Source organism: Okeania sp. KiyG1 (genome assembly GCF_014132355.1).
GTDB lineage: Bacteria > Cyanobacteriota > Cyanobacteriia > Cyanobacteriales > Microcoleaceae > Okeania.
The window spans coordinates 1-57671 of the sequence record NZ_BLZO01000028.1 but is presented as its reverse complement, the minus strand read 5'-3'; the positions used below and the strand labels follow the sequence as shown (position 1 = coordinate 57671).

Sequence of the window (57671 nt, the reverse complement as noted above, 5' to 3'; positions counted from 1 at the left end):
TACAAAATCTGAAGGGAGTCATGGCAATTTTCACAAATATAGTAATTGAAAATAACAATGAAACACTGTTTCGGCTGAAATATTTATAGGGAAGAAATCCTGGTGTCAATCCCCACTGAAATGACTCTAATTCTACAAACAGCGAATTTTCTATATATATGATTATTTCCCTTGATTGATTCTTCCTTTTTCCTGATTTACTCTGGCTACAAAATCTGAAGGGAGTCATGGCAATTTTCACAAATATAGTAATTGAAAATAACAATGAAACACTGTTTCGGCTGAAATATTTATAGGGAAGAAATCCTGGTGTCAATCCCCACTGAAATGACTCTAATTCTACAAACAGTGAAATTTTTATATCTATAATTATTTCCCTTGATTGATTCTTCCTTTTTCCTGATTTACTCTGGCTACAAAATCTGAAGGGAGTCATGGCAATTTTCACAAATATAGTAATTGAAAATAACAATGAAACACTGTTTCGGCTGAAATATTTATAGGGAAGAAATCCTGGTGTCAATCCCCACTGAAATGACTCTAATTCTACAAACAGCGAATTTTCTATATCTATAATTATTTCCCTTGATTGATTCTTCCCTTTTCCTGCTTTACTCTGGCTACAAAATCTGAAGCTAATCATGGCAATTTTCACAAATTATAGTAATTGAAAATAACAATCAAACACTGTTTCGGCTGAATGTATTTCTAGATAATAAACCCTGGTATCCATCTCAATGAAATCTGAAGAAAGTAATGGCAATTTTCACAAATTTAGTAATTTTAGATAACAATGAAATATTGTTGAGACTGAAAGTATTTCCAGGGAATAAACCCTAGTATCCATCTCAACTGAAATGACTCTAATTATACAAACAGCGAATTTTCTATATCTATAATTATTTCCCTTGATTGATTCTTCCTTTTTCCTGATTTATTCTGGCTACGAAATCTGAAGAAAGTCATGGCAATTTTCACAAATTTAGTAATTGAAAATAACAATCAAACACTGTTTTGGCTGAATGTATTTCTAGATAATAAACCCTGGTATCCATCTCAACTGAAATGACTCTAATTATACAAACAGCTAATTTTCTATATATATGATTATTTCCCTTGATTGATTCTTCCTTTTTCCTGCTTTACTCTGGCTACAAAATCTGAAGGGAGTCATGGCAATTTTCACAAATATAGTAATTGAAAATAACAATGAAACACTGTTTCGGCTGAAATATTTATAGGGAAGAAACCCTGGTGTCAATCTCCACTGAAATGACTCTAATTCTACAAACAGTGAAATTTTTATATCTATAATTATTTCCCTTGATTGATTCTTCCTTTTTCCTGATTTATTCTGGCTGCAAAATCTGAAGGGAGTCATGGCAATTTTCACAAATATAGTAATTGAAAATAACAATGAAACACTATTTCGGCTGAATGTATTTCTAGGGAAGAAACCATTTGATATATCTCAACTGAAATGACTATAATTCTACAAACAGTGATTTTTTGTATATCTGATTATTTCCTTTGATTTATTATTCCCTTTTCCTGATTTATTCTGGCTACAAAATCTGAAGGGAGTCATGGCAATTTTCACAAATATAGTAATTGAAAATAACAATGAAACACTGTTTCGGCTGAAATATTTATAGGGAAGAAACCCTGGTGTCAATCTCCACTGAAATGACTCTAATTCTACAAACAGTGAAATTTTTATATCTATAATTATTTCCCTTGATTGATTCTTCCTTTTTCCTGATTTATTCTGGCTACAAAATCTGAAGGGAGTCATGGCAATTTTCACAAATATAGTAATTGAAAATAACAATGAAACACTGTTTCGGCTGAATGTATTTCTAGGGAAGAAACCATTTGATATATCTCAACTGAAATGACTATAATTCTACAAACAGTGATTTTTTGTATATCTGATTATTTCCTGTGATTTATTATTCCCTTTTCCTGATTTATTCTGGCTGCAAAATCTGAATAAAATCACGACAATTTGCGCAAATATAGTAATTGAAAATAACAATGAAACACTGTTTTTGCTGAAATATTTATAGGGAATAAATCCTGGTGTCAATCTCAACTAAAATGACTATAATTCTACAAAAAGCTAATTATCAACTGATGGATATAATGAGTTGCTATCAAATCCAATATTCTACCTATCTCTATCATTATTTCCTTTTATTCATTCTTCCATCTGCAAATTTCATTTCTTCCTTATTACCGAATAATTAAGGTTTAAAGCCTCTCCTTTAAAGGATAAAAAAGCGGTTGAGGGATGGTTTGGTCATCCTAGCAATATCCAATCGACCAAGATAAGAAAAAACTTTCCTTAAGCGTCAATCTTCTCCTTGAAAAGAAGAGGTAATTATTAATTATTAATTATTAATTGTTGAACGTACCTTGCTAAACAAGGAAATTATTGGTATTCTAATTAAAATCCTAATTTTACAACAAAACTCTATGAAAGCCGTCACTATTAATCAGTATGGTTCTATTGATGTCTTGGAATATTCAGATATTAACCAACCTCAAATTACACCAAATCAATTATTAGTAAAAATTCACGCTACAAGTGTTAATCCTGTAGATTGGAAAATTCGACAAGGGCAACTACAATTATTATCAGGTTTTAACTTTCCTATTATTCTAGGTTCTGACTTATCTGGAGTTGTATTAGAAGTAGGAGAACAAGTAAAAAATTTTGAACCAGGAGATGAAATTTATACATTTACTAATCCATTAACAGGAGGTGCTTATGCTGAATATATTGCTATACCTGTAAATACTGCTGCATTAAAACCAAAAAATATGACTCATTCTCAAGCAGCAACAGTTCCAGTTGCAGGTTTAACCGCTTTTCAAGGATTACTTGATTTAGGTCAAATTAGACCAGGACAAAAAGTATTAATTAATGGTGCTTCTGGTGGAGTTGGTATCTTTGCAGTACAAATTGCAAAAGCAATGAAAGCTGAAGTAATAGGTGTTTGTAGTAGTAACAATATTACCCTAGTAGAAAGTTTAGGAGCGAGTCGGGTTATTGATTATAATCAAATTGATTTTACTAAAGAATTAGAGCAGTACGATCTTATTTTTGATGCTGTGGCCAAAGAAACTTTTTCTAGTTGTGAAAATATCTTGAAACCAGAGGGAATTTATATATCTACTCTGCCAACTGTAGACAATTTACCTCCTACTTTCTTAAGCTTATTTGTGCCTGGTAAAAAATCTAAATTAATTCTTGCCCAACCAAACCCCCGTGACTTAAATGCTCTGCGAGAATTCATTGAAGATGGATTAGTTAAATCAATTATTGGCCGTACATATAAATTAGAAGAAATAGCAGAAGCTCATGCCTATAGTGAAATGGGTCATGCTGTAGGAAAAATTGCTATTACAACTGAAGAAACAAGTTTAGTTGACTAATTTTTTCTACTATTACTATAGATAAGTTCAACAATTAATAATTAATAATTAATAATTACCTCTCTTTGAAAAGAAGAGGATTGACTAAAAGGAAAATTTTTCTTCTCTTGATAGGTTGGATATAGCGTTAGCGGAGCGGCTCTGCAAGAGCGGGTTTCCTCGCCATCCCTCGACGGCTTTTCTCCTTTAAAGGAAAGGCTTTAAACCTTAATTATTCGGTAATAAATTGATATGTCGATCAAAAATGAATTTCTAGAAATAGAAACTGCTGCTGGAATAGAAATATACAATCTTACTCCTCAAATTATTGATATCTTAAATGCGAGTGGTATAAAAAATGGGCAAGTAATTGTATTTTCTCGACACACGACTACAGCTTTAGCTATTAACGAAAATGAGGAAAGATTAATTGCAGACCTAAAGGTATATCTGAGAAAGTTAGCGCCGGAGTCTGACAAATATCTCCATAATGATTTGCACCTGCGAGATGTTCCTCCTGATGAACCTATTAATGCTCATTCTCATCTGATGGCAATGACTTTAAATAATAATGAAGTTATTCCTGTTGTGGATGGAAAATTAGCTTTAGGAACTTGGCAGTCAGTATTATTTTTTGAATTAGACGGACCTAGAAAACGAAATATATTAGTACAAGTTAGTGGAGAAGGAAGTAGGGAGTAGGCAGTAGGAAAGAGAGATAAATGTTGAACTGTACTTCACCATCTTAAAAAGTGCTGTAAAATGTGAGGACTTTTAGTAAACAAGGGCTAAAAAATATCTGAAAATTATTTTTTCTACTTCTTCGTTTAAATCTACATTTCCCTAACTCCTGACCTAAGCATTTCCTGCGGAATGCTGCGCAAACAGCTATGAGCAGTCAGCTTTTAGCTGTTTCATAAATAATGAATATACACTTCTCAGGTCAAGGTTAGTTTTTTTTCCAAAGCTTTGAATTCTCTTTAAATTTATCAATACTAACTCCTACTATAAAGGCAATGAATTAATAGCTGAGAGTTGATAGCTGACCGCTTTTTGTGCAGCATTCCCCAGAAAATTCTTATATCCTGACTCCTACAAAAATACTTTTTCAGCAAACCCTAAATAATTGGTAATAGGGTAAGAAAAGCTCACTAGAAAACTTAACAGTAATTTTGGAGTTACAGTCATTTCAGTTTAGATTGAGACAAGTATTTATTGCCATGAAGTACTTTTGATTAGGGTAAGTTTTTCAAGTCAATATTTTGCTTTAATCCTTTCAACATAGGTATGACACTAAGCTCCATTTTTTCGTTATAACTAAAATTGACTATCCCACAGTAATGATGAGAATATTATCTCTATATTTGTGAAGTTCTCTCCCGTTAAATCGGAAATTATAACGGGAGCTTCTAAAACAAAGATAATTGAACCCAAGCTTCAGAAGTTTCTTGTTTCACAGGCTGATTAACATCTAAGCCTCCACAAGCAGACAAGATGATACCCACCTCGTTTAACCCTTTATTTAATATATTAATTGCAGCGTTTTCATCTCTATCTAAAACTGTTCCACATTTATGACAAGAATGAGTTCTAACTGATAAAGTCTTAGGTACTTTGTGGCCACAATTACTACAATTTTGAGAAGTATTATGAGGATGTAGGGGCGAATGGCCATTCGCCCCTACTTACATGAATACCGCGTTTTACCGCTACTGCATTCAGTTTTATTATAAATTCTCCCCAAGCAACATCATAAATTGATTTAGATAGTTTAGTATTTCTAGCTAAACCTCTAATGTTTAAGTCTTCAACGGCAATTAAATCATATTTTTTAACTAATTTATGAGCTGTTTTATAGTGAAAATTTTCTCTTTGTCTAGCAACTTTCTGGTGTAATCTAGCAATTGTGTTCTGTGCTTTTTTCCAGTTATTAGAGCCAATTTTTTTTCTAGATACTTTCCTTTGTTTCCTAGCTAAATTAGATTGTGCTTTTCTATAAAAATTAGGAACAGAAACAGTCTCACCAGTATTAGTAGTCAAGAACTCTTTTAAACCAACGTCTACTCCTACAGCAGTTTTAATATTATCTGTAGGAATTAAACTAGGAACTGATTTATCTTCTAGACTAAAACTGACATAATATCCATCAGCTTTTTTAGTTATAGTTGCAGTTTTAATCGTAAATCCATCTGGTATTGGTCTATGAACTATTACTGAAATAGAACCAAATCTACTAATAATTATGTGTTTACCATCAAACTTAACTGCTGCTTTAGGATGATTAACTCTACTAAAACTTAATGACCTTAACTTGCCTGATTTTTTGAATCTTGGCCTACCAAATCTTTTACCTGTTTTATCTGGTATTAACCAACGTTGCCAAGATTTGTCTAATCTTCTGAGATTATTTTGTTGTACTTCAAAATATATCTCTTTGTATTCTGGAAATAGTTTCTTAGTTTGTTTTAATTGAGCCGATTGATAATGATAGTTTGGTTGGCCTGGAATCTCACCAATAGGACATGAAATCAATGAACAACGGTCTATTTGACATCTGGTTCTATTCAACTAATCTAATCTTTGACCTAAAGCATAATTGTAATGTCTTCTCAAAAGTTCTAACCAATTATCTATCTTGGTTATTTGCTCTTGACTTGGCTTGATTTTGTAGCAATGACTTACGAGCATTTTCTTCTTTTTTGACCAGAAATTTATTCTAATACTTTGCATAAATATTGTGTAGGCATTATGAAAAAAACTGGATTAAACTTACGGATAAGTCAAAACAGGTTAAATAAGCTAAGGTTATATGCAGTCGAGAATGAGAAAACAATGACCCAGGTAATTAGTGATTTCATTGATTCACTAAAACTTAAGTCTAAAAAGTCAGTTTAAAAATCTGAAAATTAAGTCTAAGAGGAAAATAGTTTATATGCTGCCTGTTTTCCTCTCACCGTTAAATCACAGATTATAACGGGAGTCCCCAATAGCTATTTTTTCTGATGGATATAGCAGTTGAAGGAAAGGTTAGCAAAGATCAAAAGCTTAAAACTCAGACAACGTAAGATTTTTCCTTCTTCCAACTTCGGTTCTCCTATATAAAAAGTCTCTAAAAAAATCCTAATTATGACTAAAGAATGGCACGGTAGTCTCAATTTAATTTATGGCAAGCAAAACAACAATACTCAAATTCTGACAAGTAAAAATCAAGCACCATTAAAAATACAAAGACCTTTTTATCCAGAAGGAAATGAAGTTTGTCATAGTGTAATTTTACATACTGCTGGTGGTGTTGTTGGAGGCGATCGCCTTTCTATTAATATCGAATTACAACCAACTACCCATGCTTTAATTACTACTGCTGCTGCTAGTAAAATTTATCGTAGTAATGGTCAGCTTGCTCAACAAAATATTAGTATTTACCTTGGTAGTCAGTCTTGTTTAGAATGGTTCCCTCAACCAACAATACTTTTTAATGGTGCTGAGTATCGGCAAGATTTAAAAGTACATTTAGGAGTAGAAGCAAGTTGGATGAGTTGGGAAATTATTAGATTTGGCAGGAGTGCTAGAGGGGAAAAATTTTTAGCAGGAAATTGGCGTTCGTATACTGAGGTTTGGCAAGAAAATTCTCCTATCTGGATAGACAGACAATGCTTAAAAGGAGGGTCGGAAATGGTTAATAGTCTCTTGGGTTTAGCTGATAATTCTGTAGTTGGAACTTTCATTTTTGTTGGGCAACCTGTTACGTCAGAAGTTGTTACAAAAGCTCGTGACTTGTGGCAAAGTTTAGATATTGATATGTCTGGTGAAGCAGGTGTTACTCGTATTCCTAAAGGGATGATTTGTCGCTATTGTGGGCAGTCAATAATTAATGTGAAAAATTGGTTTAATTTGGTTTGGCATTTTCTCCGGCTTTTTTATTTAAAAAGACCTAGTTGTTCTCCGCGAGTTTGGTCTTAGTTAGGGTTTGCTGAATAAATCTAAAACCATTGACATATAAAGGTTTTAGCATTTTTTAGTTGAAAAAAATCCAAGCTTTTAGGTGCTTAGGTTCAAAAAATTAGCATTTCAGGCGCATAGTTGCGCAGAAAAATCAAAAGACTATTCTTCCTCCTAAGTCCTCTATAATTCCGATTTCTCCTGACTCCTGACTCCTGACTCCTACCCTCACCCATAAGACTTTTTCAGCAAACCCTAGTTAGTAAGCATTTCCTGCGGAATGCGGAGCTAACAGCAGTCACCATTCAGTTATTAACTTATTATCTTAGAAGGAGAATTCAAAATTATGTTTATGCGGCATTTCGTAGGAAAGAAAAAGGTAACAAACTAACCTTAGTAACTTCTGTATGTTCATGCTTCTGGCAAGGGTAGCATGACAAACGAAAATGTTGAATACTATGCTTACCTTAGTTAAGAATAAGTAATACTGTTTGGATAGATATTTGCTAAAAATTAAACATTTTTTGGATTATCATTCTTTGCTTTTTACTCAAATGAGTTTTCCAATATTTGAGGGTTGAGATTGATTGCCATCTCCTGTGTTTTCTGGTGGCGTTCAGAATGAAGTTTTAGTCGATAAAAATGACTATAACTTCTTCATTGCATTTTAGCAGCTATTTGTCAGAGCAGAGATTAACTTCTAGCCAAATGAGTTTTCCAATATTTGAGGGTTGAGATTGATTGCCATCTCCTGTGTTTTCTGGTGGCGTTCAGAATGAAGTTTTAGTCGATAAGAATGACTATAACTTCTTCATTGCATTTTAGCAGCTATTTGTCAGAGCAGAGATTAACTTCTAGCCAAATAAGTTTTCCAATATTTGAGGGTTGAGATTGATTGCCATCTCCTGTGTTTTCTGGTGGCGTTCAGAATGAAGTTTTAGTCGATAAAAATGACTATAACTTCTTCATTGCATTTTAGCAGCTATTTGTCAGAGCAGAGATTAACTTCTAGCCAAAATTGGAAACTCACAACCTCAAATCTACCAAGAACTTTTCTTAGCAATAGGCATCCGCCAACCAGTGCCAAAAGCTCGATCGCTAATTTTCAACCCAGGGGGTGCTTGTCTACGTTTAAATTCTGCCCGCATCACTAACTTTATAACCTTATTTACTACTTCTGAATCATGTCCTGCTGCAATAATTTCTGCCAAAGACTCACACTTTTCTACTAAGCGGTATAAAATATCATCCAAAACTTCATAAGATGGTAAAGAGTCCTCATCTTTTTGACCTTCTTTCAACTCAGCACTAGGAGCTTTAGTCAGAATATTTTCTGGAATAATATTTTGCTGTTCAGTAATTAGTAAGTTTTCAGCTCCATAGAAATTTTGATTATTATTAAATGCCTGTTGATTCAACCACCGACACAGAGAATAAACACGAGTTTTCGGAACATCAGAAATTACTGCTAATCCACCATTCATATCACCATAAAGAGTGCAATAACCGACCGCCATTTCTGACTTATTACCCGTGGATAAAAGCAAATGACCAAACTTATTAGAAATTGCCATTAATAAATTGCCACGAATCCGAGATTGAATATTCTCTTCAGCAATTCCAAAATTTGTACCCGCAAATAAATCTTGCAAACTATTGTCATAACTTTTCATTAAATCCCCAATAGGAATAACTTGTTTAGCAATACCCAAATTTTCCGCTAATTCCAAAGCATCTTTAACAGAATGATCGGAGCTGTACGGAGAAGGCATTAAAATAGTAAAAACATTTTCTTTACCTAAAGCAGCAGTAGCGATCGCTGCGACTAAAGCCGAATCTATTCCCCCACTTAAACCAAGAATAACTTTAGAAAAACCACACTTACGCAGATAATCTTTTACCCCTAAGACCAAAGCAGACCAAATTTCTTCATCCTCACTTTCTGCTAAATATAGACTTTCAAAATTAGTCACAATCAAATCTTTTTTTGCTAGGTTAAATTCAACAACTGCCAAATTTTCTGCAAAAGCACTAGCACGATAAATAGCATTACCAGTCTTATTAAAAGCCACACTACAACCATCAAAAATCAAATCATCATTACCGCCTACCTGATTAACATAAATAATTGGTATTTGATAACTATTTGTACTATTTTCTAACATTGCCTCTCGCAATTTTTGCTTTCCTGCTTGATATGGAGAAGCAGACATATTTACGACAAAATCAACTTGATTTTCTGCTAATTCTTTCATTGGGTCACAAGTATAATTTCGCCTTCCCCAAAATTCAGCATCATTCCATAAATCTTCGCAAATAGTCACACCAATTTTTACTAAAGATTCTGAGCTTTTACCAGGAATTTCTAACGTGAAAAAATCGCTAGTTTTACCAGGTTCAAAATATCGTTGCTCATCAAATACATCATAAGTAGGCAAAAGCCTTTTATGAAATATTTGTTTGACTTTTCCATTACCTAATAAAGCAGCACTATTAAATAATGACTTCCCTCCTGTTTCATTAGCTTGAGAATTAAAAGTTACAGTTCCCACTAAAACTGCTATTTCTGATGGTAAATTTTTGGCTAACTTTTCTAACTCTGTAGCAGCAGCTTCAATTAAACTAGGATAAATTAATAAATCTCGTGGTGGATAACCTATGAGAGATAATTCTGAAGTTATCATCAATTTGGCATCTAAATTTTCTGCTTTTTGTGCAGCTTCTAAAATTAATTTGGCATTTCCTTTAATATCACCAATAGTGGGATTAAGTTGAGCAATTGCAATTTTCATAATTTTTAAATTATTAGAGACTGTGTGTACAGTAAATGTAAGCATTCAGCCGTCAGCTATTAGCTATCAGCTATTAATTTTAGGGAAGGTAAAAGCAACCTTTAAAATTGAAAAAGAATAAAAAGTTACTACCAAAGTTCCTGGACAAAACCTCAGAAGTAATTATTCATTACTAATTGCTGATAGCTGACTGCTGATAGCTGAATGCTTACCAGTAAATATAACAAATGGGAGAGGTAAAGTTGCCAACCTTGATGATATTTGGCAAACAACAAATATTATTTCTGTTACTAAATCTTCTGATTAGAGTAATAATGAATCAAAAAATAATTGCATTATGGTCTACTCCTCGCTCCAGATCCACAGCTTTTAGGTGGATGGTTAAGCAAAGAGGTGATTTTTTGGTACTTCATGAACCTTTTGGTCGTTCAGCACACTATAGTGAGGAACGTATTTTTAATCGTGTGCCAGATATCACACCACAAGCAGAATATAATTATCAGAATGTATTGCAAGACTTAAAGGTAAAATCTCAGAATAACAGATTGTTTATAAAAGATTTTCCTTTACACTTTATGCAAATTATAAATAATGAATTTATTGATTATTTCCAGCATACTTTTTTAATTCGCAATCCTGCTCAAATGCTACTTTTCTATTATTATAAAATGCCCGATATTGATTTTGAGGAATGTGGTTATAAACAACTTTTTGAACTTTTCAACAAAGTCATTGAGTCTACAGGTAAAATTCCTGTTGTTATTAATGCTGACGATCTTGTAGAAAATACAACAAATATAATTAAGGAGTATTGTTCGAGAATAGGTATTCCGTTTATACCAGAAGCATTAAATTGGAATCCTCCTGGCAATTCTAATGAAATAAGTTGGTGGGATAATGGAAGTTTGCATGACAATTTACGAATTAGTTATGGGTTTCAAAATACTGAGAAATCTTACTTAAAAATTCATCAAGACCAAAAATTGCTTTCTCTCTACAATTTGTGTATGCCATACTACGAAAAGCTGAACCAACACCGTTTATTGGAAGGAAAATGAATAAGAGACGGAAACAGTTATAGTTTAATTCTAGTAGGGTGCGTTAATGAAATGTAACGCACCGCCTCTCTCAAATATTTCTAATATCCCAAATATTTCTTCAATATCCTAAATATTTATAAACCAAATATTTCGATCAGTTACGCTTTGCTAACGCACCCTACTATCGTGTCAAGCCTTAAATGTTGTATTAAAATTTTGGACAAAAACAATATATATAAATTTTGCCATTTTCCTATTACCCTATTTTAAGCTTGACGCGCTACTACTAGACTCTAAGCAAACTAATTAAAATACCGAAAATTTTTGATAAATTATTGATAGAATATTCCTCCAAATCTACAGTTATAGTTTCGGACTCTAGCTCTAAAAATTGCCAAACTGTTCCCGTTGTCACAACACCATAAATTTTATTAATATTGTTGCCTTTTCTTTGATTAAAAATTTGAGCAGCTATCATCTCTGCAATACATTGAGAAAAACCAGATTTCAGATTATCGTTTTTGGCTTCTACCAAAGCAACAACTGGCGCTTCAATCACAAGTTGTCTGGTAGAACGACTAATAATAAAATCACAAAAACCATTTAAACCTTGGTCAGAATTAACGTTAAATTCTATTCCTGAAAAAATGCTAATTTGATTATTGAGTTGTTTCTTTACCTCTACTAACATTGGTGCAACAATTAACTCAGAACGTGCTTTTTCTGAACCAATAGCAACTGCTAAAGGTATATAGTCTTGGAAAAGTTCTTGTAAAATTTTACTAGGTAAAACTTCTGGTAAATTGTTGAATTTACCTCTAAGTTCAACTAAATTTAGATTAAAATTTGTTAGTAGTTCATCTAAGTTAAATTTACTGTAAGACATTTTTAAATAATGAATAATAAATAATTAACAATTACCTATTCTTATTAAATAAGAAGAATAAAGAAACCAGGTTTCTGAGTTTGCCTGCGTAACTCCTGATTATACAGCAAATTACAAGTATCTGAAGTACAAATATTAATAATTAAATCTTCTCAGTGCTAGCATCTTGCTCGCGTAAGTGTACCTCACTGAAGTGGAATACGCTGTATTATAAAATAACACCTACCTTACAAATAATATTAATTACTAACTGGAAAACCAATCATTTCTAAAGTTTTAGATAAGTTGGAAAAGCGACCGCTCTTTTTCTTTACAAAAAGAGGTAATTATTAATTATTATTAGTCGGTTAGTAATTATTTTTACTACTTTTAACCTCTCCCCACACCTCCCACACTTCCCACACTTCTCCACCCAATCAGATATGGCATTCTTTTTGAGAAATGGTATTGCTCCTACCTCCTCGCTCCCGATCCATTTCTCCTGTCTCCTGTCTCCTGTCTCTTGTCTCCTACCCCTACTAAAAGACTTTTGAGCGCAAACCCTAAATATCTTTTCGTTCGTACCTAATTAAATTAAATCCTTCACTTTCTAATGGAGGCTGAAAATATTTAGTAATTGCATCAAACTCTTCTTCTGAAGTAAATCGCGCTCCATTCGGTTTATCTTTGCTTCTTTCTTTCAGTTGACGCTTACAAATTTCATCACTCGCATCAATGAAGTGAAGAATATGTGACACATTTACCTGTTCATAAATACCACGAAACCAATTACGTTGAGCTGGGGTATTTCCGGGAAAATCTAGCACTACAGATATACCATGAGAAAGTAGTAACTTAATATGTTCTGACATGATATTTTTCAGACGACTCGAATATTTTATATACCCAGGAATATCGGTTATTTCTTCTGGATAAAGTTGGGAAAGCCAATTGTCTTCTTCTAAAAGAAGAGCATTGTGTTTCTCTGATAAATGTTTTGCTAAAGTAGATTTTCCAGCAGCCATTTTTCCACAAAAGAAATGTAATGTTGTATTTTTATCCATAGACCAACGAATTTTATACCTCACTCTTCTTGGGAATTGCTATAGATAAAATATTACAACCTATTTTAGGATTTATATACACAGAATTATTTACACCAACACTAAATTATTACCAAAAAATGAGGTTCAAAGCTTCCCCTTTTATACCAATTCCTAAAAGTAACGCTATACTTGGGTAAAACTTCAATTATTAATTAATCAAAACAGCTATAATCATTTTTTTGCTAATAATAGCCTAGTTAATGTTAATTATTCTTACTTTTTATTTCTCCCCCACTCCCCTACTCCCCTACTTCCCCTCCTGGGAGGGGTTAGGGTGGGTCCCCTGCTCAACAAAATGTAGAAAAGTTTTTGATAAATGGTATTAAGGGGATAAAAAAAATATTCACCATACATATTTCAAACCTCTGACTAAAATCGGAGGTACTGATAACTGATAACTAAAATTACTTTCCCTCTTCTGTCCACAGAACATACTGTTTCCAGACTGAATTTAAACTAAAATAAGTAGTCTTATCTTCTTGTTTGATATCTAATAATAATCGTCTTTTTAGTGACTGTATAGAATTCAATAAGTCTGATGTTGATAACTCCACAATTTTGTCAATTTTATGCAAGGTAACAGGTTTATTTTCTTGAGCAAGTTGAATTATGATTGTTTGCTCATTCTGAGTTATTCGTGGGAAAATTTTATCTAATTATGCTACTAGAGATTCGCTTAAAATTACTTTTTCCCATTGCAAAAATTTAGCAACACTACTGTCAAATAATTCTTGAATCATAGTGGCAGTAAATTCTATCCACCGAGGGTTGCCTTGATAGATATCAATTAATTTTTCCCAAGTTTCTTCGTCTGATAATTTATGGTTATCCAGAATTTGTTTTGCTGCTAATCCTAAACTACTTAAAATGAGCGATCGCACAGAATTATTTTTTGTTTCTAGTTGAGTTATTTCTATGGGTTTTTCTCTACTGTTTAATATTAAGCAACTTTGATGGTTCATTTGGGCAATAAGCTGAAAAAATATCTGGTAATTTTCAGATTCGGTTTGATATTGACCTGCTATTTTTCCACTACAAAAAAGCATTTGTAGGTCATCAAGAATAATCAAACAACGATATTGATTTAGGTAGTTAAGTAGTTGAGATATTTTGGTTTCAATATTTTGGGAAATATCTGCTTCTTGGGGAAAAATTTTTAATAGGTTGGTAAGAGTTACATCAAGGGTGGGGGAAAAGCGCAAGCTCCGATAAATGATGTAATTAAAATTAGTTTTTATTTGTTTGATTAATTGGAGTGTTAGGGTTGTTTTGCCTATACCACTAATTCCTAAAAGTGCAATGAGGCGAGATGAATCTTTTAATATCCAGTTTTCTAAAGTTGTTAGTTCGGAAGAGCGATCGTAGAAGTTGAAAATTTCGGGTGCTTCAGCTAAATCTAGTTATGGTTGATTTTTAGATTCTTGGGAATTTTCTGAAGAAGTAGGCGATCGCTCTCTATCTGGAAAAATATTAATATTATGAGTATTAGCTGTGGGATTAGTATGACAATTTCCTAAAATAATAGCTGATGAAAAATTCTGTCTTTTATCTTTTCACATATACCTTTAAAATTAGTCTTGCTAATTTTTTCACCTAATATTAATGAGAGAAGATTCCATAATTCTTTCCCGACATTTTTAACATGACTTTCAGTGACATCTCCCACACTAAGCTGAGGCTATAGTGTCGGCTTCTCGCTTCGTAGCCCCGGTATCCCGTCGGGCTCCACGAGCTTTAAAGACGGAATGCCCTACCGCCCTATTTTTTATATTTATCGCCGCATTTAAGTCGCGGTCTATTACTATGCCGCAGTGCGGACAAGAATGGGTTCTTTGAGATAATTTTTTGGGAACTTTTTCCCCGCAATTTGAGCAATCTTGGCTGGTATTTTTGGGGTTCACTCCTATAGTTTTCTGTCCAGCATTTCCGGCTTTGACAGTTAAAATAGATAGGAATTGTCCCCATCCAGCATCGTTAATTGATTTACTCAAACGAGTCTTTGCTAGCCCTTTTATATTTAAGTTTTCATGGGCGATAACTTCTGCTTTTGATAACAATTCATTGGCTGTTTTAAAGTGGAAATCTTTACGTTTATCAGCCACTTTTTTATGTTGTTTGGCAACAGCTTTGACAGCCTTTAGCCACCTTTTACTTCCTTTTTTCTTTCGAGATAAACGTTTCTGTAGAGTCTTTAATCGCTTCTGAGATTTTCGATAGTATTGAGGTATGGGGACAGATTCTCCTTCACTTGTTACTAAGAATTCCTTCAACCCCATATCAATTCCCAGAGTATTTTTTAATGTAGGTTCAACTTCAGTTGTTAAAGGTGGAACTAATTTGTCTTCTAAGGATAAAGTCACATAATAACCATCTGCTTTACGACTAATCGTCACAGTTTTAATTTGAAAACCATCAGGTAAAGGTCGATGTTGAATCAACTTTATATTGCCTATTTTTGGCAAGTTTATCTTGTTTTCTTGAATGCAGTCTTGCTTGATTTGAGGATAAGTAAAACTGCGATAACGTCCTTTTCCTTTAAATCTTGGTTTCCCTGATTTATGTCCATTTTTGTCTGCTTTCAACCATCTATCAAAGGCAAGTTTTACTCGTTTTATGCAATCCTGTAAAACTTGAGAATGAATCAGCTTGTACTCAGGAAACTGGTGTTTGGTATTGACCAAATCTTTTTTTTGAGAGTAATAATTTGGATTATCTCTTAGTTGAGGAATTGGCATGACTAAGGGGCAAGCGTTAACTGGACAAAGGTTTTCTTCCCACCACGATAACCGTTCACCTAACCGATAGTTGTACTGCCGACGCAACAATTCTAACCACATTTCTATGGTGGCTACTTGTTCTTTGTTGGGCCTTAATTTATATTGGTAGGCAGTGCGCATGGTGGAAAATTTCCAGGGTTATAGCAAGATAATAATACAAGTTTTTCAACCAGGGCGAAAGCTTCTGCTGGGATAGCATGCAAATTTAATGGGCATCGAACCTAAAATAGGATTGTTTGCTAGTATAAAAAATCTCTAACAATGGCTAAATAAAACCAACGGAACATCAAATTATGAAATAGTATAGTAGGGTAGGGTGTGTTTCGGATATTTCCATTTCACATAATGTTTCTCTCTTTATCAAACCAAACCACCTTACAAGGTAAAACAAACCTTCTATTTCCTAATCATATCTATCAGGAGTCAATGATTATGAAAATTGGAACTACATTCAGTAAATTATTAACAGTTACTGGAGGATTAATAGTCGTAGCAGGAGCTAGTGGAAATGCTCATGCAGCAACACTAGGTGTTGAACTCGTGCAAAATGGTAATGCGGAAACAGGAGATACTACTGGATGGTTGAGTACGGGTATAAATGTTGTTACTACTGCAAGACCATACTTGTCACCTTCTCCAGTAGATATTGGTACCTATTCTTTTACAGGTAGCACAGGTCCTGCTGATTCTCAAGCGTTGCTACAATCAATAGATGTTAGCTCTCTAGCTCTACAAATTGATCAAGGTGATATTGTGTCTTCATTTAGCGTTTTATTACAATCTCGTAGCATTCCTGGTGTAAGTGATATTGGAAAAGCAACCTTATCATTTTTGGATCAAAGTAATAATGTACTCCTATCAGAAGTTTTTATTGACAACCCTGTTCCAGATATCTTTGACTGGAATCAATTTTTTGATCAAAGAATAGTACCTGTAAACACCCGCTCTATAGAAATTATTCTTGATTCAAGCCGTAATTTAGGCATATCTTCTGATAGTTTTTTTGACGAAGTTTCTCTAACCCTTAATTCCTCCGGTAACCAATCTGTGCCAGAACCTACATCTGTACTAAGTTTAATTGCTTTGGGTGTTCTAGGTTTCGGTTCACGCTTGTTAAAGCGAACATCACGATAGTTTGGTAGGGTCTGTTAGCGTTTGCTCTGCATTCCGCAGGAAAGCGTAACTGAGCGAAACATTTATTTGGGACAGTGGTGCGTTACATTTCACTAACACACCCTACTGGACTTTGTCAATACTGTAACTGCTAAAGTTAAAAAGGTGAGCAATATTCCTGCTGATATTCTAGATGAAATTGAAAGTAAAAGTCGCGTTGAAATAAGTTTTTAATTTGATGATTGATTTGACTTTTATTTAATATGAAATCCGATTAAAAAATTGTCATTACAAAAGTCGGGAAGCAATTCCAAAGTCATAGAGATTGCTTCCTTCAACAAAGTGCATTGAAAAATACATTATTTTGAGAACTGAAGTAGTTTTGCCTGCCTACTATACTCTTTACCGAATAATTAAGGTAAAAATCCTCTCCTTTAAAGGAGAAACAAGAAAAAAATTTCCTTTTATTCAATCCTCTTCCTTTTAGGAATAAGTAATTATCAATTATCAATTATTAATTATCAATCATTGAACCTACTTCCTATTCAAAACATTCAAACAAAGAATTCTTTATTTCTACATAAACTATTTTGATTTAATAAAGGTAAATTTAAAGCCTCAATCCAATCTATCAATTGAAAATCTGTTTCTAAATCAGAATCATCATCTTTAACAGCAGTAATTAAAACCTGATTAACCGCTTGACCAATAAAACTTTCAACTAACCAATCATAAGTCAAACCTAAATCTCGGTCAAACTCCAAAAAAATCACCCCTACTAAAGCCTCAAACATTTGAGCTAAAATTTTATTCTGCTCACTTTTATGCTTCCATTTATAACTTTTTCCCAATAGAGAAAACTGCTTCAAATTTAACTCCTTAGCAAACTCAGCAAGCACTTTTCTGCTCACAATATCGCTTTCAATAATAGTAATAGTTGCTTTGCCTAAATGAGAAAAATTATCTGATAAATAGTTACTAACAATCCTACAAAAAACTACATAACCTAAGTTGGCCAAACCTTGATGCTCTAATGCTCTTTGTTTTTGTTGCGGCCTAATAATATTAGTCCCATCGTAAATATGATTTGGATGAGTTAGAGCAATTTCTAATAATTTCGGATGCTGGAAGTAAGATACAGAAGTATTTCCGACGTAGCGCTTGGCGATCGCTTCCTTGGCAGCTTTGATATTTAAGCCCATAATATTATCTGTAACTCCGTAAAAATGCGAGTATAATTAATAATCACTACAATTTATCACTAACAAATTACAGAATAGTTAATAATTTCATCAGATTTTCTCAAGAAAAGAGTGATTTGCTGTTACTACAGGTAAGGTCATTTCAGTTAACAGTTATCAGTTATCAGTCAAGACTAACAATTTTTCTAGCAGCTATGAGTAGCAGTATTTAGGTAAGCAATTCCTAAAATATAAACATCTAGTCACATAGATAAATGAAAATTATTCCAGTGCTATGAAAATTTTAGATTAATCGTAATAATTGTGAACTATTAACTTCTCGCTTAAATATTCTAATTAATTTTACCTGCTGAACGCTTTTTAATAGTAACCTCTTCTTTTGAATAAAAGGATTAACTCCAAGGAAATTTGAATAATTTTTTTCTTAAAAAAGACTTTATAGCGGTTTTCACATAGATAGAAGACTAAAGTAGCAAAAGCATTTTTCTATTCCCTATTCCCTGCTCCCTATTTCCTGCTCCCTAAGCAAAAATAATTTTGTAGCTTACTTCAATAAAAAGCGCTGTAAATCTGAAACAATTAATTATTCGGTGGCGGTGCATTGTAATAGTCGTGTATTGCATTATTTTTGTTACGAGGTACAGCAGTGGGAGCATCTTGCTCCCGTCCCAAGCATCCCTTGTTCCTTGTATATCATTACGCGAGCAGGACTACCAATTATTCAACCACACTTACTAACTAAGTAGGTGGGTTTAATTATCTGTACAATAGCAATGTAGATTGACAACTCTGAAAACCTCTTGAAGACTTGCTTCTAGGTTATTTTTAAGATTTTTTGTTTTAACCTTTATTGATGCCTACCTACTTACCTATTACAAATTAAAATTTATCTATTCTTATTCCTGATTAAATTATGTCTACAGAACTCAAACTCGTAAAAGAACATCAATGCTTCAGTGGCAAAGTTAGCTATTATTTTCACTCATCTTCAACCTGTAATATTGAGATGCGTTTTTCAATTTATATCCCTCAAAAAGCCCAATCAAAACCATTACCAGTATTGTATTTCCTCTCTGGTTTAACCTGTACTGAAGAAAACTTTATGGCTAAAGCAGGGGCACAACAATTTGCTGCAAAATATGGATTAATTTTAGTCGTGCCAGATACAAGTCCGCGCAATACTAGCATTAAAAATGAAAACGATCATTGGGATTTTGGTACAGGTGCAGGATTTTATCTTGATGCCACATTAGAACCTTGGAAAAAGCATTATCAAATGTATAGCTACGTTGTTAAAGAATTACCAGAACTCATCGCTAAAAACTTTCCAATTCAGCCAGATAAACAAAGTATTTTTGGTCATTCCATGGGAGGTCACGGAGCATTAATTTGTGCTATAAAAAATCCGACAAAATATCAATCTATTTCTGCATTTTCTCCAATTGCTGCGCCAATGCGTTGTCCTTGGGGTGAAAAAGCTTTTAGCAATTATTTAGGTGAAAATCAAGAACTTTGGCGTGATTATGATGCTAGTGAATTAATTTTAAATTATGGTTACGATCGTCCGATTTTAATTGATATAGGAACTGCCGATCCCTTTTTATCCCAAAAACAATTATTACCAGAAGTATTTGAAGAAGCTTGTCAAAAAAAGGAGTAAATCTAACTTTAAGAATGCAAAAAAATTACGATCATAGCTATTATTTTATTGCATCTTTTATAGAAGACCATATAAGATATCATACAGAAGCTTTGAATTAAAGAAGGAAGAAGGAAGAAGGAAGAAGGAAGAAGGAAGAAGAGGATGGGGACTCAAACTCCAACCAATTGTAAACAACCCTGTTGACCAAAAAATAAGGTCTGAATCTTCCCTTTTCAAGGGGATAAAACCCACATTCCGCACCACAAAATGTAGTATGAAAATATAAGTCAAAATTCAAAATTCAAAAGTCAAAAGTAAGAAATAAGAAGTAAGAAGTAAATTATAGTGGTCAATAGGAGTCAAGGATTCAGTAAGTGTTTATGCTTAATATTTAACTGATAATTTGACCCTCGATTGAGGTAAATGAAGATAATTTATATAGTATAAATACTTAAGCTTGCTACGGATTTTATACTAATTTTTATGTTACAAATTGAAGTGCGGAATGTGGGATAAAAAAAAATAAAGTTCAATATTTCAAGTCTCTGACTTTCCTGCGGAATGCTGCGCAAACAGACAGAGGTACTGATAATTGATAACTGATAACTGATAACTGATAACTGAAATGACGGTGGGGTATTAAACCCAAAAGAAAAAGATAAATAATTAGGGAGGAGTCAGGAAATAAGAGGATAGAAGTAAGGAAAAAATTAGAGAATGTAGAATTTATTTCTCCCTTACTTTCAATTCTTAAATTTTATTTATTCAAGGCCGATCTGAAGATAATATAACTCCAGAGATTTCAACCCAATAAAGCAAAGTGTAGGGGAGGATGGGAAGACAGAGAAAGTAGGAGGAATAATTGTTCTTTGATTTTTCTGCCCCCCCTCACCCCAAAATTCTCATTTTTTGAGGGTAAGTGAATTGAAACAGGCACACTTTTTTCGATTATAAAAAGGCACTTACCTTTATTTAGCAGTGCTTTGAGATTTAATCAGCAAGTCCTAATAATTAATTATTAATTATTAATTATTAATTATTGAACACTACCCTACTCCTAACTCACTGAGAATAGCTGATAGATTATTAATTACAAAGAACTAGAATCTAAACTTTGAGCTTGTCCATCTGTCTGAGGTAAATGTAGTCCGCACTCCTGCTTAAGACCATGAAAACGAGTATCCCGTTCATTCTCATCTTCCATAGTCAAGGGGCGACTAGAATGCCAATCTCCCACAGTAGTATAACCCAAATCGAAAAATGGATGATAAGGCAAATCGTAAGCAGTCAAATATTGGTATATATCCCTGGCATTCCAACTTAATATAGGTAAAATCTTATATATTCCCGATTGCTGACCAATGCGGTTCAGACTCTTGCGGTGGTCAGTTTGGTCTTTCCGTAGGCCAGCCAACCAAGCTTGAGCACCTAACTCTTTTAACGCTCTTTGCATAGGTTCTACTTTGCGAATTTGGTCATAGCGGTTCAGAGCATCAGCATTATTCTCAGCCCAAAGTCGGCCATGTAGAGCTTCCATTCTAGCTGGACTAATTGAAGATTGATATACTTTAAGATTAAGCCTCAGTCGTTCGGTCAACTCTTCAGCAAATCTATAAGTTTCGGCGGGTAAATATCCTGTATCAATCCAAATGACAGGAATATTAGGTACAACGGTTGTAACTAGATGTAACATAACAGCAGCCTGGATACCAAAACTGGTACTCATAACTAAACCTTCTCTAAAGGTTGCATATCCCCACTTAACCAGAGTATGAGCATCTGCTTGGGCAAGTTCCTGGTTGACAACCTCAAGATCCAATTTTGGTGGAGATATAAAATTTTGCCGACCGTATTGTCCATTTTTGTTGACTGTGATTAGACTCTGTTGTGACATAGTTATTACCAATCAAATATAAGACTTTAAACGTTAATCATAGTTCATAAAAATATGGTCAAATATGACATATCCTTATTTTGCAGGTGTCACCCTGACTGGGTGAACTACAACACCACGCCAGTTGCTTCAAGTCGGGGGACCCGCCCAACGCACTGGCTTCTCTATCCCATAGCTAAAAGCATTTGGGACTGCTTTTTTCATAATGTTCAAAGAACCGTTAACATCGGCATTAATTAATCTTCCACCACCTGTGCGATACAAACCTCGTTTCACCCTTTTTCCGCTAAATTTTGATTTGTTTTTCTCCCCATGCTTATATATAGGAATTAAATCATTATCGATGAAACTTGCTTTTGATGTATAAGACTCTTCGGTTGAAATCACCTTAATTCCTGCCATTTCGGCTTTATATGATAACATTTATATTAACTTTTTATGGGGAATTTGAACAAAGTTTTGATTGTTTCTTTTTCCTAAGTTAATTTTATGTTTCCAATTATCATTTTGGCCAATTATTAGACTTCCTATTTTTTCTTTAATTAGGGTATCAATAATCAAACGAGATGCAATACGCAAGATAATCATTTATTTTGAATTATCTTTTCTTACACAGTTTTTTTAGCCTCTTACTTGATTGATTTTCCGGCAGCACAGCTTGGAGATTTCCTCTGACTTTGTTATAGTATTGATTGATTGATTTCAACGGTCTGCCATTTATCAAGATTGGTTTGATTCCTGCTTGATTGAATGTTAATGTAGCTAGGTTGTTTAATCCTATATCAATACTTGCTCTGTTATTTTCTTCTAACTGATAGTTTTTTGCTACTGCTTCATAGATGACTTCTATGACATAATGATTAAGTCGAGGAACTATCCTAACTTGTTTAATTTTAGAGCTATCAATTTTTGTTTTTAGATATATTTGGGTTTGACTGGGATTAATTATTCCTTGTTTTAGTTGCGGTTTACTCAGAGCCTGATTTGTATATACTAACAAATTTCTTCCTGTTTCTTTGTTTTTATATTTGGGAAGTTTGGGACGACCTAAAAACTTGTCTTCTTTGTCTTTAGCGATTTTATTAGCAGCCAAAAAACTTCTCCAGTTCCGGTCTAGAACCATCAATATTTGTTGAGATACTTTGGCGGGCAAAGCTTTATATACTTCAGTATGTTGTAAGGTTTTTTGAATGTCGTTATAGTGGCGATAGATTCGCTTATATATAAATGATTGACGAATTAGATAATTGGCATAGTTATAGAGATTTTTTGAGAAGAAACACAGTCGGTCTATGGATTGATAAAACCGATGATTTGGTTGAATAATATGTCTTTCTACTAATCTCATTAATCAGTTTATTTAATAATTATTTATGTGAAAATTTTGAATTTATTGACTTCCAATTAATCCTTGGTCATTTTACTTAGTCTAATTTATTGGTTTGATTGTACTATGAAAGTTCCTTATAATATAGTGATTAATTTTTGACTACAATTTCGTCGCGTATTATACAGTACATAAAGATTTAAGATATTTGACTTGACTTGAGTATATATGACTATATTTATGTAAAACGTTTATTATACATTCAGATTACCTTGTGTTACAAAATGCTTTTTTATGCTGTAATTCATTATCGTTATTTAGCTTAACGCTAAAACTTATTTGCGACCTAAGCTCTCCTATTTTAATAAAGACTCTAGCCTAGACAAAAACTCCTCGCTCGGAGATTCAAACTTTTTTTGAAGTGAATAAACTGCTTTTAAATTACAGCGCTTTTCATTTAACGTTTAAGTAGACTACAAAATTATTTTGGGTTATGGAGTCCCAGAATACTTTGGCTAGTGGAGTCCGTCTATATTAAAAACCACTATCACCTTTTCAATAGAGGACAAAAAAAAAGACCAACTTTGTCAAGCAGGTCTAAGTAAAATTATTTTCCGTTGTTATTTCTGCGAGATTAACAAGCAAGCAGCTACGCATTCCCAAGTTCGCAGCGATTTGCGGGTTATATATCTCACAATGTTTATATCACTAATTGTAACAAACTATTGAGCAATTTCTAGAAAAAATTTTAATTTTGTATCCCAATTAATTGTGCAATATGGGTTTCAGCTCTTTGTGGTTTACCCCAAAAAACCTGTTCTTGCTTATATACAACCATACCAGGTTTAGCACCCTTGGGTTTATAAACAAACTTAGGTTTAGTATAAATAACTGGGACTATTTCACTCTGACGGGCACGACTATAAAAGGCACTGATATCTGCAACAAACTGTAAATCAACTTCATCTGGTATTGCACCAGCATCCAGTCGCAACAAAACATGACTGCCAGGAATTTCTTGAGTATGAAACCACAAATCATAATCTCCCGCCACCCGAAAAGTTAACAAATCATTTTGACGATTATTACGGCCAACCAATAATTCAAATCCACCAGGAGTTTCATAACGGTAAAATTCTGTATCCTTTTTATTATCTTGGTGATGATGTTCTGGAGCTTTAAGGTAAGCTTGCTGAATTAACTCATCCCGAATCTCTTCAAGAGTGCGTAAATCTTCTGGAGTTTGGTAAGTATCTAACTGAGATAAAAAAGCTTCCACTTGCTCCAAATAATCAATTTCCCCTTGGACTGTCGCTAAAAGGGGTTCGACTGCTACACGCGCCCGTTTCAACTTTTGGTGCTTTTTATAAAGACTTTGGGCATTTTGCACCGCATTTTTCTCTGGATCTAACTTGATGACCATCGGTTCCCCCGTTTCAAAGTCACAGAGAGTAATAGCCCTCATCCCCGGTCGCCATTCGTGGAGATTGGCCATAAGTAAATCAGCTTGCGATCGCAAAAATTCTGCCCCTTCCGACTGGTCTAAACGTTCGCTAAAAGTATCAGCCTTTAGCTGTAACTTAGCCGTAATATTTTTAAGTTTTTGGCTAATTTGATGATATAGTTGACTAAACTCTTGCTGATTCAGCTGTCCAGTATAATAACCATCCAGTAATTCCTGGACAGTATCAACAGATTCTACACTTAACCAACCCGTTACAGTGTATCCATTTTCTGTCCAACCAGGATAAAATTTTGAATCCTCCAGATTTTTTAACCATTCTTGCCAATTTTTAAATAATTTTTGCCAGTCCGAAGCACTAAGGTCATCAGTAGACTGTTGAGGGTCTAGTCCTAAAGCTTCAATCATTGGCTGTACTAAAGCCTTACTGAGGCCACGGTAATTTTTAATTAAATTTCGCCACAATACACCAGGTATTAAACTAATTCTTTCTTGCCATTGCTGTTGCGTTTCTTGCAAATTAGGAATAGGGTTAGTCAGAGAAGGGGGAAGTTCATAAGGTTGACCAGTTTGAATTTGACGAAGACTAGACTGTTGACTATTCACTTGATGGGCACAGGTAACAACCAGATTATCCGCAGTGGTCAGAATAACATTGCTGTACTTGGTCATAACTTCCACATAAAGATGCCATAGAGGTGCTTCTCCAGGACGTTTCGCAAATTGGAAGTCCAGTACCCTTTCCCAAGGAGAAACTTCAACAATAGCAATTAAAGCTAGTCCCCCTAGCTGGTGTCGTAATTGTTGACTAAAAGTAAAAGTATCAGGGGCGCGAGGTGGAGGCTCACTAATACAAATACGGGCCCCTTGGGGATGCCAGGAAATGTCCAGCCAACCACGTTTTTTGAGAGTTCGCAGAGCAATACTAATGGTAAAGCGATCGCGCTGATATACCTGCTCTAAACGTGCTGGTAGCCATTTAGCACGGAGTTCAGAACATGAAGCTATGAGAGTTGTATAGTCAACAGGTTGCACAGTTAGCTTTAAGTTAAAAATTCAAAGTGAAAAAACTATGATATAAATTTAGTGTCTAAAAATAGGATTTTTTATTTTTCAGGCGACAATCTTTAAATAATTTTTATTGCTTTTTTCATGTAAATTTAGAGACTTATAATATCAAGTTTGGTTGACAAATAAAGATTAATTATTTTCCCTCCTTCTCTGCTCTCAATAAAAATATTTATAGTCATTTAACTTTAGATTGAGACAAAGCTTTCTTGCTATGAGGGAGTTTCAGACTAAAAAACGTCTCATTTTTAAGTTAAACTACTATAGTATAAACACCAATTATTTGATCGAGCAGGTTTGAGAATTATTCATAACTATAAACATTTATTACTTCTATAATGACAGATTTAGACTTGACTTAAAAGTCTGATTTAATGAATAAAGATTTTTATGTATTTTCTTCTTAATAGCTGAAAAACTTTAGTTTGTATATATGAGTTGCATAATGTTTCATGGATATCCAGTTAATTAATATTGGTTTTGGTAATATAGTTTCTGCGAATAGAGTCGTTGCAATTGTTAGTCCAGAGTCTGCCCCGATCAAGCGAATGATTAGCGATGGCAAGGAAAGAGGCCAATTAATTGATGCTACTTATGGTCGGCGTACCAGGGCAGTGATTATTACAGATTCTAATCATATTATTCTTTCGGCAATTCAGCCTGAGACAGTGGCACATCGATTTATATTTAATAATAACAATAAGGACAGTTAATTGTAGTAATTAATGTTTAATTTTCCAGAATTTGTTATTAATAACTAAAAGTTTAGTTATGCTCGCTTGTAATGGGATAAAAATTTATGCAAACTGGTAAATTAATTGTTTTAACAGGACCTAGCGGTGTAGGTAAGGGGACTTTGGTAAAATCTCTCTTACAACGTCATCCAGAATTAGTTTTATCTATTTCTATGACTACTCGTTGTCCTCGACCTGGGGAAGTAGAAGGAGAAAGCTATTACTTTGTAGACCGCGATAAATTTCAACAAATGATTGAAACTCAAGATTTATTAGAATGGGCTGAGTTTGCAGGTAATTTTTATGGCACGCCACGTCTACCAGTTATTGAAAATATTAAACAAGGTAAATTAGTATTATTGGAGATTGAGGTACAAGGGGCAAGACAAATTAGACAGACTTTTCCAGAAGCATTGCGTATTTTTATTTTACCTCCTTCTATGACTGAATTGGAAAAAAGATTGCGGGGTAGGGGACATGATTCGGAAGAGGCGATCGTTAAGCGTCTAGAAAGGGCAACTAAAGAGGTGGAAGCGGCAGAAGAGTTTGATGTACAACTGATAAATGATAACTTAGAAATGGCTTTGCAAAGTTTGGAAAAAGTATTGTTTGACTGAAATTATTTGTAAGCATTCAGCATTCAGCAGTCAGCATTCAGCTATCAGTTATTAACTTATTATATTAGAAGGAGAATTCAAAATTATTTTTATGCAGCATTCCCCAGGAAATAAAAAGGTAACAAGCTTACATTAGTATATTACGTTCATGCATCTGTTTGCGCAGCATGACAAACGGAAATGCTGAATGCTTAATTATGGATTAATTTAGTTATAACAGGGTGAAAATACAGAATCATAATATGACTTCAGGTTGAATCAATATTGATTGACCTGTTTTGTCAGACTGATTCCATATAATTGTTGTAAGCATTCAGCCGTCAGCTATCAGCTATCAGCTATCAGCTATGAATTATTAACTCATTATGTTGGAAGAAGGAATTAGTAGTCAAGGAGAATTAAAAGTTATGTTTGCGTAGCATTCCGCAGGAAATGAAATATTTCTGTCAGCTAACCTTAGTCTTTGCTTGATTCAAATAAAAGCTGATAGCTGTTTGCGGAGCATTCCGTAGGAAATGCTAATAGCTGAATGCTTACTAATTGTTTTTATTCTTATTATTTTTAATTCTTGACTAAAAAAATTGTGTCTTCTCGAACGCTACAAATATGATATGATTTACAACTGTTAATATTTGTGGTTAAACAAAATGTACAGTAATACTTTTTTTGATTTTCCTGTCTACACAGTCATTGAGTTAACATTATTTTTCTCTATTATCTTGGGAATTATTTTTAAAGATATGTTGGAGTATAAATTAACACTATGGCTAAAAAGTAAAGTCTCTCAAAAACAAATAGGTTATCAAACACCTAATCTTATTACTGCTTATTTGAGCATGACTTTATTTATCTTTTTATGTGTATCAGCTAGTCTTTCTACTTTTAATATTGTTGAGTGGTTATCTATTGTCATAGGTGCAGTAGTAGTATTTCCAACGGCTTTATTGATTTGGGTACAATTAGGATCGATGTTTAAATTGGTCGAAGCTAAGGGATTAGAATCTATTAATATTGAAGAATATATGCCTGAAGAAAAAAAAATTAAATCAGAAGAAAATGCTAATTAGTAAGGGTGCATCTCAGTTTTGAAGAAAGCCAAAAATTTATCGCTTTTAGGGAACAGGGAATAGGAAATAGGAAAAAAGTATTTTTGTAAATATGAGATACACCCCAATGGCAATAACAGAAAAAAACTCTACTAATATATACAATAAATTTACTTGCCAATTACCGAAAAATTGTGGGTATGCGCCTCCCTTTTTAAAGGGATAAAAAAAAGAGACTATTCCTTATGTCAAGCTTCCTTATTGTCAGAGGTACTGATAACTGATAACTGATAACTGATAACTGAAATTACTTGCCAAAAATAAGCCTTGGTGGTAAGCTCCTGATGAGGTTGTTATAAAAATAACCAATCAATTAATCAATGTCCAGTTAAACCTGTGAAAACAGAATTTAACTTAGACACTTAGACAAAATTTGGTGAGGTAGTCATGCGTCTTCCAAAATATACAAACTTGGCAAGTGGTTGCTTGTCAATGTTAATTACATTTGGAACAATTTATCCAGCGATCGCTGCTCCTGAAAATGAGAAAGTTGCCCAAAGGGAAAGAACTAGAGCAGGGGGAGCAAATCAAATGGAGATTGTTGGTTATGTTAAAGGTATTATCGGTAATGTAGTCACAATTCTAGTAGATGAAGAAGCCGAATTAGGTATTCCGGGCATTGCACCTAATGATGGTGAACCCACTTATGTCACAATTCCTGAAGAGGAACGTGGTCAACTACGAACTCTATTTTTTTTCTCCTAGACATAGAATAGAAATAGCAGGTCTAGTACCTGGAATGCGGGTCTATGCAATTGTCGGCAAAAAGAATGACGATCCTGAAGACCCTTGTGGTTGTATAGACTTTTTTTAAAGTCATCCCAGATTATAATTATGAACGGGTAGAAGTTCAGTTACCCACATACAATTTCCAGGGTCCTCCTTCCTTAGAGTTTCCACCACTTCAGCCACCACCACCTATTACACGGCCACCACAACCACCACCTCCTCCTGTAAGAGGATTGTGGTAATGTGAGTACTTGACATCCTCCCGACGCTGCTCTCACGAGACAGCGCGGGATTCCTAAACCTCGCGGTTCAGGACTTTCTGCTTCCTAGCACCTGCCTCCGAGGCCAAACCTCTTTCTGGTCTTACGGTCGCTCCACAGACTGACACTGCTAGCCCAGCAGCCTTACTTAAGATTAACACACTATTGGCATGCGCCGCAAAATTGATTGGTTTTTCCTCCGGAATGCTGCGCAAACATCCCGACGCTCCCCTAATAGCTGCCGCCACCATCCTCCGCCAACGGGAGAGCGCGGGTCTTCAACCAACGTTGAGATAAAAAAACTCTATTAAAATGGAGCGAGTTAGGACTCCCGGTATAATCTTCGATTTACCGGGAGATGATCAGCGACCAAAATAAAAACATATACTGACCTTGATTTGCAAGGGTCTAACTTAAAACCACTCTTAGATAAGATTATGTTTTGACATCCTCCCGACGCTGCTCTACGAGACAGCGCGGGATTCCTTAACATCACTGTTAGGGGCTTTCTGTTTCCTCCTCCGGAGGAGCTGCGCTAACATAGCACCCGCATAAACGAGATTTACTCCCTTCAGGTCTAAAAGCGCGCTCCACAGACTGACACTGCTCCTCCCGCAGTCAAAATAAATTTCATAATTCTTCTGTGCCACCTCACATAAAATTGGTACTATATCATTTTTAAACAAATAATGTTACGAATAATTTGGCTGATTAAGAGATTTTATAGGAGATGTCCCTTTGACTAAGCGGTGCGACCCCGCGACGAGGCCAGCTTGCTTGCGGAACGCGCACCAAGAGAAAAAGATGGCGTTGGTGATTTCGGCTATGATTGTGCTTTAATGGCGATGGCCTAACTATTAACTGAAAAACATTTTATATTTGGCAAAATTTAGGTTTCATAGCTTGATTCACCAACGCCAAAAAGATAAGTTCCCACCTAAAAAATGATATTGAAGCCATTCCCATACAACTCCTGAGGACTGAGGACTGACTCCTAAGAAGTAGCCTAGTTATTTGTTACAAATATTTATCAAACTGGTATTACACCTAACACCTAACACCATTATCCGTGCAGCCTCACATAAAATTGGTATTACAGATTTTGGTCAACGGTTGTTAACTCTTAATATCTAACAGGACTAACCGATATGTAATTTATAATAGAGTCTTGGATAGAGGAAAAAATTAGGAGGTAAGTTTTCGGCTAGTTGAATATCAAGTGTATTCAACTTTACTTTACTTCAGATATGGACAACTATTATTCCGGACTTCACATAAAAAATAGTGCTATTTGAAAACAAACTTAGTAATCAGTTTAGTCCATATTCTATATTGATGGTCGAGTCAAAGAGATTTTATGAAGCGACAACTAATAAAAGGTAAGCATTTCCTGCGGAATGCTGCGCAAACAGCCGTCAGCTATTAGCTAGCCTCCTATGGTCGGAACTGCGAACTTCAGCTATTAATATTGGGAAAGGTAAAAAACCTTTGAAATTGAGGAAAGAATAAAAAGTTACTGTCAAAGTCTCCTTCCCCAACCTGAGAAGTAATTATTAATTATTAATTATTAATTGCTGAAGAGCGTAGTTCCTCCGGAGGAGGCTAGCTGACTGTTAATAGCTGAATGCTTACAATAAAAGTAACGGCAAACTAACTCAATCAAAATATTTACTATTACAAAACTTAGGAGTTTTTAGGTAAAGCTCAAGCTACGGCTTTATTTCCTATCTAGTTGATTAGTAATAAAAATAGACCGATAAAAACATAGGGGATAGCTGTTATGCTATGGCTAAATATCAATAAAGTTATGATTTTTGATTTATCTATCTCTTTTGCCTCAAAATTTTGTTGTGTCATAGGATTTACAACTTTTGACACTGAATATTTTTTATGATAAATTCATCGATTATTACCAAGACTACCTAACCGAAAGATATACTATATCCCACGACAAAATGAAACTAGAATCACATCAGTTTATTCGCTATTTTGAACCAGAGCAAGCTGCACAAATTTCCCAGATTGCTATTATTAAAAAATTTAATCCCCGAGAGATTATTTTTGAAGAAGGTGATGATTCAGATTCTTTATTTTTAGTTCTAGAAGGTGAAGTAGAAGTTAGTAAAAGGAGTGGTGATGGGAATAATTATGTTGTGATTACATCTGTTAAATCTAATGGTTATTTGGGGGAGTTAGGGATTATAGATAGAAAGCCAAGAAGTGCTAGGGTAGTTACATCTCAGGAAACAGTTTTGGCGAAAATTTACTATGAATCCATAACAGAGATATTAGCTAATACAAAAGGAGATTTAGTCTTACAAATCTTAAGTTTTTTATCTCAAAGATTGCGAACTGTGACGACTGATTACGTTAATCAATTAGCTTATAAAGAGAAAATGACTTTGATTGGAGAGATGGTTAATACTATTATTCACGATTTTAGAAGCCCTTTTACTGGTATTCAATTATCAAGTTCAATGTTAAAAGAACTACATCCTGATCAAGAAAGTCAAGAATGGTGCGATTTAATTTCAATGCAAGTTCAGAGAATGTTGAATATGGCAGAAGAAGTTCTTGCTTTTTCTCAGGGGAATACAACATTATATTGTCAGCTAATTGATATTGCTAAACTCTTACAAAATTTTGCTAAGTTAAACCAGGTTTATATTGATTTTGCCTCTGTAGAATTGATAGTTTCTGTGGAAGAGGGTTTAATCATAAATGCTGATGAAAATAAGATTAACCGTGTCCTACAAAATTTATTATCTAATGCTGTAGAAGCTCTCGATCAATCTGAAGGGAAAATAGAAATTACAGCTAGAAGAAAAGATCAATTAGTTGAAATTACTTTTTCAGATAATGGGCCTGGTATTCCTCAAGAAATTCAGAATAAATTATTTGAAGCTTTTGTAAGTTATGGAAAACAGGGTGGTATTGGATTGGGAACTGCTATTGTTAAGACAATTATTGATGCTCATAATGGGAAGATTTTTTTTGAATCAAGTCCATCTTCTGGTACAACTTTTTATCTTCATTTTCCTATAGCTAAAGTAGATTGAATTCGGCAAAAATAAATTTAAATATTCACTATTCAAGAATTTAGAATTTAGAATTTAGAATTTAGAATTTAGAATTTAGAATTTAGAATTTAGAATTACCTCTTATTATAAACTGAGAGGATTGGATCAAAGGATTTTTTTCCTTTTTTCTCCATGAATGGAGAGGTTTTATACCTGAATTTTTCGGTAAGATTTTAATTTTTAACTTTTGATTTAAAACAAGGTGACTGACGATTTCAATAATAATTTGCCTCCATATACTGAGATTAAAACGAATACAAAAAATACAGAAATTGACTTATCATTAGCAAGTTTAAGAGAAAAAGCAATTCAACAAATTCGTTCCAATTTACGGCCTGGACAACAACAAATGGCTGACTGGCAAGGAGGACCTTTAGCAGTTTCAGCAGTTCCTGGGGCAGGAAAATCTTACGGTATGGCAGCAGCAGCAGCTTTAGCGATCGCTCGTTATCAGCTACATAGTAATCGTCAGTTAATTGTTGTTACTTTTACCCGTTCTGCAGCTAGTAATATTAAAACTAAAATCCGCAAATATTTAAAGGAATTATCTTTACCTCAAGGCAGTTTTATTGTTCATACTTTACATGGTTTGGCTTTGAGTATTGCCCTACGTCATCCTGAATTATCTGAGTTAGATTTAGAAAATACTACTTTAATTCTTCCTACTCCAAGCAACAGAATAACTCGTACTTGTGTAGAAAATTGGATTGCAAAAAATCCCAGACATTATCAACTTTTAATTGAAGGAGTTCAATTTGATGGAGAAGAAACTGAACGTTTAAGAAGGCAGTCTGTTTTACGCACTGAAGTTTTACCTCAATTAGCTTGGAAAGCAATTCAACAAGCAAAAAGTTCTGGTCTTAAACCAGAAGATTTATGGCAATTACGAGACAAAATTAATGACCATTATCAAGTTGTGACTATTGCTGCTAATTTATATCAAACATATCAGGAAATATTGAGGGAAAATCAATTAATTGACTATGATGAAATGATTTTGGCAGCGTTGCGAGTATTAGAAAATGAAAGTGCTAGAAAGATGTGGCAAAATCAAGTTTTTGCAGTGTTTGAAGATGAAGCTCAAGATTCTACGCCTTTGCAAACTAAACTTTTAAAAAAACTGGCTAATTCAAGTGAAAATAATGATGGTAATTCAGAAGATAATGATATTTCTCAAGAGCAAAGATTATCACAATTAAATAATCTCAACCTCATGCGTGTTGGAGACCCAAATCAAGCAATTAATTCCACATTTACTCCTGCAGACCCAATAGATTTTCGGCAATTTTGTCAAGACTGCGAACAATTAAATAAATTGGCGACTATGGAACAAGCAGGTCGTAGTTGTCAAAAAATTATAGATGCAGCTAATTTTGTGTTGAAATGGGTAAATAATTCAGAATTAACAGGAATAGAAAAACCATTTCGATACCAAAATATTCATCCAGCAAATGATAATCCTCCAGCTACTGGTGGTGGTTTAGAAATATATGAACCTCGAGATATTTACCAAACACTTGAGTTGATGGGTAAGCGCATAATTAATTTATTTAAAGAAAATCCCGATGGTAATTTTGCTGTATTAGTACGGGAAAATAAACAAGGTAAATTTATTACAGATACTTTTTCTAATCCTGGAAAATATGGAATTGATATTGATTTAAGCAAACACAATATTTCAATACATGATGTTTCTCAAGGGGCGCGCCACTCTCAAATTCCAGCAGAAATATTGGCATTAATGCAATTTATTGACCGCCCTCATTCTCCAGATTATTTAAAATCTGCTTTGAAAGTTTTGGGCGATCGACACTTAATTCCTAAGCAAGATTATAATGTTTTTGCCTCTCAACCAGAACAGTTTCTTTACCCAGGACCTCTCGATCCTTATCAATCAGAAAAGGTGCGTAAATGTCGTGATTTTTGTCGTAGTTTGCTTAGGGCAAAAGCAGAATTACCTTTATATCAATTAATTTCTTTTCTTGCTTTAGCTTTAAATTATCAACAATCAGATTTAGCAACTGCGGATAAGTTAGCAGAAAGAGTTGCTAAACAAACTTTTGATAATAGTTCGATGAATTCTATTTTAGAAGTTTTAAGTGAAATTGTAGGTTCCGAGAGATTTGAACCTGTTGAAGTGGATGAAGATGCAGAAAAAAATTATACTCGCCCTCAGCAACTTACTATTATTACTATGCACAAAGCTAAGGGTTTAGATTGGGATTATGTCTTTTTACCTTTTTTACATGAAAATATAATTCCTGGTAATTTACGAGTTTTGCCCCAGGTGAGTTTTTTGGGAGAATTTGACTTAGCTGAAGTTACAAGAGCGCAAATTCGTTCTAGTTTACAAGGGCAAGATTTACCAGATATTTCTACTGCTTGGAAACAGGCAGAATATTTGAAGACAGCAGAAGAATTTCGGTTATTATATGTGGCTATGACTAGAGCAAAACGTTTGTTGTGGATGTCTGCTGCTAAGTTAGCTCCTTTTACTTGGAATAAACCAGACAATTTGCAGCAGCAAAAACCTTGCCCAGTTTTACCTGTATTGAAGACTGAGTTTTCTGATAGTTTTAGATAAATTTCAAGGGTGCATCTCAATTTTGAATAAAGCCAAAAATTTATCGCTTTTAGGTAACAGGCAACAGGCAACAGGGAATAGGGAATATATAGGAAAAAAGTATTTTTGCAAATATTGAGATGCACCCAATTTCAAACCCACATTCCGCACCACAAAATGTAGTATAGAAGAAGGATTCAGGAGTCAGGAGGACTGAATCACAATTTAGGAGAAAATCATAGCTATTGAAGTGTCGATAGAATTATAACCCACATTCCGCACTTCAAGAGCGTAACATAAAAATTAGTATAAAATCCGTAGCTTGCTTAGGTATTTATACTATATAAATTATCTTCATTTACCTAAATCGAGAGTCAAATTCTCAGATTATTTATGCCAGCATAAACACTTACTGAATCCTTGACTCCTATTGACCACTATAATTTACTTCTTATACCATTTCTCCATGAAGTTGCGCTTAATAAAAGATAACGGCTATTAGTAAAATTCAGGTTTTGGTAAGAATTATTAAGCGCATTGTTACAGAGAAATGGTATTACTTCTTACTTCTTATTTCTTACTTCTTACTTCTTACTTCCTTCTTACTTTTGACTTTTGACTTGTTTTTTGTACTACATTTTGTGGTGCGGAATGTGGGTTATAAACATATGCTGTATAATCGGATTCTATATCACATAAATTATGAATAAATAGGGTTTGCTGATTAAATCTCAAAGCATTGACGGATAAATGTTTTAGTCTTTTTGGATCGAAAAAAGTGCTAGCTTTTTGTTCTAAAAAGTTAGTATTGAGGGCAGACAAAGGCAGAAAAATCAAGGGACAACTCTTCTTCCTATCTACTCTATAATTCCCATTTCTCCTGACTCGGTCCTCCTGACTCCAAATAGATTAAGAGTTTTCTTTCTTCCCTGATTAACTTTTATAAAAAAAAAATTAAAAATTATTGCTTTTGGGGGAAAATATAAAAATTTTACTGATAACTGATAACTGATAACTGATAACTGATTCCTACCCGAACCCATGCATACTTTTTCAGCAAACCCTAAATATTTATAATTCTGACAATTAGATATAGATTAAAAGTTTTCTTTCTTCCCTGATTAAGTTTTATAAAAAAAAATTAAAAATTATTGCTTTTGGCGGAAAATATAAAAATTTTACTGATAACTGATAACTGATAACTGATAACTGACTCCTACCCGAACCCATGCATACTTTTTCAGCAAACCCTAAATATTTATAATTCTGACAATTAGATATAGATTAAAAGTTTTCTTTCTTCCCTGATTAAGTTTTATAAAAAAATTAAAAATTATTGCTTTTGGCGGAAAATATAAAAATTTTACTGATAACTGATAACTGAAATGACCTATCTTCCTCTTATAGTAAATGCTAGATTTTCTCAATCATAAATCTAAAGGTAAGCGTTTACAAAATTATACATAAAATATATAAATTGACCAGATATAACACAGAGGAAGTAGTAAAATTTAATATATAGCAATCCTAAATCATTTGTGATAATTTTATTGCTTCGGTGTTTCTAATTTCCTGTCCCCTGTTCCTCATTTCCTATTAGCTAAAATCTAAAATATCTCACAAATCAAATAAGATTGCTATAATTGATTTGACATTGAGAATAAAAACCCTATTTCCACAATTCTATTGACAAGGCAGATAGCATATGTAAAAATCTTTTAAACTTCTAAAATAGAGGGGATCGATAAATTATTAACTTGATAGGATTTTTTAATACATTATGCGTATCTACTTAACTCACACTTCTGAATTAAGTAAGAGAATAAAAAAATTGAGTAGTTATACTTCAATTTAACTCAAAAAAACAATTTTATGTAAGTATTAATTACTATCGAGTTCTAGTTTATTATCCTTGAAATTTATCCCATAATTAACCCATAATTTTCAGAGTGATTTTAATCACATTAAAACCCGATAAAGGGTCACATACCCTATGGGAAAAATAGAAGACGATAATAGTAGGATAAAAGAAGTTAGAAAAAAGAATAACTTCTCTCTCCACAAAAACAATTTACTTTAATTTATTTACTGAAAAGTTATGTACAGCCCCCTAATTAAAAAAGTTATAGCTAAAGCTTGTAATATTAGTATCGATGAATGTGTAGAAGTTCAGAGATTAAAACTAGAAGTTCAAAGATTAACCCAGGAAAATCAAGAACTAACAGAACAATCACAACAATATCAAAAAGAAAATCAAGAACTACAAAATAAACTAACCCAACTGAGAATGCAATTAGCAACTCTCTCAGAAGATTCTCCTACTCTAAACTCCCCTTTATCTGCTAATTTAATATCTTCAAAAGAATCAACCAAAACAACAGTTATTTTAGTTGATTCACCAAGTCCAGAACTAGAAGAAGACCGAGGTAAAGCTGTAGAGTTGCTAAATCAATTACCAAACGGTATGTGGCACGTTAAAGTTGAATCAGGAGTTCAAGTTATTCTTAAACCAGAAGCTCTCAAAGTTCTAGCATAGTTTTCTTTGAAGAAGGAAGAAGGAAGAAGGAAGAAGGAAGAAGGAAGAAGGAAGAAGGCGTAAAGGAAAATTGTGCTTATGGATAGTCAACGAACGCCATTCTATGGCTACAAACCCTAAACAATTGCACCGTTTAGATGGTGGGGTATTAAACCCGCAAAAGAAAAGATAATATTCTGAAATGGTGAAAAATTTCTAAGATACTTTTATGTAGAGGTAGTTTGAAATAAAGGCATAAATTCAGCCCACCAAAATACTTATTTCTAATATAACTAGCCTCTACTCTAAATACAGCGTATTTTATATTAGTAAGGTACACCAGTCGCGGTCAAGATGCCCGCGCTGGAAAAACTTTACCATTTATATTTGTACCTCATTTACCTGAAATCTGCTGTATCTTGATAACATAGATAACTGAGCTTGATATTACCTATTGAATTTTCAGAAAATCAGGTGATATTTTAGATACAAAAAATTTACTAAACTGTTAATTATTTAGGCTATATATGACAATTTTTGGAAAGGTAATAAGGAATAAGTGAAGAGAAAAAAATACTCTACCTCATTAATATGAGAACCTGTATAAGAGAAATATAAGAGAAAGAAATAGGTTGTTATAGCAGTAGTAAAGAAAGATTAGTAGAACATATAAAAAATTTAAAACTCAAACAACGCAAAATTTTTCCTTACCTCCTAGATAACTAAAACCTTCTTCCTTTTGCAATAAAAGCTGCGACAATTCGACCTATCTATTAAACAGAAAAAATGCTCGACTCAATAAGCCGAACATTTCTTACTTTTGCTGAATCAAAAGAATTAAAACTAATTTTTTTGCGACAAAGAAAAACTTGGTTGACTAGCCACTGAATTAGTTTCAACAGTCTGAACTAAAACAGAGTTCAACATAGGAGTTTTAACAATAGCATCGTTAGCCAAAGTAAACAAAGGATTAGATAAAATTCCAGCTAAAGATGTTGCTAAAACAGACAAAATCAACCCTACTTGTAAAGGACGCATACCAGAAATATCCCAACGAATAGGAGGATAATTTTTAATCACATCAGACATTTCCTGCGGTTCTTTTACTACCATCATTTTCACCACACGAATGTAGTAGTAAATAGAAGCAACACTGGTAATTAATCCTAACAAAACTAACCAATATAACCCAGCTTGCCAACCTGCCCAAAACAAATAAATCTTGCCAAAGAAACCTGCTAGTGGAGGAATACCACCTAAAGAAAGCAAACAAAGACTCAACCCTAAAGTTAATAATGGGTCTTTTTGATATAACCCTGCATATTCACTAATTTGGTCTGTACCTGTACGGAGAGAAAATAGAATCACACAAGTAAAACCACCCAAATTCATAAACAAGTAAATTAGCAGATAAAATATCATACTAGCGTAACCAGCTTCAGTATTCGCCAAAAGACCAATCATAATAAAACCCGCTTGTCCAATAGATGAATAAGCAAGTAGACGTTTCATACTGGTTTGGGCCAGAGCAACCACATTACCCAATACCATACTCAACACAGCAAGGGCAGTAAATACAAAATGCCACTGTTCCGAAACTAAAGGGAAAGCAGTAACCAAAAGACGAATAGCTAAAGCAAAACCAGCAGCTTTAGAACCCACTGAGAGAAAGGCCACAACTGGAGTAGGAGAACCTTCATATACGTCCGGAGTCCATTGGTGAAAAGGGACAGCAGAAATTTTGAAAGAAATACCAGCGATCACGAATACTAAGGCAATAACTAGAGCTAGTGAAACACCGCCACTCGATCCATCAGCAAGACTAGAGGCGATCGCTGTTAACCGAGTTTCTCCACCAGACAAACCATAGAGAAGAGAGATGCCATAGAGAAAAACTGCCGAACTTGCAGCACCAATGAGTAAATATTTTAATGCTGCTTCATTGGAGCGGGGGTCACGTTTTGTATAACCAGTTAATAAATAAGAGGAGATACTCAGGGTTTCCAGAGAAACAAAGATCGTCACCAACTCATCTGCTCCAGAAAGGAACATTGCCCCCAAAGTAGCACTGAGCAGAATACAAATAAATTCTCCTAGTGGAGTCCCAGTTTGTTCTATGTATGCCACCGACATCAATATAGTGGTAATTGCAGACAGAGCAATGATACCTCTAAATACTACACTGAGGGCATCAGCATTAAAGCCTCCCAAAAAACCGATGGTATTTGTACTGTCCCATTGAGTATATAAGGCCACAATAGCGATCAATAGACCTACTATGGCTGCGTAGGGAGTCCATTTAGCAGAAGTACGTCCTACTATGAGGTCTCCAACGAGAACTACAAGTAGGGTAATTATAACTATTGCTTCTGGAAGGATAGTGCCTGCGTTAAGCTGGGCCGCAATGTTAGAGAAATCTATCATGTTAGATAATTTGAAATTTTTTGTGTAACTAACTAAGAATTTTGGCTAATTAATAATCCTTTACAGTACAGGATTGTAGCGTGTATCCAGAGATTTTTTGGTTTTTTATTAGGTGAAGCAGAAAAAACCAAATTTTTCTAAATTATTGAAGAAGGAAGACGCAAGAGTGCCTTTGCGTAAGTCCTGAACTCTATATCCTATATTTTTGGTTAACTAATCCTAGCAAGATGTAAGAAATTTCAAAGGATACAATTTTTCTAAGCGTGACAATAAATTGGTTGTGCAGAGCGTAAAGTGTGGGATAAGTAAGTATGACTGGCGAATCTAATCTAAAAGCACTGAGATATAAAGCTTTAGCGCATTTTGGTCGCGAAAAAAGTGCAAATAATATTTAAGCTTCTTGGACCAAAAAGTTAGGAAAAGATACAGGTAGAATTATTCCTCCTACTTTCTCAGCTCTCCCCACCCTCCCCACATTCCCCTCCTGGGAGGGTTAGGGTGGGTCCCCACCCTCCCCACACGAACCACACTTTCTTGACGCACAACCAATAAATTGACCCTACTCCCCCACTCCCTTTTTCTAAGGGTGACAATAAATTGACCCTGGTGTAGACGGCAGGGTATTAAACCCAAAATAAAAGGATAAAATTTAACTTCTAAGGCTTAACTAATATTTGGTATGACACTGCAAAATCTACTTAATAAAATTTAATGAACTAGGAGACACCTTTGTTCAGGGATAAAAAAAGATGATTTTCAAGCTCCTCAGTTAAGCATACAGCTTATTGCTGATGGTTTACACATCCATTAATTATCAATACTTTCAGGCATTTTATTAAAAAGATTTACTCAGAATATTTGTGAATGACTCTACAAGGGATAGCCTACTAAAACAGACTTTGTTTGGTGTCTACTAACTAATCACAACTGATAGTTTTCAGTAACCGGGCTGGTTTATTTTTTCTCGCGATGCTAAATTAAAAATGTAAGCCATATAATAAAAGAGGAAAAAAAAATGTCCATGATGAACAAAAACTCACCAAAAAGCCTAGTGAAATTAAATGAAGTTCATAAGGTCAATATAGAAAAAAGATTAGCTCATCGCCTGGAAGCAGCTAGAGCTAAAGGAAATAAAGAATTAGTGAAAGCTCTGGAATCTGAAAGACAACTACTGGATTAAATAAGTTTCTTTGAATCCTAATCTAGTTAATAGTAGTTTTTTCTCATGCTGATTAGTTACTTGTAAAGCCCGGTATCTTGAAGATACCGAGCCTGATAATTTTAGTAACTTTTATTCTGTAGATAGTTATTTTCTCAATTGCCAAAACATAGCAAAACATATCATGACTTTTTCAAATTGGTATCAAGAGTCTGAATAGTTTGGATAAATTTTGCTGTAGTAACTTTGCTTTGAATTTTATCTACACTATGCAAGAAAATTTTGAAGAAGGTGTAGGTTGTAGGTATCTTAAAGAAAGATTTAGTTAAGACATAGATTGATAGTGAATGATAGAGGAAAAAAAGTTTTCCCACCGTTGTCTGTTGTCTTCAATAACTAAGAGTTAACAAAGTGACTTAATTAATTTTAAGGTTCTAGGCGAGAAAAGTTATATATAACCTATTTAAGACCTATAGAATTAAAGATATAGTGAGGTAGAGAGTATTTTTCAACCTTTTTTTTCTCATATTCTTTCTCTCCATATCCTAACTCACTCTTCCTGACTCCTGGTAAAAAAACGCGGGTCGGGGACAAAGATACCAAATGGGTTCTATCACACCGACCACCTAACACCTAACACCTACAACCTGCCAACTTCTTCAAGCAATTTCTCGAACTATTGGCTGCCCATCCCGAATTTCTCCCACTAATATTACATCCGCAACCCCTACAAATAAACCATTTTCCAAAACGCCAGGAATATTATTTAAACTTTTTTCTAATTCAGCAGGGTTATCAATAGAATTAAACTTAACATCAATTACCAGATTACCCTCGTCCGTAACTACAGGTCCAGCTTTCTTCACGCCCATCCGAAGTTCTGGTTGACCACCAAGTTTTTCTATTGCCCGAATTACAGGATTTACTGCCATCGGTATAACTTCTACCGGGAGCAAAAAAGTAGAACCCAACCTATCTACTAATTTAGAACTATCTACTACTACAATAAACTGTTCTGCCAAACAGTCCACAATTTTGTTAAACTAAGCCAGGCAAGTTACCCTACCCGACTCGTCTTCAGAACCGTGCGTGAGACTTTCACCTCACACGGCTCCTCTCCTAAACGTCCCTTGTCATGGGCACATCCCTGCCTTAGAACCAACATATCGTCAACCCATAAATATCCTTCAGGTAAAGCCTGTGACTTCGATTTTGGATATGTTTTGTTATCTAAGGCAGTTTTTGTATCGTGGCAATGTCGGTGCAACAATTGTTTATTCTTATATGTGTTGTCACCACCTTTAGACCTTGGTTTTATATGGTCAACTTCCATAAGGTCAGATGGACTAAAGGTTAGTCCACAAAATGCGCATTTATTCTTTTGCCGTTTTAACAGCGTTGTGACTTCTTTCCTTACGCCTGGGTGTTTACCGATTCTGCTACTCCAATAAGTCCAATCGCCGTCATAAGGGGATTTAACACCTTTCACTTTTATGTGTCTAATAATAGGGACATCTGAGTGCAGGTTAAGTATATACTCGCCGTCATTAAGTACCCAATTTCTGGTTTCTTTGCAGCGGGGGAAATACTTATCTTTAACCCATTTAGCAGATTTATTTGGATGCCTTCTACTTGCCCATCCCCATAGTCTTTTCAGTAAAAGCATATTCATTTTACTGAATATTTCTTTACTGACCACAGTTGAGAAGTAGTTAGCCCATCCCCTAATTACCGGATTTAATTTAGCTATTAAAGCTTTAGTGGTAGCGGTTTTAAGCTTGTCACATATATCCGCCAGTTTCCGATAGTGAGTTTTTATACTCTTGAAGGATGGTTTAATCAGCGTTTTAAATCCTTGTTCGGTTGACTTAACTTTAAATTGCCTAATTGTAAATCCTAAGAAGTCAAATCCGGGTTTATTTCCTTCATATTCTTCCAAGGTGTGGGCAATTTTGGTTTTTTCTGGTTTTAGTTCTAAACCTATTTGACTTAACCATTCCTGTATCACGGCTTTTGCTTGTAGCACTACTTTGATGTTTTTGTGTAGGATAACAAAATCATCAGCATAGCGTATTAAGGATAATGCTGTTTTATTATCTCGCTTTTTTCCTGGTAAAGATTCAGCAAATTTATTTAAGCATTGTTCCATACCGTGCAGGGCGATGTTTCCTAGCAGGGGACCTATTACCCCTCCCTGTGGTGTACCTTCCACAGATTTTAGGAATTGATTATTATCAAACGCCCCAGACTTTAACCATTGTTTAATTAATCGTCTGTAGGGAGATTGACCTATCTTTCCTAGAAGTGCATCGTGGTTAATTCGGTCAAAACATTTGGATATATCTGCATCAAGCACATATTTTGGTTTATGGTTAATGCTTATATGGATTGCCTCTATGGCATCATGTGTTGACCGTCCTGGCCGAAAACCATAGCTATTAGGCTCAAAACGTGCCTCCCATTCTGGTTCCATACCTAACTTAACCAGGGCTTGTAACGCACGGTCGTACATCGTAGGGATGCCTAATGGACGTTGTCTTGAGTGCGTCTTACATTCTGAGGAGACCTCATCAATTAGCACTCGCTTTTCATTTTTACCTGGTTTTGGTATCCAGACACGGCGGGTAGGACTTGCTTTGAGGTAACGTGAGTTCAGGAGGTCAACCAAGTTAAAGCGCTGCCTTGGAGGAAGGTTTTTAATTCCATCCACCCCAGCAGTTTTCTTGCCTTGGTTATCCTGTGTTACTCGCCTAACAGCTAGCAACCTTGCGTAGTAACTTTTGGTCAGAAGTCTTTGGTATTTACGCATCTTGCGGATTTCGCCACGGCTGGATGCTCTGTAAATTAATTTTTGCAACTTAAATACACACTTTTCTACTCTCTTCCAGTTAATATCTCTCCATTTGAGATTAGGATTGACACTAACTTGGGACGGCATATCGTTTGTATCCCATGCCACGCTTAAAAAGCGAGTGCGTAATTCTGAGGTCTCCTCAGAATGTAAGACGCACTCAAGAAATGGTTTAGGGTTTCCTAAACGTCTTTTTAGTGTTTTAGCTTTATTCATCGCTAATTATTACCTTACATTACGTCTAACAGTGGGTACGTCAGCTCAATGAGCTTCTTACCCAATCCTACTCTCCCTAAGACCTACGTCCAAAGCGTAGATTGACCTTGAATGGCTTCCTAAGATTTCGACCTATATTCTTAGGTGTCCTAGAGAGGTTTCCTCGTTCCCTTATTCCTTTATTACGACTGATTTAGTGAGGTAAAATCTCCCGGAGGGTTCGGCATGGTTGCTGATAATCTCCGCGAAATAAGATTATCCATTGACCCTCTGACTTTCGTCCTACATCCCATAGCTACCTTGGGGATGGTTCATATCACGAGAGTTTAATTACCTTCCTGTTCGTCCACTTGTCAACCTTTGCTTGCGGTATCGTTCCTCGGTAACTGGTATTTTCCCGCTTTTAAACCAGCTTCGGAGATTGATGTTCAGTCTCTACTCCGTGGTCTATGCTTTCTACCCAACAACAAGGCGGAGGAATTTCACCTCGAAGGATATAAGAGTTATTCACAAGTCGAGGTTTCCCTCATGTGTTGACTTGGAACGGCCATTTATACCTAGTTTCCTGGTTTAGTGGCCAACGAGTCGCACTTCACGGGTATGAGCTGCTCCACCACCCTTAATGAGATTTTTCTGTGGGTCAACTTCATCAGCACCATCAATGGCAATATCCATGTGGTCAACTTCATCGAGGGTCGTTAATGGTACGCCATGCTGTTTAGCTAATACGTTTGACTGAAAGGAGGTAGGGATACCTTTAATATCTTTGAGCTGGCCACTTTGCAGACGTTCCCCCAAAAACTGAATCATATAGGCAGCGGTCGATCCTGTGCCTAACCCCACTATCATTCCAGACTTTACTCGGTCAGCAGCAGCTTTGCCGACTTGCTGTTTCATTAATTTAGTGGGGTCTTGTTCTGTTATCATATCTTAATACTCCAAATCGAATTATTAGCACTGTTTAACTTAGCTAAACTAATTGGCAGGTTAAAGTCAAGTATACTTTTTTCTCTATTGCTACAAATACCATGATAATTGAATGGCTTCAATTCAAGATTGAAGAGAGTTTAAAAGAAAAATTTCTCCAAAAAGATCGAGAAATTTGGACATCTTTCTTAGCTTTACAAATGGGTTTTTTAAAAAAAGAAGTCTGGCTTGATAGCTACAGAGGTAATGAAGTTATTATCGTAGTTTATTGGGAGAGTCGAGAGCAATGGAAGTCTATGTCACAAGTTTTATTACAAGAAACTGAATCTAAGTTTAGGGAAGTACTTGGGATGGAAAATTACTCATTGTTAGACTCTAGAGAATATGAAGTTGAAGTGACGTACCCACACGGCCCACATTTGCTTTCAGTGTAGAGTTTTGATGTTTGTAGAATGACAAAACCTAGGCAAAAACATCCTAAAAAAAAAGCACTAATTACAGTAGGGAATGCCCAGATGAACTTATTCTAGTTATTGCCAAGAATTAACAAAAAATCAAGTGCAGTCTCAAGTATTACCCCTATAAGGGTTTACCATGAAAATGTTAGCTGAAAATTATTTCAATACAGCCAATCAACTAAAAGATTCTGGACAACTTTATACAGCGATGGTTGCTTATCAAAAAGTTTTAACTATTAAACCAGACTATGTTGAAGCTTACAAGAAGTTAGCTGAAGTATATTTGCTACAAGGTAATTTTGATGCAGCGATTTCCACTTGCAAAGAAGCAGTTAAAATTCAACCAGATTTTGCTTCTGCTTATTTGACTTTAGGGAATATTTTTCAAAGTCAAAATTTATTTGAACAGGCAATTAATACTTACGAGCGGGCGTTAAATATTCAACCAGATTTTGCACAAGTTTATGCTAATCTTGGCAGTGTTTATTATAAACAAAGACAGTTTAATTTAGCTATTTTCAATTATCAAAAAGCTTTAGAGATTAATCCAAAGTTGGCATCTGTGCAGTTGATGTTAGGAAATGTATTTGCTCATATAGGGGAATTTGATCGGGCAGTTTATTGTTATCAAAAGTTGCAGCAACTTAAACCAGAAGAGCCTAAAGCTTATTTCAAGTTAGCAGAGGTATTTGCTCTATATACAAATCTTGAACCAGCTTTTGATTATTATCAAAAATCTTTATCTATTAAACCAAATTATCGAGAGGCTTTTAGTGATTTATATAAGTTGCTAAAGCCTGAGACTACTGAGCAAGAATTGGATATTTTATTCGCAGATTGGCAAGATTTTGCATTGGTAAATAATCATAATATAGAGAGATATCTTGATTCAGTAATTCAGGTTGAAGAAGGAAGAAGGAAGAAGGAAGAGGGAAGAAGGAAGAGGGAAGAAGGAAGAGGGAAGAAGGAAGAGGGAAGAAGGAAAAAGTGGATGTGGAATCAAACCCCAAACAATTATAAATACTCTGTAGAGGACGGGGGATTAAACTCAAAAGAAAAAGATAAATCAAGTCAATATCTAGAACAGGAAAAATTCACAGCAGAGCAAAATCGAGAAATTATTGAGTCTGATGAAGACTATGAAATTCAAGCTACTACTTTTAATCTAATTCCAGAGCAAACATTTGAAGCTTTAGAGAAAAATACTGATAATTTATACAGTCTAAATCAAGGAGAAAAAAATCAGGAACACCTCAGTCAAGGTAAGACCTTTGAAAACCAAGAATTAGAAACAGAAACATATCTAGATTCAGTAATTCAGCATCAATCAAGTCAATATCTAGAACAGGAAAAATTCACAGCAGAGCAAAATCGAGAAATTATTGAGTCTGATGAAGACCATGAAATTAAAACGGCTAATTTAAATCTAATTCCAGAGCAAACATTTGAAGCTTTAGAGAAAAATACTGATAATTTATCTAGTCTAAACCAAGGAGAAAAACATCAGGAAAACCTCAGTCAAGGTAAGACCTTTGAAAACCAAGAATTAGAAACAGAAAAATATCTAGATTCAGTAATTCAGCATCAATCAAGTCAATATCTAGAACAGGAAAAATTCACAGTAGAGCAAAATCGAGAAATTATTGAATCTGATGAAGGCCATGAAATTCAAGCTACTACTTTCAATCTAATTCCAGAGCAAAAATTTGAGAGGAGCGAGAATAATACCGAGAATTTGCACGGTCTAAATCAAGTAAAGAAAAATCAGGAAAACCTCAGTCAAGGTGAAACCTTTGAAAACCAAGAATTAGAAACAGAAACATATCTAGATTCAGTAATTCAGCATCAATCAAGTCAATATCTAGAACAGGAAAAATTCACAGCAGAACAAAATAGAGAAATTATTGAATCTGATGAAGGCCATGAAATTCAAGCTACTACTTTCAATCTAATTCCAGAGCAAAAATTTGAGAGGAGCGAGAATAATACCGAGAATTTGCACGGTCTAAATCAAGTAAAGAAAAATCAGGAAAACCTCAGTCAAGGTAAAACCTTTGAAAACCAAGAATTAGAAACAGAAAAATATCTATATTCAGTAATTCAGCATCAATCAAGTCAATATCTAGAACAGGAAAAATTCACAGTAGAGCAAAATCGAGAAATTATTGAGTCTGATGAAGACTATGAAATTCAAGCTACTACTTTTAATCTAATTCCAGAGCAAACATTTGAAGCTTTAGAGAAAAATACTGATAATTTATCCAGTCTAAATCAAGGAGAAAAAAATCAGGAACACCTCAGTCAAGGTAAGACCTTTGAAAACCAAGAATTAGAAACAGAAACATATCTAGATTCAGTAATTCAGCATCAATCAAGTCAATATCTAGAACAGGAAAAATTCACAGCAGAGCAAAATCGAGAAATTATTGAGTCTGATGAAGACCATGAAATTAAAACGGCTAATTTAAATCTAATTCCAGAGCAAACATTTGAAGCTTTAGAGAAAAATACTGATAATTTATCTAGTCTAAACCAAGGAGAAAAAAATCAGGAAAACCTCAGTCAAGGTAAGACCTTTGAAAACCAAGAATTAGAAACAGAAAAATATCTATATTCAGTAATTCAGCATCAATCAAGTCAATATCTAGAACAGGAAAAATTCACAGTAGGGCAAAATCGAGAAATTATTGAGTCTGATGAGGAAAATGGAATTAAAACTGCTAATTTAAATCTAATTCCAGAGCAAAAATTTGAGAGGAGCGAGAATAATACCGAGAATTTGCCCGGTCTAAGTCAAGTCAATAAAAATCAAGATAAATTTATTCAAGGTAAAACCTTTGAAAACCAAGAATTAGAAACAGAAAAATATCTAGATTCAGTAATTCAGCATCAATCAAGTCAATATCTAGAACAGGAAAAATTCACAGCAGAGCAAAATCGAGAAATTATTGAGTCTGATGAGGAAAATGGAATTAAAACTGCTAATTTAAATCTAATTCCAGAGCAAAAATTTGAGAGGAGCGAGAATAATACCGAGAATTTGCCCGGTCTAAGTCAAGTCAATAAAAATCAAGATAAATTTATTCAAGGTAAGACCTTTGAAAACCAAGAATTAGAAACAGAAAAATATCTAGATTCAGTAATTCAGCATCAATCAAGTCAATATCTAGAACAGGAAAAATTCACAGTAGAGCAAAATCGAGAAATTATTGAATCTGATGAAGGCCATGAAATTCAAGCTACTACTTTCAATCTAATTCCAGAGCAAAAATTTGAGAGGAGCGAGAATAATACCGAGAATTTGCCCGGTCTAAATCAAGTAAAGAAAAATCAGGAAAACCTCAGTAAAGGTAAAACCTTTGAAAACCAAGAATTAGAAACAGAAAAATATCTAGATTCAGTAATTCAGTATCAATCAAGTCAATATCTAGAACAGGAAAAATTCACAGCAGAACAAAATCGAGAAATTATTGAATCTGATGAAGACTATGAAATTCAAGCTACTACTTTTAATCTAATTCCAGAGCAAACATTTGAAGCTTTAGAGAAAAATACTGATAATTTATCTAGTCTAAATCAAGGAGAAAAAAATCAGGAAAATCTCAGTAAAGGTAAGACCTTTGAAAACCAAGAATTAGAAACAGAATTTCCCAAAAAACTCTTAAAATATCCCGCAGCAGAAACTTATAGAAATCAAGCCGATATTGCTCTCGGACAAGGAAATTTAGCAGTAGCGATCGCTCGCTGTAAAGAAGCTTTAAAAATTCAACCGGATTATGCTCCATGTTATGTTACTTTAGGAAATGCTTTTTATAGACAAAATAATTTAGCAGCAGCTTTGTCTGCTTATAATCGAGCATTAGAAATTGAGCCGGAAGTTGCAGAAGTTTATGGAAATGTGGGTAGTGTCTATTTGCAGTTAGGTCAATATAAACAAGCATTGTTTTATTATCAAAAGGCTGTTTATTTAAAACCTGGTTTGGCTGGTGTTTATTGGAATATTGGTAAACTATTTCAATATTTAGGAAAGGTTGATGAAGCTCTGGAATATTGGGAAAAAGCATTAGAAATTCAACCAGATATAGTAGAGGCAGATTTTCACTTTAAATTAGGCAATACCCTAGTTAAAATGAGTAGAATTAACGACGCAGTTAGAAGTTATCAAAGAGCTATTAATCTCAAACCAGATTATACCGAAGCTTATAGTAATCTAGCTAATATTTTAGGTAAACAAGGAGATAGAGAAGCAGTAATAAAATATTATCAGAAAGCATTAAGTATTAATCCAGAACTGAAACACTTACATGAAAAAATAGCTAATAATTTATTGCTGAAAGGAGACTATGACCAGGCAATATTTCATTATCAGGAAGCAATCAAATATAATTCTAACTCCTATGATGCTTATGCCAATTTAGGAACAGCACTTTCCAATAAAGGATTATTAGAATCAGCACTAGAAAAATATCATAAAGCATTAGAACTTAAACCAAACTGGGCAGAAGTATATTCTCGCATCGGACATATTATTAAACAAGAAAAAATGGAAGAAGCGATCGCTTTATTTGAAAAAGCTATCGAAGTTAAACCACAATTTGTGGAAGCTCATCAACAATTATGCGATTTACTCAGTCATACAACTAAACTTGCCCATGCTAGAAAAGCAGCCGATAATTTTTGTAATTCTTGTGGAGAAATAGCTCCTATTCTTTCAGGAACTGCCTTTTTATTTGCCTATTTTCAATCTGGAGTAAGTGGTATGGCAAACTCCAAACTTTCAGAAGTAGAAAAAAATTGTTATCAAAGCTGTGAAACCTTCAGCGAACTAGAAATAAAACTACTCTATGAAATTTTCTTATTTGCCGTACCTCACCTCCGGGATAACTTAGAAGGAAATTCTAAATTTTACAAATTAATAGCCAAACAATATTATCAAAATAGAGTCAAAAACTATCAAACTCCAAAAACTCATATTTCTACTTCCCAACCTCTAAAAATAGGATTCCTTTCCAAACATTTTCGTCGTCATTCAGTAGGTTGGTGTAGCGAAGCCTTAATTCGAGAATTATCTCAAATTACACCTTACATTCATCTATATATTACAGGTCCGTTGAAGCGAGATGATATTACTCAAAAATTTGAACAAATGTCTGTCAAAACCTATTGGCCGAAAAAGTATCCTAATGGGTTTCCATCCTATGAAGAAATTGTCGAACAAATATTAGAAGACAAGTTAGATGTAGTAGTAGATTTAGATTCAATGACATTACCTGTAAATGTACATATTATCCATGAAAAACCTGCGCCAGTCTGTGTTTCTTGGCTAGGTTTTGATGCACCTTATATTTCTGAAAATAATTATTTTTTATGTGACTGGTATACCCACCCTGAAGGAAGAGAAAAATATTATTTAGAAAAGTTAGTTAGATTACCAGAAACATCTGTAGCTGTGGGTGGGTTTGATAGTCATTTGGTTGATAGAAATACTGCTAGAAATAGTATCGGTATTGACTCAGATAAAATGGTTTATTTGTGTATAGCACCGGGGCGAAAAACTAACCCAGAAATGGTACGCGCTCAATTAAAAATTTTGCAACATACACCAGAAAGTATATTAATTCGTAAAGGTCAAGGAGACGTAGATGTAATTTATCAAACTTATCGTCAAGAATCTGAAAATTTAGGGGTAGACTTTAATCGAATTATCTTTTTAGGGCAAACTCAAACAGAAGAAGAACATCGAGCAATTTATCAGATAGCAGATGTTTTATTAGATTCTTATCCCTACAATGGAGGTACTCATAATTTGGAAGCTTTATGGGCAAATTTACCAATAATAACTAGAGCTGGCGAACAATATTTATCTCGGATGGGTTACTCATTTTTGCAGAATGTAAATTTGGATATAGGAGTAGCTTGGAGTTGGGAAGAATATACAGAATGGGGAATTAAATTAGGTAAAGATTTAGGTTTAAGAAATTCGGTGCGGGAGCATTTACAAAATTCAAAAAATCCAGATAATTTAGCGCCTTTATGGAATCCTAAAAAATTGGCAAAACAGATGTATCAGATATTTGTTGAACTTTTGGTGTAAGCATTCAGCAGTCAGCTATCAGCTATCAGCTATGAGTTATTAATTCATTATCTTGATTCATTATCTTGGAAGAAGAAATTAGTATTCAAGGAGAATGAAAAATTATGTTTGCGCAGTATTCCGTAGGAAATGAAATAGTACTTGCTAACCTTGGTCATTGCTTAATTATTTCTTTCAAATGCTGATAGCTGAATGCTTACCTTTTGGTTTCGTCGGATAGATTTTTGAAAAAATAGTAATGGTAGAAGTAATACCATTTCTCAAAAACTTTTCTACATTTTGTTGAGCAGGGGACCCACCCTCGCCCTAACCCTCCCAGGAGGGGAAGTAGGGAGTGGGGGAGTAGGGGAGTAGGGGAGAAGTAAGAATAATTAACATTAACTAGGCTATTATTAGCAAAAAGGTGATTCTACCTGTTTTGATTAATTAATAACTGAAGTATTGCCCAAGTATAGCGTTACTTTTAGGAATTGCTATATAAGAAGGAAGAAGAAAGAAGGAAGAAGGCTTTAGTTATCTAGGATAGAAGAGGTAAATATTGTTCTTAAAATATGTGAGCATTCAGCTCTTCCTGCGGAATGCGCTTGCATTCAGCTTTTTAATGAATGAAGCAAACACTTGCTTAACTTCTACTACATTTTTAAAAAAAGAATTGAAGCACAAGAACAACTAGCTTAAATTGTCCACTAAAGGTAATAAAGCTGTTTGCGCAGCATGACCTAGGAATAGCTGATAGCTGACCGCTGTTTGCGCAGCATTCCGCAGGAAATGCTTACTAAAATATTTCATAAATCATTCCCGATCGCTATATTTCAATAAAAATAAATTAAATTATGAATCAACCGTTATTTCCCAGACAGTTAGAATTATTTTCTGTTGACAAATCAGAAAATTACAATTATCGAACACCTACTTTTTCTGATAATTTATCCCTTCCCATTCATAGATGGTTTCGTTATTCAGCAGGATTCTCTGCAAATTGGGTAAAAGAATTAATCCAAATAGAAAAAGTGAAAGGTAGACAAAAAATTATCGACCCATTTGTAGGTTCTGGAACTACACTTTTAGCTGCCGAACTTTGTAACGTTGAAGCAATTGGAATTGAAGCTCATCCTTTTGTTACCCGTATTGCTCAAGCTAAACTTTATTGGAGAGAAAATTATCAAGATTTTAGAAGTTATGCAATGGAGATTTTGGCAAATGCTAAAATTATTTACCAAAAAGAAAATATCAAAAATTTTGACGATTATCCAAGTTTAATTCATAAATGCTTTCCTCCTCTAATTTTATCCAAGTTAGATAGTTTGTTAAAAGCATGGAAAAATACTGAAGATAATAGCTATTTTTCTCAACTTTCATGGTTAGCACTAAATGCAATTTTAAGAGAATGTTCTCCTGTGGGAACTGCTCAGTGGCAATATGTTTTACCTAAAAAAAATAAAGCTAAAATCGTTGACCCTTACGAAGCATTTTTAGCTAAGATTTACTTGATGAGTAGCGACATGGCTAAACAACAGCAATATCAATTAAATAAGAGAGCAATATTATATTGTGAAGATGCTAGAAAATGTAATTCAGTTAATAGTAAATGGGCAGATTTAGTCATCACTTCACCTCCCTATGCTAATAACTATGATTATGCAGATGCTACTAGACTAGAAATGAGTTTTTTTGGGGAAATTAATAATTGGGGAGATTTACAAACTGCTGTTCGTCAATATCTAATTCATTCTTGTACTCAGCATATTTCTGGCTTAAATAAAGAGATTGATAATATCCTTGCTCAACATAAACTTTTGCCAATTTATCAAGAAATTACTGAGACTTGTAAGTTATTAGCTAATGAAAGAAAAAATCATGGAGGTAAGAAACCATATCATACTATGATTGCTGCTTATTTCAGTGATATGGCTGAAGTTTGGATAGCTTTGCGACGGCTAACTCAGGAAGGTTGTCTAGTTTGTTTTATAATAGGAAATTCTGCCCCTTATGGTATATATGTTCCAGTGGATAAATGGTTGGGTAAACTAGCTATTTCCGCTGGATTTAAGTCTTATAAATTTGAAAAAATTAGAGATAGAAATGTGAAATGGAAAACCGTAAACATAGGGTTCCACTTCACGAAGGAATTCTTTGGGTTGAGGGATAATATGGCTAAGTCTCCATCATATCAATTTGGACAAATTATTGGTGATGTTTTAGAAATATCTATTGAATCTCTATTGGAAAATTTTGTTAGAGAACATAATCTTTATTTAGATAAAAAGGGTTCTCGATTGGCAAGAAAAGGAAAAAAAGTTAGTTGGATAGACTTATACGGAAATCAGCATGATTTAGATTTTGTGTTAGAAAATGGAGGCAGCGATACACAGATAGGAACACCAGTGGCATTTATAGAAACTGCTTGGCGTCGCTACACAAAGCATTCTAGAAACAAAGCACAAGAAATTCAGGGAGCTATTCTACCACTGGTTGCTACTCATCAAAATGCTGCTCCATTTATTGGAGTAATTTTAGCTGGATGTTTTACTGAAAATTCTTTAAATCAGTTAAATTCCCTTGGGTTTACTATAGCTTACTTCCCTTATAACACCATTATTCAAGCATTTGAATTTGTTGGTATTAATGCCTACTTTGATGAGAAAACTCCTGATGCTGAGTTTGCTGAAAAAGTTAGTAGTTGTCAAACTTTGTCTAGAGAAAATTATACGAATATTGCTAATAAGTTGGTTGAGTTAAATTCAGATGTAGTTGCAAAATTTATCAACCAACTTAGGCACTATGTTACTAGAAAAATTACTTCTATTAAAGTTTTGCCACTACATGGAAATATGTTTGAGTACAATTCAGTAAAAGATGCTATTGAATTTATAGAAAGATATCAAGGCGACTCAGGTTTACAACCATTAGTAAAATACGAAATTCAGGTTAATTACAATACAGGCGATCAGATTAAAGGACAATTTACAGATAAGCAAAACGCCATTAAATTTCTACGCACTTATCAACTTCCTGACTTACGACCTATTATTGATTAAATTCAATAGAATGAAGAGCGCTATAACTAAAACGTCTTAGTTATCAGATTTTAGATCGAGCTTTGAGCGATCGCCTCCTGAGCAAACTATATATTTGGACTTAACTACAACGTGCAACATTTAACCTACTCAAATCAGTCAAATCAACTAATCAGAGCATAGTATAGCATCACCTTTAACAGTGAAGGCAGTTGCCTGCAAAGCACGAATCATAATGTTTCGTGCGCCATTTATATCTCTAGGAATTACGGCCTTACATTCAGGACACCTGAAAACTTTTGCGCCTCCAAGTAAGTAATGAACATGACCACAATTACTACAAGTTTTTGAAGTATAGGATTCATTACAACGAACAACAATTACTCCTTTGCGATTTGATGCTTGAATCAAATGTTGTGCAAATTTGTAATGACTCCACGAGAGCATATTTCTGACCGACTTACGATTAATTTTTCTAGCTTGTTTTAGCACCATATTTGATGTTTCAAAAGTAGGTAGAAATATTAATTTATAGCTATTGACAAGCAATGATGTAGTTTTATTATGCAAATCCTTAACTATTGCTTGAATCTTAGCTCTCATTCGGTCGGCAGCTTTTCTCATTTTGTATCTTTGACGTTTTGACGAGGACGACATTCTACTGATTAAATTGTCAAGGTGCGAACACAATCTATTAATACGTCCGATATCTCCCTTGCCAATTTCTAAAATATTTTCTCCATCAAAACCAGTTAAAAATGTTCTATTTCCTGGGTCTAAAGCAATTACTCTATTACTGCCAGTAGGTAATATTTCCACAAATTGAGGAAAACAAGCAAACCATTTACCACGCTGATAAACTAACTCTGTACCATATATGGATTCAAGTGGTATTGGTTCAGCAGCTTTAAAACTTAAACCTTTAGTTTTTCTGGGATACCAAGTACCATGTTTATAGTTGCCTACTTTAAATTGAATAGTTTGAGACTTAGCACGACAAGATTTAAACTTAGCTTCCCCACCATTTTTTCTGGCTTGTCTATAAGCGTCAAATGCCTCCTCACAAGCTTCCTGTTTTTGATGTCCTGGTAACTCAAAGACCCAATCAGGAAACTTATCATTAGCACGACACACTTTCTGTAAATCACCTTTAAATCCTGCTTTCAATTGTTCTAACGCCCAATTGTAAACCCTGCGATATGCTGCTAACCATTGTTTCCACAATTTATGTAAATCCCGCTCAGGATATACCCTGATTTTCTTGACACTGTTGGGCGAAATCTTGTTCGACTTTTTGGTGTGAGCATGGCGGGATGTCTTCTTGTAAGGCTTGTTGGACTTGCTTTTTGTATTTTCTGAGTCCGTAAAGCCTTGCACTGAAGCAATGGACGATGGACAACATATCTTGAACGAGTTCCTGTTCTTTTGAGAGCTTGTTTTCATGGAGAACCAAGAGTTCACACTCATGCTTTTCGCATAGCCATTTAACCAGTTCAAATCCTCAGCTAACAAATCTGTCTGGGTAGGCCACCACAAGCTTGTAGATATGGCCTGTGAGAACTCTGTCCAAAATGGAGAGGAATTTTTTCCTCCTAAAATTGAGTTCCGATCCAAACTCTGATATATGTTCTGCTGTTGGAAAGTTTGAGTGCCAAAATTCAATTTGTCTGTCAAGATCATCTCGTTGGGAATGAATCGAGACCCCTGCATAGAGAACAATTCTAACTGTACTGGTGAGAGGAGTAATAATTAACGACAACAGGCGATTCCTTCACTGACTATTACTTTAACTCAAACGTCTTAGTTAAATTTTGATTACAGCTAATTAAGTAGCGTTAGTAAATAGTAATTGATTTACAGTTTAGTTCTGTAGGCATCTTGCCCGCTAGTAGTTTACCTGACTAAGATAAAATTAGCTATGACTCAATATTATTGCTTTATTATTACTTTTCAAAATTCAACTTACTGCTAACTTTTCACAACTCTCCTAAAAGACGAACATACTCTTTAGCAGTCTCTTTCCAAGTCCAATGAGAAAAGCGTTGATCTATTTCTTCAGCAGATAACTTATTCCGAGGATTAAGAATAAATTTTTCCATACAATTTGCTAAAGCATCCACATCACCAACCGGGAAAAAATCTACCATATCCCCACAATTATAAAGCTCTACCTGCTCTCGAAAAACTTCTAAATCTGACACAATAGCAGGTATTCCTCTAACAACTGACTCTGATAAAGCTAAACCAAAACCTTCATACTTAGAAGGAAAAACTACACAGGAACATTTCCGATACCATTTTTCTACCTCTTCATCGGAACAATATCCTAACCCCTCAAAATATTCCTGCATTATATTCTGATTATTCTGAGATATTTCCTGACATTGATTCAAATAATCAATATACTCTTGACTATTAGCTTGCTGAGATAAACTAATCTTTCCAGCAATCAAATTATCTGTTTCTTTACCAATCAAAACTATTTTAAACTTCAGATTTTTTGAGCAAGTTTAATACCAGCTTTTAGCAAAGTTAAGTGGTCTTTATAAACACCAAAAGAAGAAGGCAAATAAAATATTGGTAATTCATCATTAGATTCATGGGAATTTTCTGCTAAATCCAATAATCTTTGTGAAGCATTTGACTTAGTTGGAAAACCTGATATTGGTACAGCTTTTATTTTGCCACTAAATTCAGGAAAAACCGAGAGAATATCCTTTCGTGTTTTTTCAGAAATAGTAAAAACAATATTGACCTTTTTCAACCATTCCAATAAACTTAAATCGTATTCATTAACATAAGATTCTGGATAAGTTAGTGGTGAAAATCTCCAGAACATATCATGGGTGATAATCGTTAAAGGAATATCAAGATTGGGTGGATTTAATCTATTAGCCAGAAAGTACAAACAATGAGTAGCTTGATAACGACTAGCTAAATATTTGATACTAAACTCAGTCTGATATTTACGACGGAGACGCTTAAAAAATTTTTAACTTTTTGTGCCTTAACATTAGCTGACAAAGACGAAAACTTATTAATTAAAGAAAGTATTCGAGATTGTAATGATTTAGGAGGTAATATAAATGATTCGTATTTAATTATTGGAGATTGAGGCAACTTTTCTTGAAAATGAGGAATATCTTTTTTTGCAAAATTAATATTATTTCCTCTACTTCGTCAATTTCAATCCATTCCTCTATTGTTCCACAAATTACCCGTTCTATTCCACCTTGACGATAAAATTCTATAGGAAGTATAAGTTTCATAGTTG

At 34.3% G+C, this 57671-nt stretch carries 37 protein-coding genes and 4 pseudogenes (1 of these 41 running past the window's edge); 17 read left to right on the top strand and 24 right to left on the bottom strand.

The window, feature by feature from the left end; genetic code table 11:
- A protein-coding gene (locus SAGCYANO_RS04000) for a hypothetical protein (RefSeq protein WP_202218896.1) crosses the window boundary here: on the bottom strand, positions 1-643 show its 5' portion. 329 nt of this gene lie to the left of the window's left edge; only the first 643 of its 972 coding nucleotides appear in the window; the start codon lies at positions 641-643; its stop codon lies off the left edge, out of view.
- A gap of 1835 nt (positions 644-2478) precedes the next feature.
- Between SAGCYANO_RS04000 and SAGCYANO_RS03995 the strand changes: the two genes are divergently transcribed.
- Entirely contained in the window at positions 2479-3441 is a 963-nt protein-coding gene (locus tag SAGCYANO_RS03995) for an NAD(P)-dependent alcohol dehydrogenase (protein WP_202218895.1), read from the top strand.
- Positions 3442-3672: 231 nt separating this feature from the next.
- The gene (locus SAGCYANO_RS03990) at positions 3673-4122 is read left to right on the top strand and encodes a secondary thiamine-phosphate synthase enzyme YjbQ (RefSeq protein WP_202218894.1); all 450 of its coding nucleotides are present in this window, start codon (positions 3673-3675) and stop codon (positions 4120-4122) included.
- Positions 4123-4829: 707 nt separating this feature from the next.
- Here the strand turns inward: SAGCYANO_RS03990 and SAGCYANO_RS43960 are convergent.
- From SAGCYANO_RS43960 to SAGCYANO_RS03980, 3 genes and pseudogenes are all read right to left on the bottom strand, one after another.
- Positions 4830-5018 (bottom strand): annotated as a pseudogene (locus tag SAGCYANO_RS43960) (zinc ribbon domain-containing protein); the annotation flags it as partial.
- Positions 5019-5067: 49 nt separating this feature from the next.
- Entirely contained in the window at positions 5068-5988 is a 921-nt protein-coding gene (locus SAGCYANO_RS03985) for a transposase (RefSeq protein WP_237395736.1), read from the bottom strand.
- A complete protein-coding gene (locus tag SAGCYANO_RS03980; protein ID WP_202218893.1) occupies positions 5989-6108 on the bottom strand; it encodes a helix-turn-helix domain-containing protein in 120 nt (39 codons plus the stop codon).
- A 438-nt stretch (positions 6109-6546) separates the two neighbouring features.
- Here SAGCYANO_RS03980 and SAGCYANO_RS03975 point away from each other — a divergent pair, with 438 nt between their 5' ends.
- Complete coding sequence (locus SAGCYANO_RS03975) at positions 6547-7380, top strand: urease accessory protein UreD (RefSeq protein WP_202218892.1); 834 nt, start codon at positions 6547-6549, stop codon at positions 7378-7380.
- A 1019-nt stretch (positions 7381-8399) separates the two neighbouring features.
- On the opposite strand, the gene SAGCYANO_RS03970 is transcribed toward SAGCYANO_RS03975, so the two are convergent.
- Complete coding sequence (locus tag SAGCYANO_RS03970; RefSeq protein ID WP_202218891.1) at positions 8400-10151, bottom strand: NAD+ synthase; 1752 nt, start codon at positions 10149-10151, stop codon at positions 8400-8402.
- A gap of 227 nt (positions 10152-10378) precedes the next feature.
- Here SAGCYANO_RS03970 and SAGCYANO_RS03965 point away from each other — a divergent pair, with 227 nt between their 5' ends.
- Positions 10379-11209, top strand: a complete 831-nt coding sequence (locus tag SAGCYANO_RS03965; RefSeq protein ID WP_202218890.1) for a sulfotransferase family protein — start codon at positions 10379-10381, stop codon at positions 11207-11209.
- Positions 11210-11477: 268 nt separating this feature from the next.
- Here the strand turns inward: SAGCYANO_RS03965 and SAGCYANO_RS03960 are convergent, their stop codons facing one another.
- The 4 genes from SAGCYANO_RS03960 to SAGCYANO_RS03945 all read right to left on the bottom strand — a co-directional run bounded on the left by SAGCYANO_RS03960 (position 11478) and on the right by SAGCYANO_RS03945 (position 16059).
- On the bottom strand, positions 11478-12077 hold the full coding sequence (locus tag SAGCYANO_RS03960) for a hypothetical protein (RefSeq protein WP_202218889.1): 600 nt from the start codon (positions 12075-12077) through the stop codon (positions 11478-11480).
- 542 nt (positions 12078-12619) lie between these two features.
- Complete coding sequence (locus SAGCYANO_RS03955) at positions 12620-13144, bottom strand: ATP-binding protein (protein WP_237395730.1); 525 nt, start codon at positions 13142-13144, stop codon at positions 12620-12622.
- A 674-nt stretch (positions 13145-13818) separates the two neighbouring features.
- Positions 13819-14487: an ATP-binding protein gene (locus SAGCYANO_RS43955; RefSeq protein ID WP_237395743.1), complete on the bottom strand. Its 669-nt coding sequence runs from the start codon at positions 14485-14487 to the stop codon at positions 13819-13821.
- Between the two features lie 342 nt (positions 14488-14829).
- Complete coding sequence (locus SAGCYANO_RS03945) at positions 14830-16059, bottom strand: RNA-guided endonuclease TnpB family protein (RefSeq protein WP_202218887.1); 1230 nt, start codon at positions 16057-16059, stop codon at positions 14830-14832.
- 312 nt (positions 16060-16371) lie between these two features.
- Here SAGCYANO_RS03945 and SAGCYANO_RS03940 point away from each other — a divergent pair, with 312 nt between their 5' ends.
- Positions 16372-17073: a PEP-CTERM sorting domain-containing protein gene (locus SAGCYANO_RS03940; RefSeq protein WP_202218886.1), complete on the top strand. Its 702-nt coding sequence runs from the start codon at positions 16372-16374 to the stop codon at positions 17071-17073.
- A 533-nt stretch (positions 17074-17606) separates the two neighbouring features.
- On the opposite strand, the gene SAGCYANO_RS03935 is transcribed toward SAGCYANO_RS03940, so the two are convergent.
- Positions 17607-18254 carry a ribonuclease III domain-containing protein gene (locus SAGCYANO_RS03935; protein WP_202218885.1) on the bottom strand — a complete coding sequence of 216 codons (648 nt, stop codon included), beginning with the start codon at positions 18252-18254 and terminating at the stop codon, positions 17607-17609.
- Positions 18255-19167: 913 nt separating this feature from the next.
- On the opposite strand from SAGCYANO_RS03935, the pseudogene fghA reads away from it, so the two are divergent.
- A pseudogene (gene fghA / locus SAGCYANO_RS03930) lies at positions 19168-20015 on the top strand (S-formylglutathione hydrolase).
- A gap of 971 nt (positions 20016-20986) precedes the next feature.
- On the opposite strand, the gene SAGCYANO_RS03925 reads toward fghA, so the two are convergent.
- The 5 genes from SAGCYANO_RS03925 to SAGCYANO_RS03905 all read right to left on the bottom strand — a co-directional run bounded on the left by SAGCYANO_RS03925 (position 20987) and on the right by SAGCYANO_RS03905 (position 25614).
- Positions 20987-21790, bottom strand: a complete 804-nt coding sequence (locus SAGCYANO_RS03925) for a phosphoadenylyl-sulfate reductase (protein WP_202218884.1) — start codon at positions 21788-21790, stop codon at positions 20987-20989.
- A gap of 129 nt (positions 21791-21919) precedes the next feature.
- Entirely contained in the window at positions 21920-22192 is a 273-nt protein-coding gene (locus SAGCYANO_RS03920) for a transposase (protein WP_237395729.1), read from the bottom strand.
- 21 nt (positions 22193-22213) lie between these two features.
- Positions 22214-22378, bottom strand: coding sequence for a hypothetical protein (locus SAGCYANO_RS03915; RefSeq protein WP_202218882.1), 165 nt, complete (start codon positions 22376-22378; stop codon positions 22214-22216).
- Between the two features lie 10 nt (positions 22379-22388).
- Complete coding sequence (locus tag SAGCYANO_RS03910; RefSeq protein ID WP_202218881.1) at positions 22389-23138, bottom strand: transposase; 750 nt, start codon at positions 23136-23138, stop codon at positions 22389-22391.
- A 727-nt stretch (positions 23139-23865) separates the two neighbouring features.
- A complete protein-coding gene (locus SAGCYANO_RS03905) occupies positions 23866-25614 on the bottom strand; it encodes an NFACT family protein (protein WP_202218880.1) in 1749 nt (582 codons plus the stop codon).
- Positions 25615-26099: 485 nt separating this feature from the next.
- On the opposite strand from SAGCYANO_RS03905, the gene remA reads away from it, so the two are divergent.
- From remA to SAGCYANO_RS03885, 4 genes are all read left to right on the top strand, one after another.
- Positions 26100-26360: an extracellular matrix/biofilm regulator RemA gene (gene remA / locus SAGCYANO_RS03900; RefSeq protein WP_202218879.1), complete on the top strand. Its 261-nt coding sequence runs from the start codon at positions 26100-26102 to the stop codon at positions 26358-26360.
- 86 nt (positions 26361-26446) lie between these two features.
- Positions 26447-26998 (top strand): guanylate kinase, encoded by a 552-nt coding sequence (gmk, locus tag SAGCYANO_RS03895; protein WP_202218878.1) that lies wholly within the window; start codon positions 26447-26449, stop codon positions 26996-26998.
- Positions 26999-27645: 647 nt separating this feature from the next.
- Positions 27646-28065 carry a hypothetical protein gene (locus SAGCYANO_RS03890; RefSeq protein WP_202218877.1) on the top strand — a complete coding sequence of 140 codons (420 nt, stop codon included), beginning with the start codon at positions 27646-27648 and terminating at the stop codon, positions 28063-28065.
- Positions 28066-28491: 426 nt separating this feature from the next.
- Positions 28492-28809, top strand: coding sequence for a hypothetical protein (locus tag SAGCYANO_RS03885; protein WP_202218876.1), 318 nt, complete (start codon positions 28492-28494; stop codon positions 28807-28809).
- Between the two features lie 319 nt (positions 28810-29128).
- On the opposite strand, the gene SAGCYANO_RS47300 is transcribed toward SAGCYANO_RS03885, so the two are convergent.
- The gene (locus SAGCYANO_RS47300; protein WP_255502458.1) at positions 29129-29254 is read right to left on the bottom strand and encodes a hypothetical protein; all 126 of its coding nucleotides are present in this window, start codon (positions 29252-29254) and stop codon (positions 29129-29131) included.
- 1710 nt (positions 29255-30964) lie between these two features.
- On the opposite strand from SAGCYANO_RS47300, the gene SAGCYANO_RS03880 reads away from it, so the two are divergent.
- Positions 30965-32152 carry an ATP-binding protein gene (locus SAGCYANO_RS03880; RefSeq protein WP_307785820.1) on the top strand — a complete coding sequence of 396 codons (1188 nt, stop codon included), beginning with the start codon at positions 30965-30967 and terminating at the stop codon, positions 32150-32152.
- A gap of 223 nt (positions 32153-32375) precedes the next feature.
- Positions 32376-34757, top strand: a complete 2382-nt coding sequence (locus SAGCYANO_RS03875) for an ATP-dependent helicase (RefSeq protein WP_202218875.1) — start codon at positions 32376-32378, stop codon at positions 34755-34757.
- A 570-nt stretch (positions 34758-35327) separates the two neighbouring features.
- On the opposite strand, the gene SAGCYANO_RS03870 is transcribed toward SAGCYANO_RS03875, so the two are convergent.
- Positions 35328-35573: a hypothetical protein gene (locus SAGCYANO_RS03870; RefSeq protein WP_202218874.1), complete on the bottom strand. Its 246-nt coding sequence runs from the start codon at positions 35571-35573 to the stop codon at positions 35328-35330.
- 1261 nt (positions 35574-36834) lie between these two features.
- Here SAGCYANO_RS03870 and SAGCYANO_RS03865 point away from each other — a divergent pair.
- On the top strand, positions 36835-37272 hold the full coding sequence (locus SAGCYANO_RS03865) for a hypothetical protein (protein ID WP_202218873.1): 438 nt from the start codon (positions 36835-36837) through the stop codon (positions 37270-37272).
- Between the two features lie 822 nt (positions 37273-38094).
- Here SAGCYANO_RS03865 and SAGCYANO_RS03860 read toward each other — a convergent pair.
- The gene (locus tag SAGCYANO_RS03860) at positions 38095-39675 is read right to left on the bottom strand and encodes an NAD(P)H-quinone oxidoreductase subunit N (protein WP_375339860.1); all 1581 of its coding nucleotides are present in this window, start codon (positions 39673-39675) and stop codon (positions 38095-38097) included.
- Between the two features lie 1021 nt (positions 39676-40696).
- On the opposite strand from SAGCYANO_RS03860, the gene SAGCYANO_RS03855 reads away from it, so the two are divergent.
- Positions 40697-40855 (top strand): hypothetical protein, encoded by a 159-nt coding sequence (locus tag SAGCYANO_RS03855; protein WP_237395745.1) that lies wholly within the window; start codon positions 40697-40699, stop codon positions 40853-40855.
- 638 nt (positions 40856-41493) lie between these two features.
- Here SAGCYANO_RS03855 and SAGCYANO_RS03850 read toward each other — a convergent pair.
- The 3 genes and pseudogenes from SAGCYANO_RS03850 to rpiA form a co-directional block, all read right to left on the bottom strand.
- Positions 41494-41871 (bottom strand): annotated as a pseudogene (locus SAGCYANO_RS03850) (ribose-5-phosphate isomerase A); the annotation flags it as partial.
- A gap of 20 nt (positions 41872-41891) precedes the next feature.
- The gene (gene ltrA, locus SAGCYANO_RS03845) at positions 41892-43901 is read right to left on the bottom strand and encodes a group II intron reverse transcriptase/maturase (protein ID WP_202218872.1); all 2010 of its coding nucleotides are present in this window, start codon (positions 43899-43901) and stop codon (positions 41892-41894) included.
- A 591-nt stretch (positions 43902-44492) separates the two neighbouring features.
- Positions 44493-44828: pseudogene (rpiA, locus tag SAGCYANO_RS03840) on the bottom strand (ribose 5-phosphate isomerase A); the annotation flags it as partial.
- A 101-nt stretch (positions 44829-44929) separates the two neighbouring features.
- Between rpiA and SAGCYANO_RS03835 the strand changes: the two are divergent.
- From SAGCYANO_RS03835 to SAGCYANO_RS03820, 3 genes are all read left to right on the top strand, one after another.
- Entirely contained in the window at positions 44930-45262 is a 333-nt protein-coding gene (locus tag SAGCYANO_RS03835) for a TIGR03792 family protein (protein ID WP_202218871.1), read from the top strand.
- Between the two features lie 166 nt (positions 45263-45428).
- On the top strand, positions 45429-51380 hold the full coding sequence (locus tag SAGCYANO_RS43950; protein WP_237395724.1) for a tetratricopeptide repeat protein: 5952 nt from the start codon (positions 45429-45431) through the stop codon (positions 51378-51380).
- A gap of 833 nt (positions 51381-52213) precedes the next feature.
- Positions 52214-54418, top strand: coding sequence for a DNA methyltransferase (locus SAGCYANO_RS03820; protein ID WP_202218870.1), 2205 nt, complete (start codon positions 52214-52216; stop codon positions 54416-54418).
- Positions 54419-54565: 147 nt separating this feature from the next.
- Here SAGCYANO_RS03820 and SAGCYANO_RS03815 read toward each other — a convergent pair whose 3' ends face one another.
- From SAGCYANO_RS03815 to SAGCYANO_RS03805, 3 genes are all read right to left on the bottom strand, one after another.
- Positions 54566-55621 carry a transposase gene (locus SAGCYANO_RS03815; protein ID WP_237395723.1) on the bottom strand — a complete coding sequence of 352 codons (1056 nt, stop codon included), beginning with the start codon at positions 55619-55621 and terminating at the stop codon, positions 54566-54568.
- A 752-nt stretch (positions 55622-56373) separates the two neighbouring features.
- Positions 56374-56874, bottom strand: coding sequence for a glycosyltransferase (locus SAGCYANO_RS03810; RefSeq protein WP_202218869.1), 501 nt, complete (start codon positions 56872-56874; stop codon positions 56374-56376).
- A 14-nt stretch (positions 56875-56888) separates the two neighbouring features.
- A complete protein-coding gene (locus SAGCYANO_RS03805; protein ID WP_202218868.1) occupies positions 56889-57305 on the bottom strand; it encodes a hypothetical protein in 417 nt (138 codons plus the stop codon).
- Between the last annotated feature and the right edge of the window lie 366 nt (positions 57306-57671).

Excerpts from the sequence above, each read along its gene's own strand:
- SAGCYANO_RS03995 (WP_202218895.1), top strand. The coding sequence starts at position 2,479 with ATGAAAGCCGTCACTATTAATCAGTATGGTTCTATTGATGTCTTGGAA.
- SAGCYANO_RS03990 (WP_202218894.1), top strand. The coding sequence starts at position 3,673 with ATGTCGATCAAAAATGAATTTCTAGAAATAGAAACTGCTGCTGGAATA.
- SAGCYANO_RS03980 (WP_202218893.1), bottom strand. The coding sequence starts at position 6,108 with ATGCTCGTAAGTCATTGCTACAAAATCAAGCCAAGTCAAGAGCAAATA.
- SAGCYANO_RS03975 (WP_202218892.1), top strand. The coding sequence starts at position 6,547 with ATGACTAAAGAATGGCACGGTAGTCTCAATTTAATTTATGGCAAGCAA.
- SAGCYANO_RS03970 (WP_202218891.1), bottom strand. The coding sequence starts at position 10,151 with ATGAAAATTGCAATTGCTCAACTTAATCCCACTATTGGTGATATTAAA.
- SAGCYANO_RS03965 (WP_202218890.1), top strand. The coding sequence starts at position 10,379 with ATGGGAGAGGTAAAGTTGCCAACCTTGATGATATTTGGCAAACAACAA.
- SAGCYANO_RS03960 (WP_202218889.1), bottom strand. The coding sequence starts at position 12,077 with ATGTCTTACAGTAAATTTAACTTAGATGAACTACTAACAAATTTTAAT.
- SAGCYANO_RS03945 (WP_202218887.1), bottom strand. The coding sequence starts at position 16,059 with ATGCGCACTGCCTACCAATATAAATTAAGGCCCAACAAAGAACAAGTA.
- SAGCYANO_RS03940 (WP_202218886.1), top strand. The coding sequence starts at position 16,372 with ATGAAAATTGGAACTACATTCAGTAAATTATTAACAGTTACTGGAGGA.
- SAGCYANO_RS03935 (WP_202218885.1), bottom strand. The coding sequence starts at position 18,254 with ATGGGCTTAAATATCAAAGCTGCCAAGGAAGCGATCGCCAAGCGCTAC.
- SAGCYANO_RS03925 (WP_202218884.1), bottom strand. The coding sequence starts at position 21,790 with ATGTCACAACAGAGTCTAATCACAGTCAACAAAAATGGACAATACGGT.
- SAGCYANO_RS03920 (WP_237395729.1), bottom strand. The coding sequence starts at position 22,192 with ATGGCAGGAATTAAGGTGATTTCAACCGAAGAGTCTTATACATCAAAA.
- SAGCYANO_RS03915 (WP_202218882.1), bottom strand. The coding sequence starts at position 22,378 with ATGATTATCTTGCGTATTGCATCTCGTTTGATTATTGATACCCTAATT.
- SAGCYANO_RS03910 (WP_202218881.1), bottom strand. The coding sequence starts at position 23,138 with ATGAGATTAGTAGAAAGACATATTATTCAACCAAATCATCGGTTTTAT.
- remA (WP_202218879.1), top strand. The coding sequence starts at position 26,100 with ATGGATATCCAGTTAATTAATATTGGTTTTGGTAATATAGTTTCTGCG.
- gmk (WP_202218878.1), top strand. The coding sequence starts at position 26,447 with ATGCAAACTGGTAAATTAATTGTTTTAACAGGACCTAGCGGTGTAGGT.
- SAGCYANO_RS03890 (WP_202218877.1), top strand. The coding sequence starts at position 27,646 with ATGTACAGTAATACTTTTTTTGATTTTCCTGTCTACACAGTCATTGAG.
- SAGCYANO_RS03885 (WP_202218876.1), top strand. The coding sequence starts at position 28,492 with ATGCGTCTTCCAAAATATACAAACTTGGCAAGTGGTTGCTTGTCAATG.
- SAGCYANO_RS03865 (WP_202218873.1), top strand. The coding sequence starts at position 36,835 with ATGTACAGCCCCCTAATTAAAAAAGTTATAGCTAAAGCTTGTAATATT.
- SAGCYANO_RS03860 (WP_375339860.1), bottom strand. The coding sequence starts at position 39,675 with ATGATAGATTTCTCTAACATTGCGGCCCAGCTTAACGCAGGCACTATC.
- SAGCYANO_RS03855 (WP_237395745.1), top strand. The coding sequence starts at position 40,697 with ATGATGAACAAAAACTCACCAAAAAGCCTAGTGAAATTAAATGAAGTT.
- ltrA (WP_202218872.1), bottom strand. The coding sequence starts at position 43,901 with ATGAATAAAGCTAAAACACTAAAAAGACGTTTAGGAAACCCTAAACCA.
- SAGCYANO_RS03835 (WP_202218871.1), top strand. The coding sequence starts at position 44,930 with ATGATAATTGAATGGCTTCAATTCAAGATTGAAGAGAGTTTAAAAGAA.
- SAGCYANO_RS43950 (WP_237395724.1), top strand. The coding sequence starts at position 45,429 with ATGTTAGCTGAAAATTATTTCAATACAGCCAATCAACTAAAAGATTCT.
- SAGCYANO_RS03820 (WP_202218870.1), top strand. The coding sequence starts at position 52,214 with ATGAATCAACCGTTATTTCCCAGACAGTTAGAATTATTTTCTGTTGAC.